The organism is Clostridium drakei, from assembly GCF_000633595.2.
Lineage (GTDB): Bacteria > Bacillota > Clostridia > Clostridiales > Clostridiaceae > Clostridium_AM > Clostridium_AM drakei.
Map to the genome: position 1 here is coordinate 296,260 of NZ_JIBU02000012.1, position 47,496 is coordinate 343,755.

The 47,496-nt window shown below is 27.7% G+C and carries 40 protein-coding genes (1 of these 40 only partly in view); 14 read left to right on the top strand and 26 right to left on the bottom strand.

Annotated elements, in window-relative coordinates; all coding sequences use genetic code 11:
• The 9 genes from dhaL to EG57_RS0207070 all read left to right on the top strand — a co-directional run.
• Nucleotides 1-207 carry the 3' portion of a dihydroxyacetone kinase subunit DhaL gene (gene dhaL / locus EG57_RS0207030; RefSeq protein ID WP_032076528.1) on the top strand. The gene continues 438 nt to the left of window position 1, outside the view, so 207 of the gene's 645 nt are visible here — the last part of the coding sequence; its start codon lies beyond the left edge, outside the window; it ends in the stop codon at nt 205-207.
• Nucleotides 208-363: 156 nt separating this feature from the next.
• Nucleotides 364-753, top strand: coding sequence for a dihydroxyacetone kinase phosphoryl donor subunit DhaM (dhaM, locus tag EG57_RS0207035; protein ID WP_032076529.1), 390 nt, complete (start codon nt 364-366; stop codon nt 751-753).
• 144 nt (nt 754-897) lie between these two features.
• Entirely contained in the window at nt 898-1,368 is a 471-nt protein-coding gene (locus EG57_RS0207040) for a hypothetical protein (RefSeq protein ID WP_032076530.1), read from the top strand.
• Nucleotides 1,369-1,909: 541 nt separating this feature from the next.
• The gene (locus EG57_RS0207045) at nt 1,910-3,109 is read left to right on the top strand and encodes a Y-family DNA polymerase (RefSeq protein ID WP_032076531.1); all 1,200 of its coding nucleotides are present in this window, start codon (nt 1,910-1,912) and stop codon (nt 3,107-3,109) included.
• Nucleotides 3,110-3,237: 128 nt separating this feature from the next.
• Nucleotides 3,238-3,582 (top strand): phenylpyruvate tautomerase MIF-related protein, encoded by a 345-nt coding sequence (locus EG57_RS0207050; RefSeq protein ID WP_032076532.1) that lies wholly within the window; start codon nt 3,238-3,240, stop codon nt 3,580-3,582.
• 230 nt (nt 3,583-3,812) lie between these two features.
• Nucleotides 3,813-5,420, top strand: a complete 1,608-nt coding sequence (locus EG57_RS0207055; RefSeq protein ID WP_108849478.1) for a sigma-54-dependent Fis family transcriptional regulator — start codon at nt 3,813-3,815, stop codon at nt 5,418-5,420.
• Nucleotides 5,421-5,781: 361 nt separating this feature from the next.
• Nucleotides 5,782-6,948 (top strand): iron-containing alcohol dehydrogenase, encoded by a 1,167-nt coding sequence (locus EG57_RS0207060; RefSeq protein ID WP_032076533.1) that lies wholly within the window; start codon nt 5,782-5,784, stop codon nt 6,946-6,948.
• A 756-nt stretch (nt 6,949-7,704) separates the two neighbouring features.
• A complete protein-coding gene (locus tag EG57_RS0207065; RefSeq protein WP_032076534.1) occupies nt 7,705-8,373 on the top strand; it encodes a hypothetical protein in 669 nt (222 codons plus the stop codon).
• Between the two features lie 4 nt (nt 8,374-8,377).
• The gene (locus tag EG57_RS0207070) at nt 8,378-9,370 is read left to right on the top strand and encodes a tyrosine recombinase XerC (protein ID WP_032076535.1); all 993 of its coding nucleotides are present in this window, start codon (nt 8,378-8,380) and stop codon (nt 9,368-9,370) included.
• 43 nt (nt 9,371-9,413) lie between these two features.
• Here the strand turns inward: EG57_RS0207070 and EG57_RS0207075 are convergent, their stop codons facing one another.
• Nucleotides 9,414-9,839, bottom strand: a complete 426-nt coding sequence (locus tag EG57_RS0207075; RefSeq protein WP_032076536.1) for a hypothetical protein — start codon at nt 9,837-9,839, stop codon at nt 9,414-9,416.
• Between the two features lie 289 nt (nt 9,840-10,128).
• Here EG57_RS0207075 and lexA point away from each other — a divergent pair, with 289 nt between their 5' ends.
• Entirely contained in the window at nt 10,129-10,737 is a 609-nt protein-coding gene (lexA, locus tag EG57_RS0207080; RefSeq protein WP_032076537.1) for a transcriptional repressor LexA, read from the top strand.
• A gap of 76 nt (nt 10,738-10,813) precedes the next feature.
• On the opposite strand, the gene EG57_RS0207085 is transcribed toward lexA, so the two are convergent.
• The 6 genes from EG57_RS0207085 to miaB all read right to left on the bottom strand — a co-directional run bounded on the left by EG57_RS0207085 (nt 10,814) and on the right by miaB (nt 19,752).
• Nucleotides 10,814-12,094: a methionine gamma-lyase family protein gene (locus tag EG57_RS0207085; RefSeq protein ID WP_032076538.1), complete on the bottom strand. Its 1,281-nt coding sequence runs from the start codon at nt 12,092-12,094 to the stop codon at nt 10,814-10,816.
• Nucleotides 12,095-12,291: 197 nt separating this feature from the next.
• Nucleotides 12,292-12,546, bottom strand: coding sequence for an RNA chaperone Hfq (gene hfq / locus EG57_RS0207090; protein WP_029160001.1), 255 nt, complete (start codon nt 12,544-12,546; stop codon nt 12,292-12,294).
• Nucleotides 12,547-12,617: 71 nt separating this feature from the next.
• A complete protein-coding gene (gene miaA, locus EG57_RS0207095; RefSeq protein ID WP_032076539.1) occupies nt 12,618-13,556 on the bottom strand; it encodes a tRNA (adenosine(37)-N6)-dimethylallyltransferase MiaA in 939 nt (312 codons plus the stop codon).
• Nucleotides 13,557-13,667: 111 nt separating this feature from the next.
• Nucleotides 13,668-15,548, bottom strand: coding sequence for a DNA mismatch repair endonuclease MutL (mutL, locus tag EG57_RS0207100; RefSeq protein WP_032076540.1), 1,881 nt, complete (start codon nt 15,546-15,548; stop codon nt 13,668-13,670).
• A 91-nt stretch (nt 15,549-15,639) separates the two neighbouring features.
• The gene (gene mutS, locus EG57_RS0207105; protein WP_032076541.1) at nt 15,640-18,351 is read right to left on the bottom strand and encodes a DNA mismatch repair protein MutS; all 2,712 of its coding nucleotides are present in this window, start codon (nt 18,349-18,351) and stop codon (nt 15,640-15,642) included.
• A 54-nt stretch (nt 18,352-18,405) separates the two neighbouring features.
• Nucleotides 18,406-19,752 (bottom strand): tRNA (N6-isopentenyl adenosine(37)-C2)-methylthiotransferase MiaB, encoded by a 1,347-nt coding sequence (gene miaB / locus EG57_RS0207110; RefSeq protein ID WP_032076542.1) that lies wholly within the window; start codon nt 19,750-19,752, stop codon nt 18,406-18,408.
• A gap of 558 nt (nt 19,753-20,310) precedes the next feature.
• On the opposite strand from miaB, the gene EG57_RS0207115 reads away from it, so the two are divergent.
• Nucleotides 20,311-21,495 (top strand): aminotransferase-like domain-containing protein, encoded by a 1,185-nt coding sequence (locus EG57_RS0207115; protein ID WP_032076543.1) that lies wholly within the window; start codon nt 20,311-20,313, stop codon nt 21,493-21,495.
• 70 nt (nt 21,496-21,565) lie between these two features.
• A complete protein-coding gene (locus tag EG57_RS26705) occupies nt 21,566-21,724 on the top strand; it encodes a hypothetical protein (protein ID WP_169748478.1) in 159 nt (52 codons plus the stop codon).
• Between the two features lie 21 nt (nt 21,725-21,745).
• On the opposite strand, the gene EG57_RS0207120 is transcribed toward EG57_RS26705, so the two are convergent.
• From EG57_RS0207120 to EG57_RS0207160, 10 genes are all read right to left on the bottom strand, one after another.
• A complete protein-coding gene (locus EG57_RS0207120; protein WP_032076544.1) occupies nt 21,746-22,609 on the bottom strand; it encodes a GNAT family N-acetyltransferase in 864 nt (287 codons plus the stop codon).
• Nucleotides 22,610-22,698: 89 nt separating this feature from the next.
• Nucleotides 22,699-23,751 carry a CotS family spore coat protein gene (locus EG57_RS0207125; protein ID WP_032076545.1) on the bottom strand — a complete coding sequence of 351 codons (1,053 nt, stop codon included), beginning with the start codon at nt 23,749-23,751 and terminating at the stop codon, nt 22,699-22,701.
• 111 nt (nt 23,752-23,862) lie between these two features.
• On the bottom strand, nt 23,863-24,243 hold the full coding sequence (gene speD, locus EG57_RS0207130) for an adenosylmethionine decarboxylase (RefSeq protein ID WP_007061045.1): 381 nt from the start codon (nt 24,241-24,243) through the stop codon (nt 23,863-23,865).
• 220 nt (nt 24,244-24,463) lie between these two features.
• Nucleotides 24,464-26,374, bottom strand: coding sequence for a bifunctional 4-hydroxy-3-methylbut-2-enyl diphosphate reductase/30S ribosomal protein S1 (locus EG57_RS0207135; RefSeq protein ID WP_032076546.1), 1,911 nt, complete (start codon nt 26,372-26,374; stop codon nt 24,464-24,466).
• 16 nt (nt 26,375-26,390) lie between these two features.
• Complete coding sequence (gene cmk, locus EG57_RS0207140; protein WP_032076547.1) at nt 26,391-27,056, bottom strand: (d)CMP kinase; 666 nt, start codon at nt 27,054-27,056, stop codon at nt 26,391-26,393.
• A gap of 184 nt (nt 27,057-27,240) precedes the next feature.
• Entirely contained in the window at nt 27,241-28,464 is a 1,224-nt protein-coding gene (locus tag EG57_RS0207145) for a BaiN/RdsA family NAD(P)/FAD-dependent oxidoreductase (RefSeq protein ID WP_032076548.1), read from the bottom strand.
• Nucleotides 28,465-28,634: 170 nt separating this feature from the next.
• A complete protein-coding gene (gene gdhA / locus EG57_RS0207150) occupies nt 28,635-29,993 on the bottom strand; it encodes an NADP-specific glutamate dehydrogenase (protein ID WP_032076549.1) in 1,359 nt (452 codons plus the stop codon).
• Nucleotides 29,994-30,156: 163 nt separating this feature from the next.
• On the bottom strand, nt 30,157-31,035 hold the full coding sequence (locus EG57_RS0207155) for a MurR/RpiR family transcriptional regulator (RefSeq protein ID WP_029954521.1): 879 nt from the start codon (nt 31,033-31,035) through the stop codon (nt 30,157-30,159).
• 98 nt (nt 31,036-31,133) lie between these two features.
• Nucleotides 31,134-31,298: a DUF4264 family protein gene (locus tag EG57_RS25715; RefSeq protein WP_084572177.1), complete on the bottom strand. Its 165-nt coding sequence runs from the start codon at nt 31,296-31,298 to the stop codon at nt 31,134-31,136.
• Between the two features lie 235 nt (nt 31,299-31,533).
• Complete coding sequence (locus EG57_RS0207160; RefSeq protein WP_032076550.1) at nt 31,534-32,238, bottom strand: pseudouridine synthase; 705 nt, start codon at nt 32,236-32,238, stop codon at nt 31,534-31,536.
• 151 nt (nt 32,239-32,389) lie between these two features.
• Between EG57_RS0207160 and EG57_RS0207165 the strand changes: the two genes are divergently transcribed.
• Both EG57_RS0207165 and EG57_RS25720 read left to right on the top strand, forming a co-directional pair.
• On the top strand, nt 32,390-33,022 hold the full coding sequence (locus EG57_RS0207165) for an undecaprenyl diphosphate synthase family protein (RefSeq protein ID WP_032076551.1): 633 nt from the start codon (nt 32,390-32,392) through the stop codon (nt 33,020-33,022).
• Nucleotides 33,023-33,139: 117 nt separating this feature from the next.
• On the top strand, nt 33,140-33,307 hold the full coding sequence (locus EG57_RS25720) for a CDIF630_02480 family spore surface protein (protein WP_084572178.1): 168 nt from the start codon (nt 33,140-33,142) through the stop codon (nt 33,305-33,307).
• 64 nt (nt 33,308-33,371) lie between these two features.
• On the opposite strand, the gene nifJ is transcribed toward EG57_RS25720, so the two are convergent.
• From nifJ to EG57_RS25725, 9 genes are all read right to left on the bottom strand, one after another.
• A complete protein-coding gene (gene nifJ / locus EG57_RS0207170) occupies nt 33,372-36,899 on the bottom strand; it encodes a pyruvate:ferredoxin (flavodoxin) oxidoreductase (RefSeq protein WP_032076552.1) in 3,528 nt (1,175 codons plus the stop codon).
• A 237-nt stretch (nt 36,900-37,136) separates the two neighbouring features.
• Nucleotides 37,137-40,289 carry an AAA family ATPase gene (locus EG57_RS0207175; RefSeq protein WP_032076553.1) on the bottom strand — a complete coding sequence of 1,051 codons (3,153 nt, stop codon included), beginning with the start codon at nt 40,287-40,289 and terminating at the stop codon, nt 37,137-37,139.
• Between the two features lie 4 nt (nt 40,290-40,293).
• Nucleotides 40,294-41,457 (bottom strand): exonuclease SbcCD subunit D, encoded by a 1,164-nt coding sequence (locus tag EG57_RS0207180; protein ID WP_032076554.1) that lies wholly within the window; start codon nt 41,455-41,457, stop codon nt 40,294-40,296.
• A 404-nt stretch (nt 41,458-41,861) separates the two neighbouring features.
• Complete coding sequence (locus EG57_RS0207185) at nt 41,862-42,335, bottom strand: SMI1/KNR4 family protein (protein WP_032076555.1); 474 nt, start codon at nt 42,333-42,335, stop codon at nt 41,862-41,864.
• A 206-nt stretch (nt 42,336-42,541) separates the two neighbouring features.
• Nucleotides 42,542-43,231 (bottom strand): DUF3786 domain-containing protein, encoded by a 690-nt coding sequence (locus EG57_RS0207190; protein ID WP_032076556.1) that lies wholly within the window; start codon nt 43,229-43,231, stop codon nt 42,542-42,544.
• Between the two features lie 161 nt (nt 43,232-43,392).
• Entirely contained in the window at nt 43,393-44,754 is a 1,362-nt protein-coding gene (locus EG57_RS0207195; protein ID WP_032076557.1) for an MATE family efflux transporter, read from the bottom strand.
• Between the two features lie 142 nt (nt 44,755-44,896).
• Nucleotides 44,897-45,919: a spore photoproduct lyase gene (gene splB / locus EG57_RS0207200; protein ID WP_032076558.1), complete on the bottom strand. Its 1,023-nt coding sequence runs from the start codon at nt 45,917-45,919 to the stop codon at nt 44,897-44,899.
• Between the two features lie 20 nt (nt 45,920-45,939).
• Nucleotides 45,940-47,163 carry an SGNH/GDSL hydrolase family protein gene (locus tag EG57_RS0207205; protein WP_032076559.1) on the bottom strand — a complete coding sequence of 408 codons (1,224 nt, stop codon included), beginning with the start codon at nt 47,161-47,163 and terminating at the stop codon, nt 45,940-45,942.
• Between the two features lie 173 nt (nt 47,164-47,336).
• A complete protein-coding gene (locus tag EG57_RS25725) occupies nt 47,337-47,480 on the bottom strand; it encodes a 2-oxoacid:acceptor oxidoreductase family protein (RefSeq protein ID WP_242859823.1) in 144 nt (47 codons plus the stop codon).
• Between the last annotated feature and the right edge of the window lie 16 nt (nt 47,481-47,496).

Genomic DNA, 47,496 nt, shown 5'->3' on the forward strand with positions numbered 1-47,496 from the left:
TCAAATGAGGATACTGTTATAGCATTAGAAAAAGCTAAGGATTCAGCTTTAAAGGGAGTTCTCCATACTAAAGACATTATAGCTAGAAAAGGACGTGCCAGCTATTTAGGTGAAAGGAGTATAGGACATCAAGATCCAGGTGCCACATCAAGCTATTTAATGCTAAATACTATATATGAATGTATAAAAGAAATTTCTGAAAAATGATCCTTGATAGAATATAGTGGTATTACTTTTGATAGTGAAGTTATATAGATTTTAAGTAGTAAGAGAAACTCTTTTGAGGTTATGTATTGTTAAGAATAATTTTACCCATAATTATTTAATATAGGATAAGGATATATAAGTAAGGGAGATTAAAAAATGGTTGGTATTGTAATAGTATCTCATAGTGAAAAAATTGCTGAAGGAGTAAAATCGCTTGCGTTGCAAATGGCTGAAGAAGTACCTATGGCTGCGGCAGGCGGAACTTCAGATGGAAGAATAGGCACTGATATGGAAAAGATAAGTAATGCTATAAATGAAGTTTATTCTGAAGATGGGGTGTTAATTCTATTTGATCTTGGAAGTGCCTTTATGAATGCAGAAATGGCTGTGGATTTTCTTCCAGATGACATAAAGGAAAAAGTTGAAATTGTGGATGCTGCTTTAGTTGAAGGTGCTGTAACTGCAGCTGTAGAAAGTAGTATAAACAAAAGCAGAGAAGACATAAAAAAGTCATTAAAAAGTATATCTATTAATAAAATGCCATAAAATGTTTTTTATTGATCATAAATATTTGTAAAAATAAATAACGGATAATATCAAGTCTTAAAGTATAATTTTTTATGAAAGAAAAATTAGAAAAAGATAGGTATTATCCTTTTTAAAGTTAACAAGCAAGGAGGAAAAATCATTATGAATTATACAATTAAAGATGTTTTAGATAAATTAATTGAAATAGAAATAAATATGTCATCAATATATGATCACATTTCAAATTTACAATTTGATAAAGAGTATATAAATTTTAAAATTTTAGCAAAAGTAATGTGTAATGAGGAAAAAAGGCATGCTGATTATTTTAAACAAATTAGAAATGATATATTAGTGGATGAAAATATAGAAATAGATTTTTTAACTTATGATAAAATATCTGCACTTATATATGAGTTCGTAAATAAAATGCATGAATTTAATAAATATAGTGTTAAAGAGTTTTTAAAGGATATATTTAATTTTGAAAAAGAAAATGTTGCACTGCTCATATATATAAAGGGGAAAATTGCAAAGACTAGTTTATCTATAAACAGTACTAATTACAAAATATTATCTAAGTTAATAGATGAAGAGAATAGACATGTAAAAAATATAGGTGAATATTTGTAAATTAGAGTTATTTATATAGAAATAAATACACATAAACGTGAGATTGCTATATAAAATATTTAATTATAGTATAAATAATAAATATTATGTAAGTTAAAACTAAAGTAAACTAACAAACTATCCCTATTGCTTTATTTCATATTATACTTTTCTCACCAATATATAGATTAAAAGTGCCTTTTAAAATATCAACTAATGATGAACTATTCGCCACGATTACTCTTTCTATGATATTTATAATTTCAGAAATTAAAATTATAAAAAATCATAATTGTATAAAAAGAAATTTAATCATTTAAGTCATACTACCCAAAATATTTAAGCTAAATATAATAGTATAATGAATTTCTAGTATTGAAATAGATGTAAATTGGATATATAATATTGAAGGGAACAATTGTTTGGAAAAGTGGTATCCTAATAATCCTTATTAGGATTATTTTTTAATATTGTATAAATAATAATTATTATGTAAACAAAAACAAAAGTTAACAAAATAATATTAATTTATTATATCATTAGATGTGAGGTAATTTAGCATATGGATTCTAAAATAATTTTTCATATAGATGTAAATTCTGCTTTTCTTTCATGGAGTGCAGTATATAAATTGAGTCAAGGAGAAAAAATAGATTTAAGAGAAATACCTTCTATAATAGGAGGGGATGAGAGTAAAAGACATGGTGTTGTATTAGCAAAATCTATTTCTGCTAAAAAATATGGAATAAAAACAGGAGAACCTATTGCAAAAGCTAAAAAGAAGTGTGCAAATATTTTAGTAATACCTCCTTTATTTTCTGTTTATTCTAGATACAGCAAAGCTATGTTTAGTCTTTTAAATGAGTATACACCTGTTGTTGAAAAATTTTCTATAGATGAATGTTTTTTGGATTTAGCAGGTGAAAAAGATTATATGCAACTTGCGCATATTATTAAAAATAGAATAAAAGGAGAATTAGGATTTACAGTGAATATAGGTATATCTTGTAATAAGCTTTTAGCAAAAATGGCATCAGATTTTGAAAAACCTGATAAAATTCATACACTTTTTCCTCATGAGATAAAAAATAAAATGTGGCCACTTCCTGTAGAAAATTTATTTATGGTAGGAAGAGCAACATTGCCTAAACTTAACGAGATGAATATTTTTACTATAGGTGATTTAGCTAATTATGATTTAAAGTTTTTAAAATATAAATTTAAAAGTTATGGAGAACTTTTATGGAACTATGCAAACGGTATAGATAAATCAAAATTAGGATCTAGAAGCAAAGAAGCTGCAAAAAGTATAAGTAATTCTACCACATTAACTTATGATATAACGAATAGGGAAGCTGCACATAAAATAATACTTTCTTTATGTGAAAATACGGCTATGAAGCTGAGAAATAATAAATTTTTGTGTAATGTTATAGCTGTTTCTATAAAAAACAGTAGTTTTGAAGTATATTCAAAGCGAAAAAAGATGAATATAGCTACAGACTGTACAAAGGAAATAATAAAATGCAGTTATGAACTTTTTGATAAGTTATGGAAGGGGGAACCTATAAGACTAATTGGAGTGACTTTAGGAGATTTATGCAAAGAAGGCATAAAACAAATAAGTTTGTTTGACAATAAAAAGTATGAAAAAAAATTAGAAAAAAACAGGTCTTTAGATAAGGCTATAGATAATATAAAAAATAAATATGGAGATGCTTCTATAGCTAGATCATCATTTCTAAAAAAGACTAAAATTTGAGATTTTATCATTAATGTGATAAAATACATGATATCAAAATAATATTTTTGAAATAAAATGAGCTAATGAATGCTTATGGTATTTTGCAAGCGACTATATTGCAAAATAATATAAAGGAGTGAAGTTTAATGCCATATATAAATTCAACTTTGACTGTAAAATTATCTGAAGAAAAGAAAGAAGTTATAAAATCAAAAATGGGTGAAATAATTAGTGAAATACCAGGAAAAAGTGAAGAATGGTTAATGGTAGGATTTAATGATAACTATTCTCTTTTTTTTAAAGGAAACAAAATGGATAAAGCAGCTTTCGTAGAAGTTAAAATCTTTGGAACTGCTGAGAGAAAATATAAGGAAGCTATTACATCTAAAATATGTGAATTGTTTGAAAATGAACTTTCAATTTCTAAGGATAGTGTTTATATAACCTTTTCCGAAGTAAAAGATTGGGGATGGAATGGAAATATGTTTTAGAATAAGTGGAATCAAAAAAATCTATACTAAATTGAAAAGATAATTTCTGTATTAGACAGTAATTGTCTTTTTTTAATTTCACTGATATTTATCAGTTTTGTTATTGACTAAATTTTATAATATATGGTAATATTTGAAATGCAAGTAAGTGTGGATCGTTATAAATATTTTAAAATTATTGAATTTGTAGCATACTAAAAACAATAATTGAGAGGTGAAGTTTAATTATTATGAACAGGTTTAATATGAATGAACAAGAAAAAATGGTACTAGAATCTCATAAAAGATGTGAAGCTTTAGGAATTAAAAGAACTAGGACATTTAGTAGAAAAATAATTACGGCTCAAGAATTGCAAATAAAACTACAAGAAAATAATGATCTAATTATAACAGCAATTCCATTCATCAATGAAATGTATAACTTTGCAAAAGATACTGGCTCTTTCTATATTCTAACAGATAAAGATGGGTGCATATTAAATACATCAGGTGATGAAAATATGCTTAAGGAAGCATTTAAATCAAAAATTATTCCAGGTAGTTATATGAATGAAGAAAATATAGGAACTAATGCTATAAGTTTAGCAATTACTACTAACATGCCTGTTCAAATATTCGGAGAACAAAATTTTATAAAATCTCATCATAAGTGGGCATGCTCTGCAGCACCAATAAAAAATAATAAAGGAGAAATAATAGGAGTATTAGATTTAACAGAGTATAATGAATATGTTTATCCTCATACACTTGGAATTGTGGCCGCATTAGCTAGAGTTATTGAAAAAATAATTCAATTTAAAAATTATAATAATATAGAAAAGAAACAAAAATTTGTTAAAGGACTGTGTAACCATGAAGCAATATATACTTTTGATAAAATTATAGGGCGAAACGAAAAAATTATAAATATTATTGAATATGCTAAAAGAATATCTGATAGTAAATCTAGTATACTTATTACAGGTGAAAGTGGTACGGGAAAAGAAATTTTTGCTCAGTCAATACACAATTATAGTAAAAGAAAAAATATGCCTTTTATTGCAGTAAACTGTGGATCTATTCCGCATAATTTGATCGAATCGGAATTATTTGGATATGATACTGGAGCATTTACTGGAGCTAAAAAAAAGGGGAATGCAGGAAAGTTTGAAATGGCAGAAGAAGGTACTATATTTCTTGATGAAATTGGTGAAATGCCATTGGATATGCAAGTAAGTCTTTTGAGAGTTATAGAAGAAGGGGTAATCAATAGAATTGGAGGATCTAAACAAATTCCTTTAAATGTTAGAATTATTTCGGCTACTAATAAGGATCTCAGTTTAGAAATAAGAAAAGGAAGATTTAGGAAGGATTTATTTTATAGACTTAATGTAGTACCTATTCACCTTCCTGCACTAAGAGATCGAAAGGATGATATACCTCTTTTAATAGATTACTATATGAATAAAATAAGTAGTAAACTTAATAAAAAGAAAGTAAAAATTAACGAAATTTGTATGGAAAACTTACTAAGGTGGAATTGGCCTGGTAATATAAGAGAATTAGAAAACATGGTTGAATTTATTGTAAATACAGAAATGATACCTGAAGAAATTCTTTCTTCAAAATCATATTCAACAGATATAGAAGAAATAAATATTCAACATGATATGTGGTATACTGATATGGAACTTGAACTTGTAGAAAAGGCACATATAATTAGGATACTCAATAAATTTAATGGAAATATAACGGTAGCAGCTAAAGCTATGAAAATCGGAAGAAATACTTTATACAGAAAAATTCAAAGATATAATATAAGGTATTCTGAAATGTCTAAAATCACAAAAGTAAGATAATTACATAAAGTAAAAGTCTATTATAGGTATTATGGTAGAATAAAAAAATTCTGCCATGATACCTTTTGTTTATATATTTTTAAAAATTGCTTTATTATCTAACAGTGTTTTATTATCTAACAGTAAATCTGCGCCATAATGGTACTAATTTTACATTCTAAAAAGTTAAATAAAAAATATATAAATACATATAAAAAATTCTATAGTATTATTTTACTTGGTATTTTATGAAAATTTTACTTTAATTGTATCTAAAATAACAATTAACTATATCTTTGGAATGTATTTTGCTTATATATATGAACAAGGTAAAATTATTATAAAGTAGGTATTTAAATAAATTTTTTAGGGGGAATGAAGAATGTCAAGATTTACATTACCAAGAGACATTTATTTCGGCGAAAATTCTTTAGAAGTACTAAAAACGTTAAAAGGTAAAAAAGCTATAGTTGTTGTTGGTGGGGGATCAATGAAAAAATTTGGTTTTCTTCAAAAGGTTGAAACATATTTAAAAGAAGCTAATATCGAAGTTAAATTGATAGAAGGTGTTGAACCAGATCCATCGGTTGAAACCGTTATGAATGGAGCAAAAATTATGAGGGAATTCCAGCCAGATTGGATAGTGGCTATAGGTGGAGGATCACCAATAGATGCAGCTAAGGCTATGTGGATATTTTATGAGTATCCCGATTTTACTTTTGAAAAGGCTGTTATTCCTTTTGGAATACCAGATTTAAGACAAAAAGCTAAATTTATAGCAATAGCATCTACAAGTGGAACGGCTACAGAAGTAACTGCTTTTTCTGTAATAACTGATTATAAAGCTAAAATAAAATATCCTCTAGCTGACTTTAATTTGACACCAGATATAGCTATAGTAGATCCAGCTCTTGCACAAACAATGCCGCCAAAATTAACAGCTCATACAGGTATGGATGCCTTAACTCATGCTATAGAAGCTTATGTTGCAAGTGAAAGATCATATATTTCAGATCCACTTGCTATACAAGCAATAACTATGATACAAGAGTTTCTAGTAAAATCTTTCGAAGGAAACAAAAAAGCTAGGGACGAAATGCATATAGCTCAGTGTTTGGCTGGAATGGCATTTTCAAATGCATTGCTTGGAATAGCACACAGTATGGCTCATAAAACAGGTGCAGTATTTCATATACCACATGGATGTGCAAATGCTATATTCCTCCCTTATGTAATTGATTTTAATAAAAAAATATGCGGAGATAGATATGCAAATATATCTATAGCTTTAGGGTTTACTGGAAAAACGCAAGATGATTTAATAGATAATTTGACTGGCTTTGTAAAATCTCTAAATAAAAAAATGAATATACCTCAAACATTGAAAGCATATGGAATAAAAGAAGAAGATTTTAATACAAATCTAGACCTTATAGCACATAATGCTATGGGAGATGCATGCACTGGATCGAATCCAAGAGCTATAACTGAATTAGAAATGAAGAAATTATTCCGATGTACCTTTACTGGAGAAAAGGTAGATTTCTAAGGAGAGATGTATAAAATTAAAATTCATTATAAACACTTGCCTTATCAGATATATTTTGTAAATATATATTAAATATGATTTTTTATATTTAAGTGCAAATTTGTAAATGCGTTTATGACCAACTGTACTAAAAATACGAAATTTAAAAAGCTTCAAACCTTACAATTTTATGTTTGGAGCTTTTTTATTTTTTGATTTTTTAAATAAATTGATATTTATTGATGATAAATGTATTAACTTCTGTTCCCTGCCGCGAAAGGTAGAAAAAATAATAAAAAATTGAATCCACACAATTATCACCAGTTTGTGGAAATATATCAAATTAATAACTAGTCACATTATTATGAATGTTGCGAAATTACAAATGAATAAAAAATGTTAACTTGCCCCTACTATAGCAATTGATAATATTATCAATTGAAATACAGTTGTATAAAAATAACAGATTTTTTTACAAAAATGTACAAAAGGTTAATTTACATTTGTATTTTGATATAAATGTCACTTTATATATAATATTAGAATTCTTATATATTGAGTTTATAATTTTTAAATACAATATTATAAGTAAATGCTTTTTAAACAAGTAGCACGTTATACCAAAATAATACTTACTTATATATAAATAAAACCACTATTTCATTACATATAAAATTATATGCGCTAAATATACATTTATTAAACTTCGCTTATTGAATTATGCGAAGTTATATAGTATAATAGAATCAACGCTTACAATACATTTAGGAGGTTTTTATGGCTAGAGGCAGAACTATAACATTTAAATATAAGCATTTTCAATATGATGATCATGTTAAAAAACTATTATCAACAGATTTAAATTCTAAGGATGAAATGGAACTAAAAAAAATATATAATAATTATGAATCTTTACAAATTCATAGAGGCTACGAATACATAATAAAGGACTTATATATATTGATGATTAAAAGAAACATAAGTACTACAGATATAGCTAATATATATGCTGTTGGTCCCCGAACAATACAAATATGGTTAAAAGAATTAGGTCTAAATAGAACTCAAAAGGAAGCTCAAAAAATAGCTGTAACTAAAAGAGATTATGAGTCTATGAAAAAAGGTAATGTTATGCCTACTCAATTACCTGGTCGTTCTCGGGAAAACAATATAAGGTATGAATTAAACATGCTTCTTGAACAAGAACTTAAAAAATATGAAGTTATAATTGGTGTAACTGCTCTTGGAATTTCGGATTTTGAAACAGATATACCTATAATCATATTAAAGTCGCTAACAATGAGTAAATTTTTAATTGAAATTGAAAAACATTCTCATCGTAAGAATAATAAAACGAAAGGGTATACTATTTTAACACTAAGCAATGAAAAAGACGCTTTAAAAAAAGCAGTTGCACAAATATTAAAAGAAGTGAAAGGAATTTAGTATTATGAAATATAATATAGCATCAATAAGGAACAATACTTTACCTCAAAGTTTAATAGATTTTCTAAACTATTTAGAAACGATAAAAGGCAAATCTCAAAACACAATAAAAGGCTATAAAATTGATTTGACCATGTTTTTTAGATTTTTAAAAATTTACAAAGGCTTAATCAATGATGAAACTCTTGATTTTGAAGAAATTCCTATAGGTGATATAGATAATTCTCTTTTAAGAAAAATAACCTTAGCAGATCTTTATGCGTTTTTATCATTTCTAGAAAAATACAGAAAAAATAGTGCTTATGCTAGAGCTAGAAAAGTCGCTACATTAAAATCTTTTTTTAAATTCTTAAGCAGCAGAGCCAAAGTTATAGATGAAAATCCTGCTGTAGATTTAGAATCTCCTAAAATAAGCAAAAGGAATCCTACTTATCTTACTTTGAATGAAAGCAAATCTCTTTTAAAAGCCATATCTGGCAGAAACAAAGAAAGGGATTATTGCATAATAACTTTATTTTTAAACTGTGGTCTTAGACTTTCTGAGCTATGTAGTATTAATATTTCTAATATAAAAGGAGATATATTAACCGTTATAGGCAAAGGAAATAAAGAGAGGACTGTTTATTTGAACAAAGCATGTGTTAAAGCTTTAAATAATTATTTGAAGATCCGTAATGAAAATATAGATAAGATAATTGATAAGGATTTTCTTTTTATAAGTAAAAACCATACAAAAATGAGTAAAAGAGCTGTAGAAGTTATGCTAAAAAAGCATTTAATAAATGCAGAACTAGATTCAGAAAAGTATACTCCTCATAAATTAAGACACACAGCAGCAACACTTATGTATAAGTATGGAAATGTGGATATAAGGAGTTTACAAAAAATATTAGGTCATGAAAATATATCTACTACTCAAATTTATACTCATGTAGATGATGAAAAATTGAGAGATGCTGTTAAACTCAACCCTTTAAGTCAAGAAGATGATACATAAAAACAAAAGGCTTTGTTCCCTCTTTGGGACAAGCCTTTTGTTTTTATTCCCTCTTATCACCTTTAAATCTTATAAGCCCTGGGAATTCTTCGTAGGTTAAATCTTTAAAAGCACCTTCATCTTCAATGATTTCTCTCAAACCTTCTACATCGTCTATATATTCTATGTTATCATCTAGATTTTCAAATTTATCATCTTTTAAATTATCAATATCAATTTCTTCAGAAAGACTTATGTGTTCTGGTTGTTCTCCAGGTTGAATGTCTAATTCATTTTCTTGCTGAAGTTCTTCTACATCAACTTTATCTTCTAATATTTCGTCGATTTTTATTGCATTAATATCATATCCTTGTAATTCCAGACATTTGCCGCAATTAGTACATTTTTTGTTGGGATTTAAATCACATCTGTCACATTCCCCGCAATTAGTACAATCTTTATTAGAGTTAAATATACACTTTTTATTCATCAATTAATTCCTTCCCTTTTTAACATAACATATTATATTTGTTGCTTACTAATTTAAAGCCTAAATACTATTATACACAATATAAATTAAATTCCAAGTAATTTTTCTTTAGAAGTTCCCTAATTCAATAATTTAATGTTCTTTATAAATTTTGTAAAATAAGTATCATAATAAAAAATGTAGAACATAAGTTTGATAAATGTAGCATAATATGATATAATTCAGATAAATGAAGGTGTTTTGAGAAAGTTAATTCCTTTGAAATGTGTGAAGTTAGAGGGGTGTTTTTATGCCAGGACGCAAAAGCAATAAACAGATGGAAATTTATGAATTTATAAAAGAACAAATTAAAGAAAAAGGCTATCCACCTTCTGTAAGAGAAATATGTGCAGCTGTTGGATTAAGCTCTACATCTACAGTTCATGGTCACTTGGAAAGATTAGAAAAAAAAGGTCTTATAAAAAGAGATGCTACAAAACCTAGAACTATAGAAGTAATAGAAAATTCTTTGAACAGAAAAGAAATGATAAACGTTCCCATAATAGGGACTATTACTGCAGGCATGCCTATTTTAGCAGTAGAAAATATAGAAGACACCTTTCCTTTGCCTGTAGATTATGTAAAAAGCAATAAGGAACTTTTTATGTTAAAGGTTAGTGGAGAAAGCATGATTGATGCAGGAATACTAAATGGTGATTTTTGTATAATTGAAAAGACTAATTCTGCTGAAAATGGCGATATAATTGCCGCATTAATAGATAATGAAGCTACCCTTAAGAGATTTTTCAAAGAAAAAGATCATATAAGACTTCAACCTGAAAATAAAACTATGAATCCAATAATTGTACCTGATTGTCAGGTTTTAGGCAAACTAGTTGGACTTTATAGGAATTATTAAAATTATATTTTCACACATAAAATAGAAATAGTACCCATATCAAATTATATATGAGGTACTATTTTTATTTTATAATTTAAATTATTTTAGAAAGAGCAATCAATATGCCTATTTTAGCATGATCAAAAGTAAGACCACCCTGAAGGTAAGCTATATAAGGTTCTCTTATAGGCGCATCTGCGGATAATTCAATAGAAGAACCTTGAACAAAAGCACCAGCTGCCATTATTACTTGATCTTCATAACCTGGCATATCCCATGGTTCACATTGTACAAAAGAGTCTATAGGGGATCCTTGTTGAATGCCTTTGCAGAAGTTTATTAAATTTTCCTTATCATTAAACTTTATAGCTTGTATTATATCGCTTCTCTTATCTTTATAAGATGGTAGTACTTCAAATCCAGAAAGTTCCATTATTCTTGCACAGAAAAGAGCACCTTTTAACGCTTCTATAGCTACATGTGGTGCAAGAAACAATCCTTGATATAAAAGTCTCATAACTCCAAAAGTTGAACCGCATTCTCCGCCTATTCCTGGTATTGTTAATCTGTAAGAAGCTTGTGTAACATATTCTTCTTTTCCAGCTATGTACCCTCCTGTTGGTGCTATTCCCCCACCTATATTTTTTATAAGAGAACCTGCAATTAAATCAGCACCCACATCTGTAGGTTCTTGTATATCTATAAATTCTCCATAACAGTTATCAACAAAACATATTACCTCAGGTTTGATGCTTTTTACAAAATCTATTATTTCTTTAATTTCTGATACTAATAAAGCTTTTCTCCATCCGTAACCAGTAGATCTTTGTATATGTATTAATCTTATGCTAGCATCATTTTCTAATTCATTTTTAATCTTATCATAGTTGAATTTTCCATCACAAGTTAAATCAACCTGTTTGTAATTTACTCCAAAGTCTTTTAAAGAACCCATATTCTCTTTTTCGTTTATTCCAATAATATTATGTAATGTATCATAAGGTGTACCGCATATACACATCATAGTGTCATTTGGCCTTAAGTTTCCAAATAGAGCAGCTCCCAACGCATGAGTGCCATTTACAAAATGAGGTCTTACTAACGCACTTTCACAGTTGAATATTCTGGCATAAACCTTATCCAAAGAATCTCTTCCTATATCTCCATACCCGTATCCTGAGGAATTAGTAAAATGAGAATCACTTATCCTCTCCTGCTGTAGTGCATTTAAAACCTTTAATTGATTATATTCTCTTATTTCATCATATTTTGAAAATTCATCTTTTATATCATTTATGGTTTGTTCATAAAGTTTAATGACTTTATCACTTATACCATAATAATCCTTTAACTTTTGTTTTGTTGTTTCAATCATTTTATCAAGCTCCTTTTAAATTTATCTACAAAGCAACTATAATCAATAATAATTTCCAAAAAGTCAAAAATTAGCAATTGAATTTCTTGGCAGCTACATCTATGAATAATCAATATGATTCTTAGTTGCTGGTTATTTATAACACAATGTTTATAATAGCACATTAAAAAAAAATAGGCAATGATATGCCTATTTTCTTACTTTTCTGTTTGGTTTTCTTCAAAAGGAATATTGTTAAATAAAATGGTTTTAGCTGGTGTAATAGTAGATATTGCATGTTTGTATATCATCATTTGTTTACCATCGCAATCTAAAACCACGGTAAAACTATCAAAGCCTTTTACATTACCTTTAAGTTGAAATCCATTAGTTAAATGTATGGTAACTGCAGTTTTATTTTTTCTGGCACCATTTAAAAATATATCCTGTAAGTTGCTAACTGTTTTACTCATATTATCTACACCCTCCGTCGTAAGTTTTATTTTTATATATTCTATAAATTATTATAAATTCCTTTTAATTATTATAATTTCTTTAATGATGCAAAAATATCTACTATATTATCTACGATTTCATTATCCTCATTAAATTTATCTTTGTCTATCCAAATAACTCTTTTGTCTTTTCTAAACCAAGTAAGTTGTCTTTTAGCATAATTTCTGCTTCCTTTTTTTATAGAATATATAGCTTCATCTAAAGAAATTTTATTATCTAAATAATATAAGATTTCCTTATATCCAATACCTTTCATTGATTGCATTTCATCAGAATATCCCATTTGTTTTAGTTTTTTTACTTCTTCTATTAATCCATTTTGAAGCATAATATCTACTCTCATATTTATTCTTTCATACAGCTTTTCTCTATTCATGGTAAGTACAAAATAATAAACATTGTATGGGATATCATATATATCATTTTCTAAATTAAATTCACTTATGGTTTTTCCTGTGAGTTTATAAACTTCTAGAGCTCTTATAACTCTTTTTAAGTCATTTGGATATAATCTATTAAAAGATTGAATATCTACTTCTTTAAGCATGCTATGCACATATTTTTTTCCCTTTATTTCAGCTAAATTATGAAGATGTTGTCTGTACTCATAATCTGTAGATGCTTCTGTGAAATCATAGTTATAAATTAAAGAGTTAATATATAATCCAGTTCCCCCAACTAGCATAGGTAATTTGTTTTTAGAGGTTATAGACTTTATTTCTTTTTCTGCCATTTTTTTATATTCAGAAACATTAAAATTTACATTAGGTTCTATTATATCTATAAGATGATGAGGTATATTTTGCATTTCTTCCTTTGTAACTTTTGCAGAACCTATATCCATGTATTTATAAATTTGCATGGAATCAGCAGATATTATTTCTCCATTTAATTTTTGAGCAAGTTTTATGGATATATCAGTTTTACCTACAGCTGTGGGACCTGCTAATATAAATAAATTCTTCATAAAATCCCCCCCCTTTTTTTCATGTATGTCATATCTCTAAGTTAATAGATCACTTAACAACTTAAAACTTCATTTAAAAAATGTATTTTCATAATAAATGTTTTAACATAATTATTGTATTCTTTTAAATTTCTTTTCTAACTCATTTAATGTGAATTTTATTATAGTAGGTCTCCCATGGGGACAATTAAATGGATCATCTATAAATCTTAAATCTTCTACTAAAGCATTCATTTCTACATTAGATAAATTATCATTAGCTTTAATTGCAGCCTTACATGCCAACCTAGCTATAGCATTATACTTTATCGTCCAAGTTTCACCAGAACCCATGTTTTTAAGGTTTTCTAATATATCTATAAATAAATTTTTTACATCAGGTTTTCCTAATATTAATGGTACTTCTCTTATACTTATTGTATTATCGCCAAAAATCTCTATATTAAAACCTGCTTTAGAAAAAGTTTCTTTGTTATCTGTATAATATAAGAAATCTTCATGATATAATTCAATAATTATAGGAGTTATTAAAATTTGAGCTATCACATCATTTTCTTTAATACTATTTTTATATTTTTCAAATAGTATTTTTTCATGAGCAGCATGTTGATCTATAAGATAAAGAGTATCTCCATATTGAGCTAATATATATGTATTGTGAAATTGGCCTATTATATTCAATTTAGGAAACTTGGCTTCCTTCTCAAGGCTATTTTCGCTATTTTTACAACTACCATCTATTTCTAATAATTCACTATTTTCTTTGCATAATTGAAAATTTTTACTATTACATTCTTGTATTTGATTTTCAATGTAGCTTCCATTCTCAACATGTTTTGGAACTTCATAATTATGCTGCCATTTTGAATTTAAGTCAATGGGAAGCTGTATCAAATCTTTTTTATTTTCTATTTTTCCTAAACTATCTTCATATTTATTTTTATGAGTTATATCAGGTAAATCATTATTAATTTCTTCAACCGGAATATTAAAGGATTCTTTAATACTATCTCTTAAAGCTGTATGAACAGTGTCAAAGGTAATTTTAAAAATTTCCCTATCATCTCTAAATTTTATCTCAGATTTAGTAGGATGAACATTTACGTCTATGTATTCTGGAAATATGTCTAGGAACAATACAAAAAAAGGATACTTATTTATCATCAAAAAAGATTTAAAGGCATTTTCTACTGCTGCTGTCATTAGTTTGTTTTTTATATATCTTTTGTTTACAAATATACTTTCATTGTTTCTACTTCCTCTGCTTATTTCAGAATTGCCAATATATCCATATATAGACATTATATCTGTATGTCTTTCAAAGTTTAATACATTATCACATATGTTTTTTCCGTATACACATCTTATAGCATCTAATAAATTTCCTGTCCCATAAGTTGTAAGTACTTTTTTTTCGTTATTGATTAGCCTAAAGGAAATATCGCTGTGAGCTAGTGATAGCCTATTTAGTATATCTGTTATATAAGCAGATTCTCTACTAGAAGACTTTAAAAACTTTTTTCTAGCAGGAACATTAAAAAATAAATCATTAACTTCTATGGTAGTTCCTAAATTACAAGCTGCATCTTTAATATAATTTATATTTCCTCCACTTATTGAAATTTCTTTTCCGAAATCAAAATCTTTTGCTCTACTTCTTAAAACAGTATTTGACACAGAGGCAATACTAGCTAAAGCTTCTCCTCTAAATCCCATAGTATTTATGTTATAGATATCATCTATATCTCTTATTTTACTTGTAGCATGAGGCATAAAAACTTTTTCTATATCATCCGCATGGATACCATCTCCGTCATCTAAAACCTTTATACTTTTTTGCCCTCCATCTATGGTTTCTACAGTTATATTTTTAGCTCCTGAATCTATACTATTTTCAACTAATTCTTTTACTACCGAAAAAGGTCTTTCAACTACTTCTCCTGCGGCTATTTTATTAGAGGTTTCTAAATCTAATACATTTACTCTTTTCAAAATATTATTTTCACCACCTATATAACTTATTAAAAATAAGTAACTAAAAATCAAGTTACTTATTTTAATATTTTTATATTTGATAATGTACTTATTTAAGTTCCTTTGCTCTTCTTATTATATCATAAAGTTTATTAAATCCATCCATAGGTGTCATACTTAATACATCAAGAGAACTTATTTCTTTTATTAAGTTTTCCTTTTCTATATCAGTAAAACCCATTTGAAGAGGTACATTTTTATTTTCTTTAAGTGTCAAATTATTACCTTTTAATTTTTTAGATGTCACATCTTCATCAACACTTATATATTCCTTTGGTGTATGTGATATATCTTCTTTATTTATTTGAATATTATTGCTTAAAATTTCATTAACATCTATATCGCTGCTTTTCTCATTTTCAATAGAATTTAATACTTCTTTTGCTCTTTCAATAACCTCATCAGGCAAACCTGCCAATTTTGCTACTTCTATCCCATATGATTGATCTGCTCCACCACGTATGATTTTTCTTAAAAATACAATGTCACTGCCAATTTCTTTTACAGACACTGAGTAGTTTTTTACACCTTTAATTATGCTTTCTAGTTTAGTAAGTTCGTGATAATGGGTAGCAAACAATGTTTTGCATTTAAGTTTTTTATTTTTGCAAATATACTCTATTACAGACCAAGCTATACTTAAACCATCATAGGTACTAGTTCCTCTTCCAACTTCATCTAGTAGTATTAAGCTTTTATTAGTAGCATTCTTTAATATATTTGATACTTCCCACATTTCAACCATAAAAGTACTTTTACCCGCAGCTAAATCATCAGAAGCGCCTATTCTCGTAAATATTTTATCACAAACAGATATTACTGCCTTTTTAGCAGGAACAAAACTTCCTATTTGGGCCATAAGCACGATTAAAGCTACTTGCCTCATATAAGTAGATTTTCCTGCCATATTAGGACCTGTTATGATTAAAAGTTGTTCATCTGAAGTATTTATAATAGTATCATTTGATATAAAACTTCCTGAAGATATCATCTTTTCTACTACAGGATGTCTTCCCTCTTCAATATAAATATCTTCTTTACTGTTAATTTCTGGTTTGCAATAATTATTTTCTAAAGCTATAGTAGCAAGAGAACTTAAACAATCTATTTCAGATATAATTTTTGCGGTTTCCTGCATTCTATCTACTTGCTTTTCTATTTTATCTCTTACATCAATAAAAATGTCATATTCCAAATTAGTAAGCTTTTCTTCTGCTCCAAGTATTTTATCTTCCATTTCTTTAAGACTAGGAGTTATATATCTTTCTGCATTAGCTAAAGTTTGTTTCCTTATGTACCTTCCTTCTGGAATAGAACTTAGATTAGATTTTGTTACCTCAATATAGTATCCGAAAACTTTGTTGTATCCAACCTTTAAAGATTTAATACCTGTAATTTCTCTTTCGCTGTTTTCAAGAGAAGCAATCCAATCCTTACCATGTGCTTTAGCTAATTTTAATTCATCAACTTCTTCATTATATCCTTCTTTTATAAGATTACCTTCCTTTAAAGATATAGAAGGGGTATCTATTATAGCTTTATCTAATATTTCATATATATCCTGCAATTCATCTAATTTAACACTCATATTATGAAGAAGGGTAGTTTCAAAATTTGAAAGTATTTTTTTAATAATTGGTATTCTTTTTATGGAACCTTTAAGAGATATCAATTCTTTAGCGTTAACATTTTTAGAAGATATTTTTCCAACTAATCTTTCTATATCGTAAATTTCTTTTAGAGCTTCCTTTAAATCTTCATGAACTGATAAATTGTTTAATAACTCTTCTACAGAATCAAGCCTTAATTTTATAGAACTACTATTTATTAAAGGTTGTTCTATCCATTTTCTAAGTTGTCTTCCTCCCATGGCTGTGTTTGTTCTATCCATTACCCAAAGAAGAGATCCTTTTTTACTTTTATCACGTAAAGTTTCAGTTAATTCTAAATTTCTTCTAGAATTTATATCTATAGCCATATAATCTACTACATTATAATAATTAAAACAATTAATGTGTGATAATGAAGTTTTTTGCGTTTCAACAATATATTTCAAAAGACCATTTGAACATTTAATTAAAATTTCACTATAATCATCTTCTTTAAAACTGCTAAATTGTTTGTTTAACAATTCTCTTGAGTTTAAAATAAAAAACTCTTCTGAAAGACTGGTAAAAGCTGAAGTAAATCTTTCTTTTATATCCTTTTGTATCTTTTCGTCTAAATTATCTTGTATTAATATTTCCTTTGGTGAATACTTAGAAATTTCATCTAGCAAAGTTGCTAAGTTAAATTCCATATCTGTGCAGTTAAATTCTCCTGTAGATACATCTGCAAAACATAGCGAACACATATTTTTTCCTTTTTCTAAGTATAAAGACATTATATAGTTATTTTTATTTTCTTCTAAAAAAGAAGCATCTGTGTATGTACCTGGAGTAATTATTTTTATGATTCCTCTTTTAACAATTCCTTTAGATTGAGATGGATCTTCAAGTTGTTCACAAATAGCAACTTTATATCCTTTATTTATTAGTCTACTCATATAGGTATTGGCAGCGTGATAAGGTATACCACACATAGGTGCTCTATTTTCCAATCCACAATCTCTACCTGTGAGCACAAGCTCTAGTTCTTTAGAAGCTATTTTTGCATCCTCAAAGAACATTTCATAAAAATCTCCTAATCTAAAAAAAAGTATGCAGTCCTTACATCCTTCTTTTGCGTCTAAATATTGTTGCATCATTGGAGTTAATCCCAAATTAAAAACCTCCTCTAAACCATGTGGCAAGGGAAATAACATCCCCTTGCCACTTTAAATTTCTTCTCCTATTAATGAAAATGAATTTGCCTTAACAATTTTAACTTTGACAAGTTTTCCTATATTATCTTTACTGCCAGGAAAATTAACAAGTTTACCTGTTCTTGTCCTTCCAGTCAATTTAGTGTCATCATTTTTACTCAAGTCTTCAACTAAAATTTCTTCAATTCTACCTTCGTACTTTTTATTATTTTTAGCACTAGAAGCATTGATTATTTCTACTAACCTATTAAATCTCTCATGCTTCACATCTTCACCTATTTGCTCTTCCATTTCATCTGCAGGGGTTCCTTTTCTTCTTGAATATATAAATGTAAATGCAGAATCATATTGTACTTCTCTTGCTAAACTTAAAGTTTCTTCAAAATCTTCTTCTGTTTCTCCTGGAAAACCTACTATAATATCTGTAGTTATAGATACATTAGGTATAGTTTCTCTTATTCTGTGTACTAAATCAAGATACTGCTCTTTTGTGTAATGTCTATTCATCTTTTTTAATATGCTGCTTGACCCTGATTGAACAGGTAAATGTACCTGTTCACACACATTTTTACACTCTGCAATAGCATCTAGTACATCCTGCGTAAAATCCTTAGGGTGAGGAGTCATAAATTTAATTCTTTCTAATCCTTCTATTTTATTTATTCTTATTAAAAGATTTGCAAAACTTAGTTTAGGTTCTAAATCTTTACCATAAGAATTAACATTTTGTCCAAGTAAAGTAATTTCTTTATAACCCTTTGATATTAAATCTTTTATTTCATTTTCGATATCTTCAGGTCTTCTACTTCTTTCTCTACCTCTTACAAAAGGAACTATACAATAAGTACAAAAATTGTTGCATCCATACATTATTGTGACAAAAGCTTTAACATCACTTTTTCTGTCTATTGGAAGGCCTTCAACAATTCCGTCTTCCTTATTTTGAATTTCAATTATAGAATTTTGTTCTTGTTTTACCCTATTCAAATATTCTGGGAATTTATATGCATTATGAGTTCCAAATATAATATCTACAAATGAAAATCTCTTTATTATCTCTTTCGCCATTCCTTCCTGCTGCATCATGCATCCGCATATTGCTATTATCAAATCAGGTTTTTTATCCTTAAGCTTTTTTAGTGCACCAAGATTTCCATACACTTTTAATTCGGCATTTTCTCTTACGCAACAAGTATTAAATATTATTAGATCAGAATCTTGTTTTACCTCAGTTCTTTCATAACCGATTTTTTTTAGCATGCCAGATAATTTTTCAGAATCCTCTTCATTCATCTGACATCCCCAGGTTTCTATAAAAAATAGTTTGTTATTTTCTTTAATTTTTAATTCATTGCTCAATTATTTCACCTCTACATTTATGCTACTTATTTCATTGTTGTATACTTAACCTTTTACATTATACTATATTTTTTTACTAATATCTATTTTATATTATTTATATGGCTAAAAAGTTAGTAAATTTTAAAATTTTAAATACATTAATGTAAAATAAGAAAAACTCTATTTCGATAATAATACATTGACAATAAGATATACTTGTTATTTAATATTTGAATTTTTTGCTTTTTATTTTTTCTTATTTTTAAATATTTGGTATAAATAGCTTTATACAAAGATTTGCAAACGTTTATTTGTTTTACACGCATAATATTTAAAAATAACTATGTTTAATCTCAACTATCAATAAAATAATGAATAAAAAATTGTAATATTAATAACATTAAAAATCATTTTAGTCACTTTGAAAATGTTTTCAAATTAACTGAATTTTAAATTAATTATAATATAAATCTAAAATAGCATGCAATTTTCTATAAATAAAAAGGATTTTTTTATTTTTTATAGAATAAGTTAATATATACATTAAATATTATATAATTTTTCGGAGGGATTTTTATGGATATACGTTTTTCAGAAAGAGCTGATAGCCTAAAGGCATCAGAAATTAGAGAGCTTTTAAAATTAACAGAAATGCCTGAAATCATTTCTTTTGCTGGTGGATTACCTGCTCCTGAATTATTTCCTGTTAAAGAAATGGAAGGAATCATGCAAAAAGTTTTAGAAAGAGATGGAAAATTAGCTTTACAATATAGTTCTACAGAAGGTTTCAAACCTTTAAGAGAAATAATTGCTAAGCAAAGAATGACACCTGCAAAAGTAAATGTCACTGCTGATAATATAGCTATGACAACAGGGTCACAACAAGGAATAGAATTTTCAGCTAAGATATTCGTAAATGAAGGCGATGTAATTATTTGTGAAAGTCCTAGTTATTTAGGTGCAATTAATGCATTTAAAGCATACAGACCAAAATTTGTAGAAATACCAATGGATGAACATGGTATGATAATAGAAGATTTAGAAAAAGCATTGAAAGCAAATCCTAATGCTAAAATGATATATACTATACCTGATTTTCAAAATCCTACTGGAATTACTATGCCAGATGATAGAAGAAAAAGAATTGCAGAATTAGCGGCAGAATATAAAATCCCTGTAATAGAGGATAATCCTTATGGAGATCTTATATTTGAGGGAACAAGACATCCTTCTATAAAAAGCTTTGATAAAGAAGGATGGGTCATTTATCTTGGAACATTTTCAAAAAATTTCTGTCCTGGTTTGAGATTAGGTTGGATATGCGCTGTACCTGAAATTTTAGAAAAATATATAGTAGTAAAACAAGGTGCTGATTTACAATGCAGTACATTGGATCAAAGAGCAACTGCATTATTTATGGAAACTTATAATTTAGATGAACATATAGAAAGCATAAAAAAAGTTTATGGAAAACGTAGAACTTTAATGCTTGAATGTTTGGACAAATATTTTCCTAAAGAGGTGACTCATACAAACCCTTATGGAGGACTATTTACATGGGTTAAGTTAAGAGACGGACTTGATGCTGCAGAAATATTAAAAGAAGCTTTAAAAGAGAATGTAGCTTATGTTCCTGGTGGTTCCTTCTTCCCTAATGGCGGTCATCCAAATTATTTTAGATTAAACTATTCCTGCATGCCTGATGACAAAATAATAGAGGGAGTGAAGAGATTAGGCAAAGTTCTTGCTAAATATTACTAAAATATCTAAAAAATTAATTAATAAAACCCACCTTTTAGGGTAAACTACTCCTAAAAGGAGGGACTATTTTATGCATGATATGAAAAAATCAGATCAACTTGAAAAAGATAAGGATTTAGTAAGATGTGAGTGTATTGGAGATAGAAACTATTTCCAACAAATTCAGTGTGAATCCATGTTTCAATTGAAATCAGCTTATGTTCCAATTGAAAGCATTATAAAAAAATAATCTCTGTCATAAATACAGAGATTATTTTTTTAATTGCCATTTATATATTTGTCCTAATATTTTAAAACCTAAACTTTTATATAAATTTAATGCTATTTCATTTGAAGATTTAACTTTTAATTTTACTTTAGTAAAATTATTGCATTTAATTATATTAAAAAGATATCTAAGCAGTACTTTACTGTATCCATATCCTCTATATTCTTCAAGTATACCAAAATTCACTATGACGGGCATGTCATCCTCTAATATTATTTGACCATACCCAATATACTCTTCATTTCTTTTTAAGAATATAGAGCCATTCTGAACGTAATAATCTTGCATCTCATCAATATATATATCGTCTAATGTTAATGGTATTCTAGAATCATCTTTAAATATTTTATTTTGTAAATCGCATCTTAGTTTTTCGTCAACACCTAATCTAAAAATTTGAAATTCTAAGCCTTCTTTTTGTATTAATGGTATATGTTCTTCAATACAGTGTAAGAGTATTAAAGTTCCATCCTTTTTATGAAAACCTATATTCTGCAAAACTTCAAAATTATAATTGTTATTTTCACATAAATATGAAATAGTACAATTATGCTTTAAAATATCTATTAGAAATTTGTATGGCAAATGACTGTGTATTTTAGGTACATTTAAAGAATTTATATTACAATTATTTTTATCTTCCATTTCAAACCAAATGTATCCTATGTAATCATCTTGTTTTTTTAATAATTTAACTTTTCGTTTTAAAAACATTTGGCTAGCAAAATTACATTTATCATAAGCCTCAAAGAAATCTTTGTTTAAAGAATTGAAACTAGAATTACTTGTATTTAGTTTTTTGAAAATATCGAAATTCTTTTTATTTAGTCTTACGCATTGAAACATGTTAATTATCCTCATAATTGAAAATTATTAATAACACCTTATTTTAAGTATAATTCCTAAGTTATTTTTAGTCAAATTCACTAATAATTTTAAGAGTAACTTTCAATATAATTTAAATATTCTTCTAAAAATTTATTCTGCATATCATTATATTTTATAAGTCTATTTAATTTGTGAATATACTTGCTTTCATCCCACTTTTTATATTTGATATATCTTTTTCTACCAAGCTTCCAAAACTTATGTGGAAAAACTATTAAAGCAAGCATTACTTCTAACTCGCTTTTTTCTAATTTATTAACTTCATTATAAGCTTCTATTAAAATTTTCGCTTTTTCAAAACTCCATTCATAAGAACTTTTAAACATTAGCCTTCTTATAAATTTACCTAAATCATTAATATGAAGATCTATAATAATACTATCTAAATCTATTATATAGTATTGATTATTCTTTTTTATTATATTTTGATAATAAAAGCTATCATGACATATAGTTTTGTTTTTTTCTGCTTGTCTAGATAATTTATAATAATCTGAATCATTTAAAAACTTTAAGGATATCATTGCTCTATTATATATATTATCTAAACAGCTACAATACATTGAATCAAATTTAGTTTTTATCCTTTTGTTTTTCACAATTCTTTCAAATTTTTCTAAATCTCTTAAATTATCTTTAAAAATTTTGGGCCAATTTTTTAAATTATTCCGTATTTTAAGTTGAGTAGTATCTATACCATTTGCTGCTTTGTGATATTGAGCTAATAATTTTACACAGGTTATAGCTTCTTCTATATTACCTAAATCACATTCTTCTCCATCTATCCATTCTGTAGCATAAAAAAGTATATCTTTATACTTAACATATTTATCTTGAGTTTTAGTTTTATAATATTTAGCTGTATTAAAAAAACCCTTATCTGAAAGAGCATCTACTAAAAAACTTCCATTGTGCGGCTTATATTTTCCATGATTTATTCTCTTTAGACAAACATTACCATTATTTGTTTCTATTTTATATGCACTTCTCACCTTAGAATAATTTATAACTTCAAAATCATATTTTTCAAGCACTGCATTTACCATGTTTTTTTCTTTTTTTGGCATGTTATTTTCAATGGTAATATCATAGTTCTCCATTTATATTTTCACCACCTATAAAACATATATATAATAATATATTAAAATAGATGGAATTTAATTACAGTTATTTAATCTTAATGAATAAGAGACCATCTTATCGATGATCTCTTATATATTTGACGCTTTAACTGACACAGGTTGTTCAAATATTCCTCGCTTTACCTCAGTAGCGGTCATATTCTTTGCATTTAATTTTTCAGTCATATAATTACATGCATCCCATGGATTTACTTTATCACCACAAGTAAATACGTCAACAGCGGCGTATCCAAGCTCTGGCCAAGTGTGTATTGTCAAATGAGATTCTGATATTATAACAACCCCACTAACACCTTGGGGACTAAACTTATGGAAAGCAACTTCTCTCACCTCTGCACCTGCCTTTAATGCAGAATCCACCATTACTTTTTCAATAAATTCTTTATTATTTAAGCTTTCGGAACTACACCCATAAATTTCTGCTAAAATATGACGTCCTAATTCATTCATTATCCGTATTTACCCCCTTATATAAAATGATAACAATTAAATTTTATCAAATATAATAAAAAAGTCAATATATATAGGTATTTTTTCATAATATGCATAAAAAAACTCTTGTTATTTAAAAATCCCTCTTAAATACTACAGAGTTTATTTAACATGTATATAAAAATGCGTGTTCTATAGTTTTATATTACACGCATTTTACAAAAATTATTCTAAAATATTAAATTTCATCTACCTCTTTGATACTTAATCCTATTTTTTTATTTTCTTTATTTACTTCTAATATTTTTGCTTTTATCTCTTCACCTATTTTTAAGGCATCCTCGGGTTTATTTATTCTCTTGTGACTTATTTGAGATATATGAACCAACGCATCCACACCTGGTTCCAATTCAACAAAAGCACCAAAGTTAGCAAAACGAACTACCTTTCCAAGAACTATGTTCCCTACAGGATATTTAATATCTACATTAGTCCAAGGGTCTTCTATAGTTTTTTTAATAGATAAAGAAAGTTTTTTCTTTTCCTTATCTACATCAAGTATATAAACTTTTACTTTCTTTCCTATTTTAAGTGAATCTTCAGGTTTTTCCACCCTGCCCCAAGATATTTCTGATACATGAAGAAGTCCATCAACTCCTTGTACATCTACAAAGGCACCAAAATTAGTTAATCTCTTAACTTCACCTTCTACAACTGTATCCTTTTCTAATGAATTCCAAGTTTCTTGATCTTTAACTTCTTTTTCAGATTTTAATAAATCTCTTCGTGAAGCTACTATTCTTCTTCCTTTTCTTTCTTCTTTAAATTCTATTATATTTACTTCTAGTTCTTTATCTATATATACAGAAAGGTCATTTACATGAAAAAGCTCTACATGCGATGCAGGTATAAATATTCTTATACCCTTATAAGTTGCAACTAATCCTCCCTTTACTGCATCTTTAACTAACACTTTTAATGAATTTTTATTTTCACTTGCTTCTTTAACTTCTTTAAAAGCACTTTCTCTTTGAAGCTCTATTTTAGATAAGACTACATAACCATCTTCATTTTTTCTTCTTATAACCTTAACTTCTAATTCATTTCCAACTTGAATTAAATCTGATAAATTTAAATTATCATCCTTTGTTACTTCTGATTTAGGAAGTAAACCATCTGATTTATAACCTATATTTAGAAATGCTTCTTTTTCATTTACTGTAATTACAGTACCTGTAATTACTTGACCTACTATTATTTGTTTATCATTTTGTTCCATGTAAGCTAGCTGCTCACTCATTTCTAGATTTTTCCCTTCGCACATTTTTGAAATTGCCTCCTTTATTATCCAGTGAGGTGTTGAAGCACCTGCTGTAACACCTATAGTATTTATTTTAGAATTAATTATATCATCAGGTATTTCTCCTGAATTTTCAACATGAATAGTATTTGAGCAGTTATTTTTACATATTTCATAAAGCTTAGTAGTATTAGAACTATTTCGTCCACCGAGAACCACCATAAAATCTACTTTTTTAGAAAGTTTTTCAGCAGAATTTTGTCTTAGTTCAGTTGCACTACATATAGTGTTAAACGCAACAATTTCTTTACAATTCTTTACTATTATACTTAAAGCTCTTTCCCAATTTTCCTGCTTTTCAGTAGTTTGTGAAACAACACAAATTTTACCTGGCAAGTTTTTAAAATCTGAGCCATTTTTAGATATAATTGCTTTATTATCACACCATCCATTAATACCTATAACTTCTGGATGACTTTTATCACCTACAATAAGTATGGAATAACCTAATTTATAATATTCATCTACTTTTTTATGTATATTTGCTACATAAGGACACGTAGCATCAACTATGTTCAAAGACTTGCTTTGCAACAGTTCTATAGTTTTTTTCGGAACACCATGAGATCTTATTATAACTATATCGTCTTCATTTAGATCATTTATAACATCTAATTCTATTGGATATATATTTTTCTCTTTCAAGTAATTTACTACATCACTATTATGAATTAAAGGTCCTAAAGTAAAAACTTTCTTATTATACCTTTTTTGCACATTTTCTGCCTCTTCTACTGCCCTTTTTACTCCAAAGCAGAAACCAGCTTCATCTGCTAAAACAATTTTCATCTTCAATCACCTTCAATCATATTTGCTTTTTTAAATAGTTTTCTATGTAATCAGATATTAAACTAATTACATCATCTATAGATAGTTTGGAAGAATCTATTTCTATAGCATCATGAGCTTTTCTTAAAGGATTTACGTCCCTATTAGAATCTATGTAATCTCTTTTTAGTATATCATTTAGTATGTCATTATATTCTACAGTAATGCACTTTTCCTTAAGCTCTTCATATCTTCTTTTTGCCCTTTCTTCTGCATTAGCAGTTAAAAAGAACTTAAGAGGAGAATTTTTTAGAACTACAGTGCCAATATCTCTTCCATCCATTATTACATCATATTTATTTGCTATGTCTTGTTGAAGTTTTACAAGTATTTCTCTTACTTCAGGTATAGCAGCATAATTAGACACATTATTGCTTACTTCAATGCTTCTAATTTCTTCACTTATATCTTCATTATTAACTATCAATGAATCACCTTTAAAATACATATTTAGAGAATTTGTAAGGTTACATATAGAATTAACATCTTTATAATTTATATTATTTCTTAAGGATATTAGTGTAACAGCTCTATACATAGAGCCAGTATTTATATACATTAAATTAAATTTAGTAGCTATAATATTAGCTATTGTACTCTTTCCTGCACCAGCAGGTCCATCAATTGCTACAGAAATACTCAAATTTTCATTCCGCCTTTCTAAAAAGTAACATAAATGTATAATATTTTATCTTTTATTTTATAACACATATTTTATATATATTCTATAAAAAAGTATAAAATCCTTTATTTTATCCCACAATTTATTAAATAAAAACTTATTAAATTTTAATATTTATTTAAACACTTGAATTTTAAAAAATTCTTCATTCATCTATTTTAGTTCCTGCTAAATAACCTGTTGAAAGAGCTATTTGTATATTAAATCCACCTGTATAAGCATCTACATCCATAATTTCACCAGCAAAATATAAATTATTTAATATTTTAGATTTCATTGTAGAAGGATCGATTTCTTTAACATTTACACCTCCAGCGGTGACTATTGCTTCTGATATAGGTCTAAGACCTTTTATATTTAATGATAGGTTTTTAATCAAATTCACTAAATTTTTTCTTTCTTCTTTTGTAATTAAATTTACTTTCTTTATTGAGTCTATTCCTGAAAGAGCAATTATAATACTTATAAGTTTTTTTGGAAGAAGTTCATCTAGAGAATTTTTAAAATCTTTATTTAAATATTTAGAAAAATCTTTTTGTATTCTCTTATCTAACTCTTCATTTGATAATGCAGGTTTTAAATCAATAATGGCTTTTAGATTATTAGATTTATTTATTATTCTACTTGCACTTAAAACTATAGGCCCTGAAATACCAAAATGAGTAAAAAGCATTTCTCCAAAATCTTTATAAAGGTTTTTATTTTTGTTATCCTTAATAGTTAATTCTACATTTTTCAAAGAAAGACCTTGAAGTTCTTTTATCCAATCTTCTTCTATTTCAATAGGAACTAATGAAGGCATAAGCTTTGTTATATTATGTCCTAGATCCTGTGCAATCTTAAAACCTTCGCCAGTAGATCCAGTTTGAGGATAGGAAATGCCACCTGTACACAATATGAAATTATCACCTTCAATAATTGAACCATCTTCAAGTTGCACTGCATTTATTATATTATTTTCAAATACAAATTTTTTAACTTTTGTATTCAATTTTATATCTACATTATTTTTTCGTAAAACTTTCTCTAATGCACTTATTATATCTGAAGATTTATCAGACTTTGGAAATACTCTATCTCCTCTTTCTACTTTCAATTTGACATCTGAATTTTCAAAAAAATTCATTGTATCTTCATTAGTAAATGTATAAAGAGCACTATATAAAAAAGTAGAATTACCTGGTATGTAATCAAAAAAATCATTTATATCTTTGGCATTAGTTACATTACATCTTCCTTTTCCTGTTATGTATAATTTTTTCCCAAGCTTTTCATTTTTTTCAATTAGTATAGTATTATGTTTTTTAGATGCAGCTATTGCAGCCATCATGCCTGCAGGACCCCCACCAATTACTATGACTGTTGACATAAATTCACCACCTTAAATATAATCAATTATAATATTAATATATTAATATAGTTTATGCAAATTGGAAATAAAAAATTTGATACCTGGATTTATTCTTAAATTTAAATTATTCATAAAAAAAGACGAATTCAACAAATGAATTCGTCTCTTAAATCTAAACTTGCTTAAAATTAATAGTTTCCTTGAGCATGCATTGCATCTGCAACTTTTACAAATCCAGCAATATTAGCTCCAGCAACTAAGTTATATCCAAAGCCGTAAGCTTCAGATGCATCTTTACAACTGTTATATATATTAACCATTATTTGATGAAGTTTTGTATCAACTTCTTCTGCTGTCCATGATAATCTTTCACTGTTTTGTGACATTTCAAGAGCTGAAGTAGCAACTCCGCCAGCATTAGCAGCTTTAGCAGGTCCTACTATAACGCCATTTTTCTGTAAATATTCAACAGCTTCATTTGTGCATGGCATATTAGCAACTTCACAAACAAGTTTTATACCATTTGCAACTATTTGTTTAGCATGCTCTAAATGTATATCATTTTGAGTAGCACTTGGCATTATGATATCAGCTTTAACTCCCCAAGGTTTTTCGCCTTTGAAGAATTTAACTCCAAATTTGTCAGCATAATCTTGTACTTTATCTCTTCCTGATGAACGCATTTCAAGTAAATAATCAATTTTTTCACCTAAAACGCCATCTGGATCATAAACATATCCATCTGGACCTGAAAGTGTTACAACTTTACCACCTAGGTCAGAAACTTTTTTACATACTCCCCAAGATACATTACCGAATCCTGATATTGCAACTGTCTTACCTTTGAAGTCTGTTCCTTCATGTTTAAGCATTTCTGCACAATAATAAGTTGCTCCAAATCCTGTAGCTTCTGGTCTTACTAAACTTCCACCGTAAGATAATCCTTTACCTGTAAGAACTCCATTTTCAAATGCTCCACGTATTCTTCTATATTGTCCATAAAGATATCCTATTTCTCTTCCACCAACACCGATGTCACCTGCTGGTACATCAACATCTGGTCCTATATGTCTGTAAAGTTCAGTCATAAAGCTTTGGCAAAATCTCATAACTTCATTATCTGACTTTCCTCTTGGATCAAAGTCAGAACCACCTTTACCTCCACCTATTGGAAGTCCAGTTAATGAATTCTTTAATATTTGTTCAAAACCTAGAAATTTGATTATTCCTATGTATACTGATGGATGAAATCTTAAGCCACCCTTGTAAGGTCCTATGCATCCATTGAACTGTACTCTAAATCCACGATTAACTTGAACTTTTCCTGCATCATCAACCCATGGAACTCTAAAAGTAATTTGTCTTTCTGGTTCACAGAATCTTTCTAAAAGGTTTTCTTCAACATATTCTGGGTGCTTTTCAAATACTGGTCCTATACAAGATAAAACTTCTTCTACAGTTTGTAAAAATTCTGGTTCATTACCGTTTCTCTTTTTTACCTTTTCTAGTACCTCATTGATATAATTTTGTACATTTTCTTTTGTCATTATAAACCCTCCCCATGATAATTAAAGTATATTTATATGATATCCTTCATCATTATATAGTATTCAACAAAAAATTCATTTTTCCTTCTTATTTTAAAAAAAAATTTTTGATTTTTGAAATTTTTAATTTATTATCAAGACTTGGATACAATTTTTGCTTCTTTTACAAATCATTTTCCTTAAAGGAATATACTTGATATTCTTGCCATATTCCTTCTAAATCAGAAAAAGTTTTAGATATTTTTTCTTTTTCTCTTAATCCTACTGCAATTATTAGTGCATTAATAACACTAAGTGGTGAAACTAATGAATCTACAAAAGAAGCCATATTACTTTGAGCAATTAGTGTATAATCAGCTCTAGCAGCTAATGGTGAGAGTAAGCTATCAGTAATTGCAGTAACTTTTGCACCTCTACTTTGCGCAAAAGATAACGCTTCAATAGTTCTGGCTGCATATCTTGGGAATCCAATTCCTATAACCAAATCTTCATCGGTAACATTAATCATTTGCTCAAAAATATCACTTATACCATAGCTAACTACTTTTACATTATCTAAAATAAGATTTAAGTAAAATCCTAAAAATTCAGAAAGTGCTGTAGAGCTTCTAAGACCTATTATATATATTTTTTTAGCTTCAAATATATTATTTACAACATCTTCAAATGTTTTATGATTTATTTTTTCAAGAGTTGCTCTTATATTTTCCATATCTGATTTTAATACGCCCTTTAAAGCACTTTCTTCACTTACAAAATCATTAGAAAGTTCAATTCTTTGAACTGTAGTAAGTTTATTTTTTATTAACTCTTGAAGAGCTTTTTGGAGTTTTGGATATCCTGAAAATCCGAGTTCATTTGCAAATCTAACTACTGTAGATTCACTTACTCCTACACTAACACCTAATTTAGCTGCAGTCATAAATGCTGCTTTATCATAATGTTTTAAAATGTATTCAGCTATGAGCTTCTGTCCTTTACTTAATCTTGGAAATTTAACTTGAATTGTTCTCATTAAATCCTGCTTGTTATTATCTTCCATAACTATTCAATCCTTTCTTATCATCCTCATTCTTTTGCAATATTTATTTCATTTTAACATCTATTGAACAAACTTTCAATAGATCTTTCAATTGTTGATCATTTTTCTTTGTAAATATTTACAATGTTCCTGTTTTCTTTTTCAGTTACACCTAAAACAATATTATATTCACTTAGGTTTTTGTTCATAAAATCCACAATTTTATACATATCTTCATAGTATACAAACTCTTTTGATGCTATTAATTCTAATTTATCCTTCATTTTTTACCTCCTAAATTTATCTTTTCTATTGCAATTATGATGTGATCATTTGGATCCTTATTTACAAAAGAATGAAGCATAGCTTTATATTTTTCGGAAGATTTTTAACTAAGTTGATTTTTTTAGTTTACTATTGTTGTAATTAACATAATATTAAATATGTAAATATAATTTTTAGCTTTAAAATTAAGATTATATATATTTAAATAAGTTTATATAATCTTAATTTATACAATTACTTTATATTTTGAATTTCTTTAGTATTTAAATATCTCCATTTTCCTAAAGGCAAATTCCCTAGTTTTATATCACCTATTTGTAATCTTTTTAGTTCTAATACTTGATGATTTATAAAATCACACATTTTTCTTATTTGTCTATTCCTACCTTCATGTATAATTATTTCAACTTCGCAATAATCTTTAAATTTTTTTACAATTTTAAATTTTGCTGGTGCTGTAACATATCCATCTATATTTATTCCTTTTTCAAATTTTTTTATATCATTTTCTGTAGGAATTCCTTTAATTAATGCTATATAAATCTTATTTTTTTCTTGTTTTGGATGTATTATTTTGTTATATATATCCCCATCATTAGTGAGCAGTATCAATCCTGATGTATCATAATCCAATCTACCTATAGGATATATTCTTTCTGTAACATCTACTAAATCTAAAATTGTTTTTCTTCCCCTCTCATCTTTCACTGTAGAAACATATCCCTTTGGCTTGTTAAGTGCAATATATACTTTGTTCTTTTCTTTCTTTATTAATTTACCGTCTAATGTTACTAAGTCTTTTTCTTCATCTATTTTAGCACCTAATTCATTCACTATTTTCCCATTAACTTTAACCCTAGCTTGTAATATAATTTCTTCACATTTTCGTCTAGAAGCTATTCCACAAGCTGCCATATATTTTTGTAGTCTTTCTTCCATAAAACTCACCTCCTTTGGAAATTACTATTAAATTATAAAACTATTTATGAAAGTATACAATATAGTTAAAATAGTTATATTATTTTAGAATAAATCTTCTAATTTATGTTAATAATTACATTAATATCTGCTATTAGAAGGAGGATTTTAAATGAGACTTCCAAATCACATTGGTATTATACCTGATGGTAATAGACGCTGGGCTGTTAATCATGGATTAGAAAAAGAAGCTGGTTATACTTGGGGACTTCAGCCAGGTATGGAAATATTCAAAATTTGTAAAGAACTTGGAATTAAAGAATTAACTTATTATGGATTTACTGTAGATAACACTAAAAGACCTAAAGCACAGACTAAAGCTTTTACTGCAGCATGCATAGAAGCTGTTAGAATGCTTTCAAAAGAAGACGCCTCACTTTTAGTAGTCGGAAACTCATCTTCTCCTATGTTTCCACATGAATTATTACCTTTCACAAAAAGAAAGTTTTTTGGTAAGGGTACTATGAAAATTAATTTTTTAGTAAACTATGGCTGGGAATGGGATTTGTCACCCGTACACAATTTAGATAATAATACTAAATATTATTTAAAATCGTCAGAAATAAATAGAGTAGATTTAATAGTAAGGTGGGGTGGCAGAAGAAGGCTTAGTGGTTTTCTTCCTGTGCAATCCGTATATTCAGATTTTTATATTATAGATGATTATTGGCCTGACTTCAAAAAATCTCAATTAATGGATGCATTAAATTGGTATAGTACTCAAGATGTTACTTTAGGTGGCTAATATGCATTAAAAGTATTTTTATTAGTTTCAAAAACATCATAACTCAATATTGATCTAATTTTTCAAACTAATAATTTTTATAAATTTGAAAATAATAATATTGAAAGGGTGATGACAATGAATAATGAAACAATAAAAAATAATTCTTTTAAAATTCCTATTGAAAAACATGACACTGCAGCTTGGGCAAACATTACCGAAACTAGACCTGTCAGCAATGTTTCTATTCCTAATGAATATGAAACTATGAATGCAAAAGAATGGGTCGATTCAAATCAAAAATAAACAATTTTAATTAAAAAGGAGTCTTTCTAATTAAAAAGAAGACTCCTTTTCTATTTACAATATACTAAAATTTTTGTTCTGCTAATCTTTTGTAGGTTTCATATCTTTCCTTTGCATGTTTTTCTGCTTCATTAAACATATTTTCTGCAATATCAGGAAATACATTCATAAGAGATGTATATCTTATCTCTCCATTTATAAAATCTTTGAAAGATTTTGTTGGTTCTTTTGAATCCATTATAAATGGATTTTTACCTTCCTCTTTTAATTCTGGATTAAATCTATACATATGCCAATATCCTGATTCTACAGCTTTTTTGCCTTCCATAACACTAGTTGCCATACCAGATTTTATACCATGATTAATACATGGGGCATAAGCTATTATAAGTGATGGTCCTTTATATTTTTCGGCTTCAATAAGTGTTTTTATAGTTTGATTCATGTTAGCCCCCATTGATATTTGTGCCACATATACATATCCATAACTCATGGCCATCATTCCCAAGTCTTTCTTCCTTATTTTTTTACCTGACGCTGCAAATTTAGCAACAGCAGCAGTTGGAGTTGCTTTTGAAGATTGACCTCCTGTATTAGAATATACTTCTGTATCCATTACAAATAGATTAACATCATCACCAGATGCGAGAACGTGGTCTAATCCTCCGTATCCAATATCATATGCCCATCCATCTCCACCTATTATCCATTGAGATTTTTTAACTAAAAAATCTTTTTTATCTAGTATTTCCTTTATTATTTCATTTCCGTTATAATTATGATCATTTAAAATTTCAAGTATATTTTTTGAAGCTGCCTTTGACTTTTCTCCATCATACATACCTTCAATCCACTCTTTAAATGCATCCTTTATTTTATCAGCTCCTGGAGAAACTATATATTCTTCCATCAAATCTTTAAGCTTCTCTCTTATTTGTTTAACTCCCAAATACATCCCATATCCATACTCTGCATTGTCTTCAAAAAGTGAATTTCCCCAAGCAGGACCTTTTCCATCTGCATTTACAGTATAAGGTATTGATGGTGCACTTGCTCCCCAAATAGAAGAACAGCCTGTGGCATTTGCAATCATCATTCTTTCTCCAAATAATTGAGTAATAAGTCTTACATAAGGAGTTTCTCCACATCCTGGACATGCTCCATTAAACTCTAAAAGTGGTTTTGCAAATTGACTTCCTTTTACTGTACCTTTATCCATAACAGTATCTTTATATCTGATCTTATCTGCATATTCCCAATTTTCTGCTTGTTTTTCAATTTCTTCTTCTGCTGACTTCATAATAAGTGCTTTCCCTGGTGCTGGACAGACATCTGCACAATTTCCACATCCAGTACAATCCAGTGGATCTACCTGAATACGATACTCAAACATTTCTAAACCTTTACCAACAGCTTTTTTTGTTTCAAAGGTATCTGGTGCATTTTTTACTTCTTCTTCATTTAATAAAAATGGTCTTACAGTAGCATGAGGGCAAACATATGAACATTGATTACATTGAATACATTTCTCTATTTGCCACTCTGGTATCATAACTGCAATGCCTCTTTTTTCATAAGCAGTAGTACCTAATGGAAATGAACCATCCTCCATACCTGAAAATGCACTTACTGGAAGATCATCTCCTTGATGTTTTGACATTGGTATTTGAATATCCTTAACAAACTTATTATCCACTTCAAAATCTTTTTTATCTTCACATGAGTTTTTCCATGAGTCTGGAACATTTACTTTTATAAGAGATTCTATCCCCTTATCCACTGCAGCTTTATTCATTTCTACAATTTTTTCACCTTTTTTTCCATAAACCTTTTCTATGGAATCTTTTAAATATTTTACTGCATTTTCTATTGAAATTATATTTGATAATTTAAAGAATGCAGATTGCATAATCATATTAATTCTTCCACCTAAGCCTATATTTCTTGCAATTGTCACTGCATCTATAGTGTAAAATTTAATATTATTTTCAGATATATATCTCTTCATTGCTCCTGGAAGTTTTTCTTCTAAATCATTAGCATCCCATGGACAATTAAGTACAAAACTTCCACCTTTTTTAAGTCCTTTAAGTACATCCTGCTGATATATAAAAGATTTATTATGGCATGCTATATAATCTGCATTATAAACTAAATAAGGAGATTTTATAGGTTTTTTACCAAATCTTAAATGAGAAACAGTAGTTCCACCTGATTTTTTACTATCATAAGAAAAATAAGCTTGAGCATAAAGCTGAGTATTATCTCCTATTATTTTAATAGCACTCTTATTAGCTCCTACTGTACCATCAGAACCTAACCCCCAGAATTTACAACTTACAGTTCCTTCTGGTGTAGTTTCTATAGGATCTCCATTAGTCAGTGAAGTATTAGTTACATCATCTGTAATACCAATAGTAAAGTTATCCTTAGGAGAAGAACTTTTTAAATTATTAAACACAGCTAATATTTGAGATGGTGTAGTATCTTTAGAACCTAATCCATATCTTCCTCCTACTATTAAAGGTCTATTTTCGTTTTTATAAAATATATGAACTACATCTAAGTATAATGGCTCTGCTAGTGATCCTGGTTCTTTAGTTCTATCTAATACAGCTATTTTTTTTGTTGTACTTGGAAGAACATTAAAGAAATATTTTTCTGAAAATGGTCTATATAAATGAACTTTTATGCATCCTACTTTTTCTCCTTTATTCATAAGGTAATCTACAGTTTCATCTATAGTATCGCATACAGATCCCATAGCAACTATCACATATTCAGCATCTGGTGATCCATAATAATCAAAAGGGTGGTATACTCTTCCTGTAATTTTTTCTATCTCTCTCATATAATCTTCTGTTATATCTGGTACTGCTTCATAAAATTTGTTTGAAGCTTCTCTACCTTGGAAATAAATATCTGGATTTTGTGCTGTTCCACGCACTACAGGATGTTCAGGATTCAAAGCTCTATTTCTAAATTCTTTAATTGCATTGTAATCCACTATTTTATCTAAATCTTTGTAATCTATAACTTCTATTTTTTGATATTCATGAGAAGTTCTAAAACCATCAAAAAAGTGTAAAAATGGTACTCTAGATTTAATTGCAGAAAGATGAGCAATACATCCTAAATCCATTACTTCTTGAACGCTTGAGGACGCTAAAAGAGCAAAACCTGTTTGACGGCAAGCCATTACATCTTGGTGATCACCAAAAATTGATAAAGCATGTGCAGCAATTGCACGTGCTGTTACATGAAAAACTCCTGGTAGATGTTCACCTGCTATTTTATACATATTAGGAATCATTAATAATAATCCTTGTGAAGCAGTATAAGTAGTTGTCAATGCACCTGCTGCAAGTGACCCATGCACTGCACCAGATGCTCCTGCCTCAGATTGCATTTCTGAAACCTTAACGGTTTGATTAAATAAATTTTTCTTTCCATGTGCAGCCCATTCATCAACCCCTTCTGCCATAGGTGTTGATGGAGTAATTGGAAATATAGCTGCTACTTCTGTAAAAGCATAAGAAGCATATGCGGCTGCAGCATTTCCATCCATAGTTTTCATAACTTTTTTTTCCATCTGTTAATCCTCCAAATTAAATTTTATTTTCTATATTATTGTTTGGAAGAAAAAGCTTATTATTCATGTTATTTATGAATATTTGATATTTTTTAAGTTTACTTTTATTTTTAATTAACATAATATTTAATATGTATCTAAATTTAATATAATTTATGAGCCTAAGTAAAACTTAGATGATAGTTAAAATATCATTTTAAATTCACTTAAAACTCATTAAAATTATAGATTCCAAAGCTATAATATATTAAATTTAGCAGTACTTCCTTCTGTGCTAGGTATTATTTCAAGTCTTGCATCAATTCTTTCTTTAAGTTCAGGAACATGAGATATTATACCTACAAGTCTTCCCGTACTTTGTAAATCTACAAGACACTGTATAGCATTTTCTAAAGATTCAGGATCTAAAGTACCAAAGCCTTCATCAATAAACATTGTATCTAGACTTATACCTCCAGAATAGCATTGAACTACATCTGATAAACCTAATGCTAACGATAATGATGCTTTAAAACCTTCTCCACCTGACAGCGTTTTTACATGTCTATATTTTCCTGTATAATTGTCATATACTTGAAGTTCAAGTCCACTTTGAGTTAGCCCTTTACCTTTTTGCTTAATTCTATCAAGTTCATATCTATTTTCACTCATTTTTGCAAATCTTATATTGGCCGCTTCTATAATATTATCAAAAAAGAAAGCAAGTACATATCTCTCAAAAGTCATCCTTTCGCTATTATTACCTTTTGCAGCTTCTGACAAATCTCCAACTATGCTATACTCTTTTTCTTTATCCTTAATTTGTTTATTTAATTCTTTTATACGTAAAAATGCATTATTATTTATTTCTATCTTTGCATAAAGCTCTACCTTTTGGTTATCCAATAATTCTCTTTCTTTCTTTATAATTTCATAATCATTGTCAAGAGCATTTACATTAACTAAACTTTTACCTTCTATATCCTTCAGTATTTTTATATATCTATCCTTTATAGACTTTAATTTCTCACTAAAATCATTTATATGCTTGTTTAATTCCTCTTGTTCCCTTTCCATAAGCTTTGATTCCTTATAGTCATGTAAATCCTTAAAACCTCTTTTAGTTATTTCTTCATGTAATTTGTTTTGTGATTCCTCTAAAGAAACTTCTTCTTCTTTTAAAGATTTTATTATTCCTTCTTTTTCTATAATGAGTTTTTCGTACTTAAGTCTTAAATTATTAAATTTTTCTTGTGACTGTTTTAATGCTTTTTCCATAGTAAGCTGCTTGTATTCCATTTCTGTTATAGCATTTATTAAATTTTTTTCTCCACGAAAATTTTTAGGTATTTCTTGTTGTATTTGTTTTAATATACCTTTTTCTCTCTCAACTACACTTAAATTCGATTGATATTTATTATTTAATTCATCCACATTTCTTTCTAATTTCAATTGTAACTCTCTTTTTTCATTTAAAATTTTTAACAAATTATCACGATTATTTTTTTCTTTCTCCAATCTTTGTACTTCTATGCTTAACATTTTTCTGTTTTGTTCAAAATAGAAAAGTTTTTCTTTTATAAAGTTTGTTAATTCATCTTTTACAAGTATGAGTATATCATCTTCTATTAAAGATTGAAGTTCCTCTTTCAACCTATTTACAATACTGTTTTGAGATCTACCTTTAACATCTGCTTCCATGAAGCTTTCATTACTACTTTGAAATTTTTTTAATGCTTCCTCTGAATAATTTTTCTTTATTTTTAGCTCAGCTTCTGTAGGAACACCTTTTTCAAGCAATCCTAATTTAGGATGATGAATTGATCCACAAACAGGACATGGTATTCCATCTTTTAAATTTTTTGCTAAAAACCCTGCTTGACCTTCTCTAAAAAGTCGTTCTAATTCTTTAAAATTAAACTCTGCTGCCTCTGACATTTTTTTATCTTCTATAGCCCTGTTTCTATACTTTAAATAATCCTCTCTAATTTTCACAAGTTTTTTATTTTCTAAATCCAAAGTATGCAATTTACTATATGTCTCATTAACTTTTTCAAGCTGTGCATTTAATTTTATAAATTCTTCTGAGGACTTTCTAGCAATTTCCAATTCATCATTAGTGTTATCTATATCTTTTTTTAACTTTTCTATTTCTTGTTTTTTTAAAATTTTATCTTGTTCTACTAACTTTAAATTCTTATCTAAAATCTTCAAACTTTCTGTTTTCTTTTCAAAATCTTTAACTTTACTTATGTGTCCTTTTAGTATAGCAGTATCTTCTAAAAGTTTTTTTCTTTCCTCTTCCTTGGAACTTTGAAATTTAAAATTTTCCTCTGCATTCTTTAAATTTTCTGCATCTAAATTTATAGCCTTTTGCTTTTCAAAAAGTTCTAATTTTTTAGACTCCAATCTTTTTGTCTTTTCAATACAATTTTCTTCTATACCTGTTATTTCAGCAGCTTTTCTAGCCTTTAAAAGTATAGTTTTCTTTTCTTCTATGTTACTTTCTTTATCTTCTAAAAACTTTTTCTCAATTTCTATGTCATCTTTTTCTTTAAACTTTTTGTTATTTTCATTAGCTTCTAAAATTTCTTTTTGTTTTTCTTCTAAAAGCTTTTCCTTTTTACTTATAGACTTCTCAATAATATCTTTTCTTTTATTATCAATTTCAATATACAGTTTTAATTTATCTATAATAGAAGGTACATTTTTATTCTCACTTTCCACTAATTCAAATAATGATGTATCATCATTACATTGCACAGTACCTATAATTTCATTTTGCTTATGATCTAGTTCATTAACACTTCTCCTAATTTTTCCGGCCATTTCATTAAGCTTTATCTCCACTAATTTATATGCTTCTGTTCCAAAAATTTTCTGAAGTATTTTTTCTCTCTCTTTACTTTCAGAAGTTAAAAGCTTTCTAAATTCTCCCTGAGGTATCATCATAATTTGTTTAAATTGTTCATAATTTATTCCCATAATTTCATTTACATATTCATTTACATTACTTACCCCTGAAATCACATTAATATCACCATTACTTTTAAATATCTTCATTTCAGCATCTGTTTTCTGTTCTGTTAAGCCTTCTCCTCTAGACTTCTTCTTTTCCTGTTTTGGTATTCTTTTTATATAATAATCTCCTCCTCTAAGGTTAAACTCTAATTCTACAGATGTTAATGTGTCAATATCTGCAAATTGACTTCTTAAACTCTCTGAATCCCTATCTTCCCCACTGGCTTCTCCATATATAGCATAACTTATACCATCGAAAATTGTAGTTTTACCTGCTCCTGTCGGTCCTGTTATTAAAAATATATTTCTTCCATTTAGATTTGTAAAATCTATTTCTTGTTTCTTAGCATAAGGACCAAAAGCCGTCATAGTCAATTTTAAAGGTCTCATTTTATTACCTCCCTTCTTTCTTCTCTACACTTTTTAATACTTTTAATAAAACATCTTTTTTTTCCTCAGTAAACTCTCTTCCTATTACATTTGTATAGAATTCATTAAAAAGCTCTAACATTGTTTTATTATTATAATCTTCCTGTAAGGACGTTCTTCCATTTTCTATTTTTCTATTAAAAGAGTTTCTTGTAAGCTTAAGCACATTAGGATAAACCGTTCTAAGTTTACTCATAGGTTCTATGATTTCACATTCATCAGTTAAATCTACATAAATATAATCATTAACATTTGTATCTTTATAAACATCAGGATTTAATAGATCTTCCATTTTTCCTTTTATAACCCTCATATCCTTATTAGGAGTAAGACTCCTAAGTTCTATACTTACCTCCCCATTTTTATCTAAATTAACTATAGTAATAGATTTTTTTTGTTTGAATTCTGAAAAAGAATATTTAAGTAATGAACCAGAATACCTAACCTTATCGCATCCTACCTTTTGAGCACCATGTAAATGTCCTAATGCAGTATAATTAAAAGCATTAAAATTTTCTATATCTATAAATTCTGTTCCACCTATAGAAAGTGGTCTTTCAGATTCACAAGTATCTCTTTCACCTCCACCTATTACAAAGCCATGGGCTATCAAAACATTTCTTTTACTTTCATTCATATTTTCTTTTATAGAATCTATTATACTTTTTATAGCTTCATTATGATTATGTATATCTTCATCTTCCATTACATGTCTCACTTCTGCTGGATCTGCATAAGGAATTGGATAAAAATTAACTTCTCCATATTGATCTTTTATAACTATTGGTCTAATATTTTTTCCTAACCTTCCACAAATATATAAACCTTTATTTTTCAAAATTTGGCTAGCAAACCCTACTCTATCTCCACTGTCATGATTACCTGCAATGGCAATTATAGGTGTATTTAAATTAACAAGTATTTTGGTAAAAACTCTATCTAAAAGATCTACTGCCACAACTGGAGGAACTGATCTATCATACAAATCTCCTGCAATAACTACAACATCTGGTTTTTCTTCTTCAATTAATTTTATAAACTCTTTTAAGATATAATCTTGATCTTCAATCATTTGCACCTGATGTACCATTTTACCTATATGCCAATCACCTGTATGAATTATCTTCATTGAAAACCCTCACCTTCATATGTTATATATCCTATTTTAACACTATACACAATGGTCTCATCTATATAAGAGAGTAAATTCATTATTTTTTTGCAACTAATATTTTATCACGAAAATAATTATAGCCACAAGATAATTTGAAAATATCCTGCAGCTATGATTTCTTTTATTTTTTACCTTTAAAAATTAAGTCATTTACTTTTTTTTAAATCCTGTATTTGAACAAATCACTTTGTTAATTTGACAACTGCAATCCTTAATTGTCAATCTTTAGGCAAAATTCGTAATATAAAATTTATATGTTAAATATGAATAAACTTCAACTTAGAATATATAAAAAAACCGCACTCTTCTATTCATTAAATTTTTAGAAGAGTACGATTTTTAAAATTTTATTATTTTTTCTAAATATAAATCATAGCATTAAGTTTCTCAAAAGAAGTTGATACAAAGATAAAATTTCCTTCTATCCATTCTTCTAAAGATTTCACTTTTAATTGTGATGATGTGATATCTTCAATACATAGTGCTTCTTCATGTTCCATATACAATACAGCTGGATCATATGTATTTTCTATATAATCAAAAAGTAATACATCTCCATTTGAATTTGATGCAAAAGGAATGATTCTTTTTGTATCAAATATTCTATCGCTAAATGCTCTAGTAAAATTTATAAATTCTTCTTCTAATAATCTCTGAAAATTAAAATTAATTATACCGTATCCAGGAATATCTAACTCATAATCTATACTTTCTGGATACATTTTCTCATTTTTAGCTATTATTTCTTTGTATGAATCTGGAAATTTTACTTGAAAATACCTTTCAATTTTTTCTATGTTTTCAGTGTTATACAGTAATTCTTTTTTGCTCATAATCTATTCCCCCATATCTAAGATTTTCTAAACGTTATCATTTTTAACTTATCCATCAAAAAATAAAAGATTGTGAAAAACACTTAACCACATCTACCTTAATCACCATTAAAATACAATTTAACAATAGTATTGGCTATATAGGAATCTTATACCATATATTTCGGCGATTTTAGCAAATACTGTATAACATTTTTTATTGTAACTTAATTTATTTCATAACCATCTTTAGTTTTCTTCTGATAAAGCCCTATCCAATCAGGTATTTCCCCTTTGTTTTTTAACAATTCTATAGCCACATCTCCCACTACAGCTAAATCTTCTGCATTAAAATAATACTGTATATTCCTGTCAAAAAGTATATTTGAGCAAGCTTCTAATTCATCATCACCCTGCCATACTATAAATGTTATGTATACATTATTTATAAATTCAAATCTACAAGCTGCATCTCCTTTTTTTATAAATTTACCACCTATACACATAGTGTCCTCTTCTAATGCTTTTAAATCGTTACCAAAAATCTTAGCTATCTTTAATATAGTCCTATTATAAAAATTTTTATAGTAAACTAACCCACCTGGTATTTCTTTATATGTTATGTCTTGATTAAAAGTAGGCACATTTTTTGAATTTACAAGGTATCTTAAAATTAAAGTTTTTATAGTATATGCTTTTATTTCCTTCTGTATTTTCATATCATATACAGTTCCATAAGGATGCTCTACACTATAATTTCTTCCCATAATCTTTACTTTAAAATAGTGTTCATCTTTATTATAATAAATTCCTGATTGATCAGATATTTGAAGTGGATCTTCTCTTGCAAATATACTTTGTATGTATTCATAAGGAACTCTTCCTTGTATGTCATCTTTCAATTCAATATTATTCATATTATTCTATAGAGAATTTACTTACAGTAATTTTGTAAATTCTCTAATATTCACCTCCTTTTATAATTTATACACATATTATTTACAAAGTTTATCATGTTTTCTATAATACTTCAACACATAACTAGTAGCATAAATTTTAAAATTTTTTATATTATTATCTAATGAATTTTTGACAAAAATAATTTATTTCTACTATTTAACTTTTTCTCAAATAATATAAGCATCAATATTGCATCAACTCCCCACTGTATGACTGTAACCCACCATACATAAATTACGGAAAGTTTTAAAAAATGTATAAAATAAAATATTAAAGGTAATCTTATAATCCAACTAGTCATTAAAGAAACTATAAGAGGTGTTTTAGCATCACCTGCACCTTTTAATGCACTAGAAAACACTGTTGATATTGCTATAGACGGCTGCTCAAAAGCTCCTATGAAAAGACATAAAGATGCTAAATATATAATTTTCTTTTCCCCTTCATCTATAAATAAATTTACCAATATTCCTGGCATCACTAAAAATACTGCTGAAAAAAATCCCATCATTAGTACTGCACTTACTGCACATACATATGTATACTCCCTTGCTTTTTTATAATTTTTTTCTCCTACTTTAATTCCTACTAGAGTAGTTGCAGCTACTCCAAATCCCATACCTGGCATAAAAGAAATAGATTCAATAGTATTGGCAATTTGATTAGATGCAAAGGCAATATTTCCTGAATGCATAATAATAAATGTACAAAGTAACCTACTTAATCCAAATGCAGCATCCTCCATTGAAGATGGTATAGAAAGTAATAAAATATTTTTTATTTTTGATACTTTTAAACAAAAAATATATCTAAGTTTTATTTTTACATAGGATTCTTTAATAAAATAAATTAATACAACAATAAAACCAGCAGCTTGAGAACATATAGAAGCTATTGCTGAACCCATTATACCTAACTCTGGAACAATTATTCCAAATATCAATATTGCATCTAGAAGTAACTTTACTATAGTAATAAAAGCTGCTATTAAAAATGGAGTATAGGTATTTCCATATCCTCTTAATATAGAATTTATGACATTAGTCATCATATTAAAAAATATAGCTATAACAGTCATTTTGGTAAATGCATTACTTAAATCCAATACATTCCCTTTTGCACCAGCAAAAAATAATATATTTCTACTAAACTTAAATAGTATGTAACATAGAAAAACAGAACATATTACCCCTAAGAAAAAACCTATGGATGCATATTCCTGAGCTGAAGATTTCTCCTTTGCACCTATGCTTCTTGAAACAAAAGAAGTTATTCCTACAGAAATACCCACTACTATAAAAATATTTACACAAGTATTCAATATTTCATTGCTTATTCCCACAGCACTTACAGCAGTGCTTCCTCCATATTTGCCAATCATCATGGTATCAAATATGGACATAAATGTGTAAAGAGTACTTTCACCTACTGCTGGAAGTGATATATCTAAAACTTCCTTAATGGTATTTTTATTTAACATGGTTAACCACCTTTTTATAATTTCTTAATTTCCTTCCACATTTTTAAATATATTAGCAACTTGTTGTTTTTAATATAAAATTTATTTGAAATTATAAATTTTTGAAGTAGTTATATATAAACCATGGAAAAAATATAAATGATTATATAATATACTTAACTTCTTTGTTGTTAAATAATTCTTCTATTTCTTTCATAAAAAATTCCTTTATTTCATCTAAACTTTCCTTGGGATATACATATTTTCCATATCCAAATTGTCCATATTTAAATTTACGTTCTTCATCATTCATGGGTAATTCATTTTTAGGAAACACTTGAATTATTATATTTTTGGCTGTTGTAGTGTATCTATGGGATATAACTTCGAAGGTTATTGGAAATTTCAAATCATTTGGAAGCCTTTTTCTTAATTGCAGCAATAAATCATGGTATTCCTCTTTCCAATTATCATAAATAAATACAGGTGCAATTAAAAATCCAACAGGATATCCAGCCTCTATAGCTTTTATACTTGCTTCTATTCTTTTATCACGAGAAGCTGTAAAATGTTCATATTTATTTATGACTGAAGATGTATTAATGCTAAATCGTATTTCTGTATGTTCATTATGCTTTAAATCAAGTAATGAATCTATATCATTATATTTGGTTACAAATCTAAATCTAGCATTTTTCCTTTCTCCAAAAAATGCTATTGATTTCTCTAAAGAATAACTATAAGGTTCTACAGCTACAGGATCAGATGTAGCGGCCCCCTCAAATATAGTTATATCTGGTAACCTTTCGTCTATATATTTTTGTGCTTGATTTAGTATATTATCTATATTTACATGAATTTTTACAAAGGGTTTATCACCTAATTTAGTATTTAAATAACAATACTCACATTGCCCCATACATCCTGATATTAATGGTAGCTGATAATGAGCTGAGGGTTTGCAAGATTGAAATTTTAAGCTCTTTTTAACTCCAACAACTAAAGTCTTCTTACCTTCCCTATAGTAAGAAAACAAATCATCACCTGGAATATGCTGTTTTATTTTATTAGAAGTTAGCTTTATAATTTCAATATCATCATTATTTTTAAACCTATTAAGAATATTTTTAGCCATGCTATATTCTAAAGAACCTTTTTCAAATATAATTCTTTTTGGTACAAACATATTCTCACCTCTACCTAAATTTACTTTAAATTATCATAAATAATATCTCCAATATATTTATAACCCTTATCGCTTGAATGTGCAGTATTTGTTCCACTAGATCCTGAATAATCATTAATTGCCATTCCAAATAATCCTGATTTTTGTGCAGTAGCGTAATCCTTGAAATAAGCCTGATAGATATCTATAAGTCCTATATTATAAGTATTGGCTATTTCATATAATGCTGTTATATAAGCAGACCAGTTTGTTGTCCATAAATCTGTAGGTTTTTGATTTGCTATTATACATACATTGCTTCCCCTTTCCTGCCAATAGGTTACTAAATCTATCATACTTGCTTTATATTTTTCAACAGGAACATGATTTCCTGCATCATTAATACCAAAAGATAAAAGCACTAAATCTGGCTCTTTTGAAGTATTCCAAATTTTTTTGGTTAAGTCTGTAGTAAAATAATTTGCTTGTTTACTTGAAATTGCTATCTTATCTATCTCTATACCAGTTTTACTTGACGAAGCAATTGCACCTTCTATAAAAATACTTGATGTTGTATTTGGTGTTATTTTCAATTTATGAATACCTTCTGATAATCCATAATAAGAAGCTCTGTGTGAAAAATTTGTTTCTTCACTTAAACAATTTATGGTATCTACTTTTTTATCATCAATTGTTATAAGAGCTGTTCCTCCATTATTTCTCTTAGAATATAGTAAATCTAACTCTGTTCCAGTAAAAGTTAAGATTGCAGCTGAACTACTTTTGTTAGATGTTCCATAGCATCCACCAAAACCTCCTACATTAGACATAAAAGTATTAGAGGCCCCTAGCACACTCCATCCTTTTCCTAAGGTCCATCTTGGTTTGGTACCAGAAGGCAGAGCACCTTCATAAATATTAATAAACCCTTCTCCAGCATTCCCAAATTGTTTTTGTAATGATGATTTCAGTATACCAACCCAAGACTTATTTACCTCATCACTGGAATATTCTCCTCTCATACTGGACTCGCCTATACAATATATTCTTATCTTTTGTGTACTTGTATTTTTTAGTTTACTTTTATATTTTAATAAACCCTTATCCATATTGTATCCATATTTTTTATAAGGTGATTCTTCTTCAATTACTTTAGTATTTTGTTTTAATTTTTTTGATAAATTAGTTTTTATTCTTATGTTTATAAAAATGGTTATAAAAAATATAAATACAATTGAAATAATAATTAGTAATGATTTTTTCAAATTCAGCCCACCTTATGAATTCCAATGAATTTGTTTTACACATTTTTTTAAGTTTCTAAGCCTTTATACACTTTAATATGTCTAAAAGCTTTAATTTAAATGCATAGCAATAATAAATTGTAAAATAAAAAACTACTTAGCACGCATACTAAGTAGTTTTTTTATTTTACAATTTATTTTACAAAATCTATTCCCTTTTGAATAGCATTTTTATTTGACTCAAAGAACTTTTCTTTTCCATGTGCCTTTAGTGAATCTAATAAAGCTTCTATGGAAACTATTCCTGTTTCCTTTACTAGTGCTCCCAAAAGTATCATGTTTGCTATTTTTTTA

Coding starts and splice junctions, on each gene's coding strand:
- EG57_RS0207070 (WP_032076535.1), top strand. CDS start 8,378: ATGAAATATAATATAGCATCAATAAGGAACAATACTTTACCTCAAAGT.
- EG57_RS0207175 (WP_032076553.1), bottom strand. CDS start 40,289: ATGAGACCTTTAAAATTGACTATGACGGCTTTTGGTCCTTATGCTAAG.
- EG57_RS0207075 (WP_032076536.1), bottom strand. CDS start 9,839: ATGAATAAAAAGTGTATATTTAACTCTAATAAAGATTGTACTAATTGC.
- speD (WP_007061045.1), bottom strand. CDS start 24,243: ATGAATGAATTAGGACGTCATATTTTAGCAGAAATTTATGGGTGTAGT.
- hfq (WP_029160001.1), bottom strand. CDS start 12,546: ATGAGTAAAACAGTTAGCAACTTACAGGATATATTTTTAAATGGTGCC.
- EG57_RS0207045 (WP_032076531.1), top strand. CDS start 1,910: ATGGATTCTAAAATAATTTTTCATATAGATGTAAATTCTGCTTTTCTT.
- EG57_RS0207195 (WP_032076557.1), bottom strand. CDS start 44,754: ATGTTAAATAAAAATACCATTAAGGAAGTTTTAGATATATCACTTCCA.
- miaA (WP_032076539.1), bottom strand. CDS start 13,556: ATGAAGAATTTATTTATATTAGCAGGTCCCACAGCTGTAGGTAAAACT.
- EG57_RS0207060 (WP_032076533.1), top strand. CDS start 5,782: ATGTCAAGATTTACATTACCAAGAGACATTTATTTCGGCGAAAATTCT.
- EG57_RS0207160 (WP_032076550.1), bottom strand. CDS start 32,238: ATGGAAGAAAGACTACAAAAATATATGGCAGCTTGTGGAATAGCTTCT.
- EG57_RS25715 (WP_084572177.1), bottom strand. CDS start 31,298: ATGAAGGATAAATTAGAATTAATAGCATCAAAAGAGTTTGTATACTAT.
- EG57_RS25725 (WP_242859823.1), bottom strand. CDS start 47,480: ATGATACTTTTGGGAGCACTAGTAAAGGAAACAGGAATAGTTTCCATA.
- EG57_RS0207115 (WP_032076543.1), top strand. CDS start 20,311: ATGGATATACGTTTTTCAGAAAGAGCTGATAGCCTAAAGGCATCAGAA.
- lexA (WP_032076537.1), top strand. CDS start 10,129: ATGCCAGGACGCAAAAGCAATAAACAGATGGAAATTTATGAATTTATA.
- dhaM (WP_032076529.1), top strand. CDS start 364: ATGGTTGGTATTGTAATAGTATCTCATAGTGAAAAAATTGCTGAAGGA.
- EG57_RS26705 (WP_169748478.1), top strand. CDS start 21,566: ATGCATGATATGAAAAAATCAGATCAACTTGAAAAAGATAAGGATTTA.
- EG57_RS0207145 (WP_032076548.1), bottom strand. CDS start 28,464: ATGTCAACAGTCATAGTAATTGGTGGGGGTCCTGCAGGCATGATGGCT.
- EG57_RS0207180 (WP_032076554.1), bottom strand. CDS start 41,457: ATGAAGATAATTCATACAGGTGATTGGCATATAGGTAAAATGGTACAT.
- EG57_RS0207165 (WP_032076551.1), top strand. CDS start 32,390: ATGAGACTTCCAAATCACATTGGTATTATACCTGATGGTAATAGACGC.
- EG57_RS0207190 (WP_032076556.1), bottom strand. CDS start 43,231: ATGAATAATATTGAATTGAAAGATGACATACAAGGAAGAGTTCCTTAT.
- EG57_RS0207135 (WP_032076546.1), bottom strand. CDS start 26,374: ATGAAAATTGTTTTAGCAGATGAAGCTGGTTTCTGCTTTGGAGTAAAA.
- nifJ (WP_032076552.1), bottom strand. CDS start 36,899: ATGGAAAAAAAAGTTATGAAAACTATGGATGGAAATGCTGCAGCCGCA.
- EG57_RS25720 (WP_084572178.1), top strand. CDS start 33,140: ATGAATAATGAAACAATAAAAAATAATTCTTTTAAAATTCCTATTGAA.
- EG57_RS0207125 (WP_032076545.1), bottom strand. CDS start 23,751: ATGGAGAACTATGATATTACCATTGAAAATAACATGCCAAAAAAAGAA.
- EG57_RS0207055 (WP_108849478.1), top strand. CDS start 3,813: ATGAACAGGTTTAATATGAATGAACAAGAAAAAATGGTACTAGAATCT.
- EG57_RS0207155 (WP_029954521.1), bottom strand. CDS start 31,035: ATGGAAGATAATAACAAGCAGGATTTAATGAGAACAATTCAAGTTAAA.
- EG57_RS0207120 (WP_032076544.1), bottom strand. CDS start 22,609: ATGTTTCAATGCGTAAGACTAAATAAAAAGAATTTCGATATTTTCAAA.
- EG57_RS0207040 (WP_032076530.1), top strand. CDS start 898: ATGAATTATACAATTAAAGATGTTTTAGATAAATTAATTGAAATAGAA.
- EG57_RS0207085 (WP_032076538.1), bottom strand. CDS start 12,094: ATGATTGAAACAACAAAACAAAAGTTAAAGGATTATTATGGTATAAGT.
- EG57_RS0207050 (WP_032076532.1), top strand. CDS start 3,238: ATGCCATATATAAATTCAACTTTGACTGTAAAATTATCTGAAGAAAAG.
- gdhA (WP_032076549.1), bottom strand. CDS start 29,993: ATGACAAAAGAAAATGTACAAAATTATATCAATGAGGTACTAGAAAAG.
- EG57_RS0207185 (WP_032076555.1), bottom strand. CDS start 42,335: ATGAGCAAAAAAGAATTACTGTATAACACTGAAAACATAGAAAAAATT.
- EG57_RS0207065 (WP_032076534.1), top strand. CDS start 7,705: ATGGCTAGAGGCAGAACTATAACATTTAAATATAAGCATTTTCAATAT.
- splB (WP_032076558.1), bottom strand. CDS start 45,919: ATGTTTGTACCAAAAAGAATTATATTTGAAAAAGGTTCTTTAGAATAT.